The sequence below is a fragment of the Thalassospira australica genome, assembly GCF_044790785.1.
GTDB classification, from domain to species: Bacteria; Pseudomonadota; Alphaproteobacteria; order Rhodospirillales; family Thalassospiraceae; genus Thalassospira; species Thalassospira australica_A.
On sequence record NZ_CP085258.1, the window covers coordinates 3,711,716 to 3,769,386 of the forward strand.

Below are 57,671 nucleotides of genomic sequence, written 5' to 3' on the forward strand. Positions count from 1 at the left end.
CAGCGATGAGCAAGCCCGTCCGGTTCGAAGATCAGGAAAAGGATAATGGCCAGACCGATCGCCATCTCCTTGATATAGGCCAGCCCGTCGGTTACAGCCGTCGAATTGGCCCAGTCGAAAACACTTAAAAGCCCGACACCGTTTTCCATGACTTCGGGCAGCAACACCATAAAGACGGTCCCCATCAACGTGCCCTTGACCGAGCCAAGGCCGCCAATGATGATCATGCCCAGAAACTGGATCGACAGCAGGATGGTAAAGCCCTCGGCGGAAACGAAGCCCAGATAATGGCCGTACATCGCCCCGCCGACCCCGGCATAGAAGGATGAAATCGCAAAGCTCATCAGACGGTATTTCGTCAGATTGATCCCCATGATTTCCGCCGACAGATAATGATCCCGAACCGCAACAAAGGCGCGCCCGTCACGGGTCCGCATCAGGTTCGTGCCCAGCATGTACATGACCACCAGGAAGAACAGGCAAACATAGAAGAAGCTGAAATCATCAAGCACTTCATAGCCGAACACATTGACCGGGTTCGCTGCCGCCCCGTATGAGCCACCGGTAAACCATTCGGCCCGGGCAAAGAAGTCTTCAAGGATGAACTGGGCGGCCAGTGTCGCAATCGCCAGATAAAGCCCCTTGATCCGGGCTGCCGGCAGACCAAACAAAAGCCCGACGGCCGCCGTCATCAACCCGGCCAGCGGGATCGACAGCAAAACCGGAATGCCGGTCGTATTGTTGATCCAGGCCGATGCGAATGCGCCAAAGCCAAAGAACGCCGCATGACCCAGCGAAATCTGCCCGGTGAAACCGACCAGAATATTCAGACCAAGGGCGGCAATGGCAAAATACGAGATCTGGATGAACAGGTTGACGTAATAGCCATCCAGAACAAACGGGATCAGGGCGGTTGCAGTCACACCCAGAATTGCGGCATTGCGCACAAAGGTGGTATCAAAAATCCGCGTATCCTGTCGGTAGGTGGTGCGAAAATCACCACATGGACGCATCGAAAATCCAGCCATAACCTATTACTCCGCCCCTTAGATGCGTTCGATGTCTTTGGTGCCAAACAGACCGTATGGCTTGATGCAAAGAATGATGATCAGCACATAGAACGGTGCGATCGAAAACAGGTTGCCCCAGTGCAGATACTGACCGTCGACAAACTCGGCGGTGTTTTCCAGAAGACCGATGATCACGCCGCCGACAATCGCGCCGATGATTGAGTCAAGCCCGCCCAGAATAACCGCCGGGAACACCTTGATCCCGATCACCGAAAGCGCGGATGAAACCCCGTTGACCATCCCGATCACGATACCGGCAACACCCGATACCAGGGCCGAAATCGCCCAGGACATCGCAAACACGGTCTTGACGGAAATACCAAGGCTTTGCGCGACCTGCTGGTCAAAGGCCGTGGCCCGCATCGCAAGGCCCAGCTTGGAATATTTGAAGAACCAGTAAAACGCCGCCATGATCACCAGCGAGATCACGAAACTCATGATATAGGCGGTTTCGATCTGCATCCCCATCAGGTTGACCGACTTGGCTTCAAACACCTGCGGATAGGTCGCGGTGGTTGCACCGAATATCCATTTCGTCGCCGCCTGGAAAAAGATCGAAAGCCCGATGGTGACCATGATCACGGAAATGATCGGCTCGCCAATCATCGGGCGCAGAACGACCATTTGCAAGACGATGCCAAACGCCATCATGAACAGCAATGTGAACAGGAACCCAAGCCAGAAGGGCATTTGCATTTCCACAAGGAATGCATAACAAACCCACGCCCCGACCAAAAGAAACTCGCCCTGGGCAAAGTTCACGATCTGGGTCGATTTGTAGATCAGCACGAAACACATGGCGACCACGCCATACAATGTTCCGACAATCAGCCCGTTAAGCAGAAGCTGGAACAGAAGTTCGAAATTCATGTTGCCATCCCTGTAATGGCGGCCCCGCAACCTTTCCGGCGTTTGGGGCGCACTGTTTTATCGCTGCCTTATTCGGCGGCTTTGGGGGCCGTCTGTGCGGCCTTGTCCCCGTCCAGATCGACGACTTTCACACTTGTCTGGATGCGGGTTTTCGACCCGTCCTGGAAGGTGATCATGGTGTCGATATCAACCTTGTCATTGCCCGCATAAACCGCATCAATGATGTCGGCATATTTTTCGGCAACCACACTGCGACGGACCTTGCGGGTACGGGTCAGTTCGCCGTCATCGGCATCCAGTTCCTTGTAAAGCAGCAGGAACCGTTTGATGCGCTGCGCTTCCGGCAGGGTTTCATTCACCTGACGGATTTCCTCAACGATCATGTCATAGACCTGCGGCTGGGCCGACAGATTGGTATAGTTGGTAAAGGCAATCCCGCGCTGCTCGGCCCATTTGGCCATGATCGAATACCGGATGCAGATCATGGTCGACAGGAACGGCAACCCCTTGCCAAGGATCACGGCCTCGGCAATGAAGGGCGAAAATTTCAGTTTGTTTTCAATAAACTGCGGCGAATACCGTACACCTTTTGATGTTTCCGCCAGATCTTTCAGACGGTCGATCACCACAAGATGCTTGTTGCCTTCCTTGAAGTAACCGGCATCGCCCGTATGCATCCAGCCATCCCGGACATCCTCGTCATAGGCGGCCTGGTTTTTATAGTAGCTGGTAAACATGCCCGACGTGCGTGCGACGATTTCGCCAACCCCGTTTTCATCGGTGTTGATGATTTTGATTTCCGAATTATCAAACGCGCGCCCGACCGTGTCGAAATCAATGTCATCGGGCTGATGGATCGTATAGGCACCGCAAAGTTCGGTCTGTCCATAAAGCTGGCGCAGCGGAACACCCATAGCATGGAAGAACTTGAAGGTTTCCGGCCCCATCGCCGCCCCGCCGGTTGCAGCAGACCGCAAATTGGAAAAGCCCAACCGGTCCTTTAGCGCATTCATCAACAGGATATCGGCGACCCTGGAATGCCCGCCACCATCAAGGGCGGTCCGGGCCAACGACATGCCGAAATCATACATTTTCTGTTTGAACAGGGTCGCATCCATCATGCGTGCCCGGACATCGGCGGCAATCGCTTCCCAGACGCGCGGTGCCAGCAGAACGAAGTTCGGTCCGATCTCGCGAAGATCGGCCATCATGGTTTCCTGTTCTTCGACGAAATTGACGATCTGGCGGCTGATCAGCGACTGACCGACGACATAAACCTGTTCCATGATCCATGGCAGCGGCAGAACCGAAACATAATTATCCCCCGGATATTTCGGGTCGGCCCGCAAATAGGCCGCGCAATGATCAAGGAAATCACCGGCATTGAGCATCGCCATTTTCGGCTTGGACGTCGTGCCCGATGTGGTGCACAGGATCGCGCATTCATCACCGCGCGTATCGGCGACCATCCCGTCATAGGCACCGGGGTTTTTGGCCTCGACCTCGCGGCCAAGTTCATAAAGCTTTTCGATATCCATCAGGCGCGGGTCTTCGTATTTCCGCATCCCGCGCGGATCGCAATAAACAATGTGTTCAACCGTCGGGATCTGTTCGGCCAGTTCCAGAAGCTTGTCACACTGTTCCTCGTCCTCGGCGATCAGAACCCGCGCACCGGAATAGGTGATCAGATAGGCGACTTCTTCATGAAGGCTGTCCTGATACAGGCCGACCGACATCGCACGCAGCGCATGGGCAGCGATTTCGCCCCAGACCCATTCCGGGCGGTTTTCGCCGATAACGCCGATCACATCGCCGGGCTTGATGCCCATATCGCGCAGGCCAAGCGCCATCCATTTGACGCGGTCGTTATAATCTTTCCAGGTGAATTCCTGCCAGATGCCGAATTCCTTCTCGCGCATGGCGATTTCTTCGGGCCAGTGGCGCGCGTTATACGCCAGCACTTTCGGGAAGGTATCAAGCGCCTGCACATCGGCATAATCGGGTGTATTGCTGCTCATGTTCAGGCCACCTGCTCGTCTTCATCGGTTGCGTCATCATCTTCGCCGAGATAGGCCTTTTTGACATGGGCATTCGCCATGACTTCCTCGGGCAGTCCGGCTGCGATCTTGCGACCGAAATCAAGCACCATGACCCGGTTGGAGATATCCATCACCACCCCCATGTCATGTTCGATCATGACAACCGTCATGCCCCATTCTTCGTTCAGATCGATGATAAAGCGCGCCATGTCCTCTTTTTCTTCAAGGTTCATGCCTGCCATCGGTTCATCCAGCAGGATCAGATCGGGGCGCAACGCCACCGCACGCGCCAGTTCGACACGCTTGCGCAAACCATAGGACAGCGTCCCGGCGGTTGCCTTGCGGATATGGGAAATTTCAAGGAAGTCGATCACCTCTTCGCAGAAGCGCCGATGTTCAAGCTCTTCCTTCTGCGCGCCGGAAAACCAGTAAAGCGGCCCGGTCAGGCAATTGTTTTTCAAAAGATGGTGCCGCCCGACCATGATGTTATCAAGCACACTCATATGGCCAAAAAGCGCCAGGTTCTGGAAGGTACGGCCAATGCCCAGCTCGGCACGGTCATTGGGTTTAAGCCCCGTGACATCCTTCCCCTTGAAGGCAACGGACCCGGTGGTCGGCTGATAGCGACCCGAAATGCAGTTAAGCATCGATGTCTTGCCAGCCCCATTCGGACCAATGATTGAAAACAGCTCGCCGGGCTGGACGGAAAAGCTGACATCGCTCAGCGCGCGCACGCCGCCAAACACAAGCGACCCGTCGCTGATCTGCAAGATGGGACCCTGTGACGTCATAACGTCGCTTATCCTCCCTGACTTGGGCCGCAGGCATCCTTGTGTCCGGTTGCCCGGATCAAAGGTGGATACCCCGTGCCTCTTGTTCAGTTTCCCTGATGATGTGCCGGTTTTTATTTGCCCCGGACCTTACGGAAACCGGGCTTGACACATTTAATACGTATTTAAGTACCAATTTCAGCAAATCACGTCAACGTGTTGCACAGCAACGGATTGAGACTTTTCACAAATTCGCGCCGCACAATTTTTGCGTTCTGGTCTGATGAATGCATTTCCACCTATAATTCCGTAAGGTCATCGTGGCACAACCCGGAAACCAAAAACCCTGAAATTATTGCGACGCACCATTAGGGTACCTGTTCGCGCTGCACCACGTGCATTCCGGCAAACCCCGAAATTGCCCCCTTGCACAATCAGGCAGCCACCCGATTCGTTGCCGTTTGGACAGGCTTCTCCCCTTATTGTACAGGTCGCCTTCTACATTCGAGTCTTTCCAAACTGGACGGTGCCCCCGTGGACTCGCAAACGATGTCCGGGCGGATTTGCGGCGTTTTTCACCGGAATCACATACCATGCGATTGCCATTACACGCCAGCCATTCACCAATTCGTTGTTATCGCAGGGATTTCAAGAATGACCCTTTTGCGGGTCTGGACTTTCGGGGGGAATTGTGGTGTAACCCCGTGGCACATACATATGTAGCCGTGACCCGCGTCACGAGAAACAGATAGCCCACCGCTCGGCGCTCCGACGGTCGGGGTGTCTTGTCACGACAAGCCCTTTAACCACCTTGAGGAGGGTCTGATGTCCATTTGTGGCAAAGACAACCTGCAAACGCGCCGCACGCTGAAAGTCGGGGATAAATCCTACGACTATTACAGCCTTAAAGTTGCTTCCGAAAAAATCGGCGACGTTTCCAAACTTCCGTTTACGCTGAAGGTCGTTCTGGAAAACCTTCTGCGTTACGAAGACGATTTCACTGTCAAAACCGACGATGTCAAAGCTGTCGTGGAGTGGCTCAAATCCCGTACGAGCTCGCACGAGATCAACTATCGTCCGGCCCGCGTCCTGATGCAGGATTTCACCGGCGTTCCCGCCGTTGTCGACCTTGCCGCGATGCGCGATGCCGTCGTCAAAATGGGTGGCGACGCCCAGAAGGTGAACCCGCTTTCACCGGTTGACCTCGTCATTGACCACTCGGTCATGATCGACTTCTTCGGCACCGACGACGCACTCGACAAAAACATGGAAGTCGAGTTCGAACGTAACGGCGAACGCTACGAGTTCCTGCGCTGGGGCCAGAATGCGTTCAACAATTTCCGCATCGTCCCGCCGGGGGCAGGTATCTGCCACCAGGTGAACGTCGAACATCTCGCCAAGGTCGTCTGGACCGGCGAAGATGACAACGGCAAAACCGTTGCCTATCCCGATACGCTGGTCGGTACCGACTCTCACACCACCATGGTCAACGGCCTTGCCGTTCTGGGTTGGGGTGTTGGCGGTCTCGAAGCCGAAGCCGCAATGCTCGGTCAGCCGATCTCGATGCTGATCCCCGAAGTCGTCGGTTTCAAACTGACCGGCTCGATGAAAGAAGGCATCACCGCAACCGACCTCGTGCTGCGCGTCGTTCAGATGCTCCGCGAAAAAGGCGTTGTCGGCAAGTTCGTCGAATTCTATGGCGACGCGCTTGACCATATGAGCCTGCCGGATCGTGCGACCATCGGTAACATGGCACCGGAATACGGTGCGACCTGTGGCTTCTTCCCGATCGACGATGAAACGCTTAACTACATGCGTAACACCGGCCGCTCCGAAGAACAGATCGCACTGGTCGAAGCATATGCCAAAGAACAGGGCATGTGGCGCGACCCGAGCTTCGAAGCAGAATATACCGCAACCCTTGAACTCGACATCTCGACCGTCGAACCGGCCCTGTCCGGTCCGAAACGTCCGCAGGACCGCGTTCTGCTGAAAGATGCCGTTTCAAGCTTCACCAAGACCTTTGCCGATATGGCACCGGGTGTTGATGCGGATCGTTCTGTTCCGGTTTCGAACGAAAACTTCGCAATGAAAGACGGTAACGTCGTTATTGCCGCCATCACGTCCTGCACCAACACCTCGAACCCGAGCGTGCTGATCGCAGCCGGCCTGCTGGCGAAAAAAGCGGTTGAACTCGGCCTGCAGCGCAAACCGTGGGTGAAAACCTCGCTCGCACCGGGCTCGCTGGTTGTTGCCGACTATCTCGAAAAAGCCGGTCTGCAGTCCTATCTCGACAAGCTTGGCTTTAACGTTGCCGGTTTCGGTTGCACCACCTGTATCGGTAACTCCGGTCCGCTGGCCGACCCGATCATCGAGGCAATTGACGGCAACGACATGCTCGTTACCGCCGTTCTCTCGGGCAACCGTAACTTCGAAGGCCGCATCAGCCCGCAGGTCAAGGCAAACTACCTTGCCTCCCCGCCGCTGGTTGTTGCCTATGCCATTGCCGGTAACCTGAAGGTCGATCTGAACAAAGACCCGATCGGTACCGACAAGAACGGCAAAGACGTCTTCATGAAAGACATCTGGCCGACCAACAAGGAAATCGCGGACACCATCGCGTCCTCGATCTCTGCTTCGATGTACAAGGATCGTTACGACAACATCTTTGCCGGCCCGAAACCGTGGCAGGAAATCGAAGTCACCGAAGGCGAAACCTTCGATTGGGATGGCAAATCGACCTACGTCCAGAACCCGCCCTACTTCGTCAATATGGCGAAAGAACCGGGTGAGTTCTCGGAAGTTCATGGTGCTCGTCCGCTCCTGATCCTTGCTGACTCTGTCACAACCGACCACATTTCTCCGGCCGGTTCGATCAAGGCAGAAAGCCCGGCAGGTGAATACCTCAAGGCGCATGGCGTCGAAGTTCGTGACTTCAACTCCTACGGCGCACGCCGCGGGAACCACGAAGTCATGATGCGCGGTACCTTTGCCAACATCCGTATCCGCAACGAAATGGCACCGGGCACCGAAGGTGGTGTTTCGGTTCATTACCCGTCCGGCGAACAGGGCTGGGTCTATGATGTTGCCATGCGTTACCAGGCAGAAGGCACCCCGCTGGTTGTCATCGCTGGTAAGGAATACGGCACCGGTTCGTCCCGTGACTGGGCAGCCAAAGGCACCAACCTGCTTGGCGTCAAAGCTGTTCTGGCCGAAAGCTTCGAACGTATCCACCGCACTAACCTGGTCTGCATGGGCGTCCTGCCGCTGCAGTTCAAGAATGGTGAAGGTCGTGCGACTTACAAGCTTGACGGCACCGAAGTCTTCGACGTTCTGGGTATCGGCAACGGTATCACCCCGATGCAGGACGTTACGGTTCGTATCACGCGCAAGGATGGCTCCACCGAAGAGGTCATTGCCACCTGCCGTATCGATACCGAAAACGAAGTCCTTTACTACCAGAACGGCGGCATTCTGCAGTTTGTTCTGCGTAACATGATGAAAGCTGCCTGATTTCTCCTGAAATCAGAAGCCTGCTGACTGCGCAACACCCCCGTCTTTCATGGACGGGGGTGTTTTGCAAGAACTGCACTTTTAAATTGCGCCAGATCCAAACCACCTCGATTTATTGATTTATAACAAGTCAGTCGTCCCGACGATTTGATAGGGATGAGGCTAGACCAGAAATGCCCGCCAACCGGGTGCCAGACAGGATTTGGACAGCAACAGGTTATACATGACGCGCGCCAGTTTTGCCGATGGCAATACCACCCACCTGACCGTAGGTACGATTTCCCCCGGCATTGTATTGCGTTGCGGGCCGGAAACCACGATTGGTCAGGCCATCGACATGATGCGCGAAGCCAATTGCAGTTCCATCATCGTGACACAGGATCACCTGCCGGTCGGTATCTGGACGGAAAAGGACTGCCTGTCCCTGCCCGCCGACTGCGAAGCCACCTTGAACGAGCCGATCTCGAAATGGATGTCGGCCCCGGTTCACAGCATATCGGTCCATGCGACACCCGAAGCCGCCATCATCCGCATGCGCGAACGCCATGTCCGCCATCTGGTGACTGTGGACGCGGAAAACCGTCTGGCCGGGATCATCAGCCAGTCCGATCTGATCCGCCAGCATGGAAGCTGGCGCAAGCTGGGCGACGGCGATGTTGGGGCCGCCATTCGCCGCACGACAATCTTTGTCGATGGCGATATCCCGATGTCGGAACTGCGCGCCCGCATGCATGATGCCAAATGCGACTGCGCGATTGTTTATGATCCGTCAGTCGCCGACAGCCCGGCCGCAAATCTTGACCACACCGGCATCATCACCGAACGCGATGTCCTGCGCAATCTTGCCAATGGTGATCACGCAACACCGGCCATCGAAATTGCCAGCCGCCCGCTGCGCGTCATTTCCGCCAAGGCCAGCCTGAACAATGCCCGCGATACGATGCTGGCCGAACATATCCGCCATCTTGCCGTGATTGATGAAACCGGCAATGTGATCGGGGTTCTGTCATTCGCCGATCTGCTGGAATTCATCGAACAGGATTATTTCGCCCATCTCCGATCGGTGATGGAAGGACGTGATGTCGAACTGGCTTCGGCCCGCCGGTCGCTGTTTCTGGCAGACAAGATCATTGAAACGTCGCCTGACGGGATCATGGTCTGTGCCGCCGATGGTACCATCGAACTGGTCAATCCGGCCTTTACCCGGGTCACGGGTTACAACGCATCGGACGTGATCGGCAAAAACCCCAATATCCTGCAATCGGGCCGTCAGTCTCCCGAATTTTACACCTCGATGTGGCGCGATATCCAACAGCACGGCAAATGGGAAGGCGAAATCTGGAACCGACGCAAATCCGGCGAGATTTATCCCGAATGGCTGTCAATCATCGCAATTCGTGATGCCGATGGTCAGATCAGCCAGTATGCATCGATCTTCACCGATATCAGCGAACGCAAGAAAAACCGCGAAGACATTCTGCGCCTTGCCCATATTGACGAGCTGACCGGCTATCCCAATCGCCGCCGTTTCCTTGAACTGCTGGCTCATGGTATCGGCGAATCCCGCCGCAAGGGAACCCGCCTGACGATCCTGCTGCTCGATATCGATAATTTCCAGCGGGTGAACAACACACTGGGTCATGGTGACGGTGACGATGTTCTGGTCGAAGTTGCCCGCCGCCTGCACCGTCGCCTGGATCAGGGCGGTGTTCTGGCGCGCGTCGGGGCGGATGAATATGCCATCCTGCTTGCGGGAGGCAAATCCGCCGATGACGATGCCGCACTGGCCGATGATCTTTTAAAGGCGTTAAAACAGCCACACCGGACCAGAAAAGGGCAGGAAATCTATATTTCGGCCAGTATCGGCATCGCGTCCTTCCCGCATGATGCCAATGATACCGCCAATCTGCTGCGCAATGCCGAAATCGCGATGATGCATTCCAAGGAACAGGGACGAAACCGGTTCAGCCGCTATAACCGCGCCAGCCATTCGCAAAGCGGTGCCGACCTTGCCCTTGAAACCGCCCTACGTCAGGCACTGGACCGCGATGAATTCCATCTGGTCTATCAACCGCAATTCGACGCCCGCAGCGCTACCTTGCACGGGGTCGAAGCCCTTTTGCGCTGGAACCATCCGGAACGCGGCCCGATCCCGCCAACCGTGTTCATTCCGGTGGCCGAGGAAATCGGTGTCATCGGAGAGCTTGGCCGCTGGGTCTTGCGCCATGCCTGCCGACAGGCCGTTTCATGGCGTGAAAAGGGACTGCACAACATCACCATGGCGGTGAATGTGTCGGTTCAGCAATTCTATGGCACCATCGATCTTGCCGAACAGATCAGAACCATTCTGGTCGAAAAGGGCATGGCGGCAGACCGGCTGGAAATCGAAATCACCGAAAGCCTGTTCATGCAGAACATTGATGAAATGCGTGCCAATCTGCAATGCATTCGCGATCTCGGCGTGAAAATCGCGCTCGATGATTTTGGCACCGGCTTTTCCAGCCTCAGCTACCTGCGCAAGCTGCCGTTTGACACGATCAAGATGGATCGCAGCTTTGTAAGCGACATCAATCAGGGCCGCGAAGGCAGTGCCCTTGCGATCACAATCCTGAATATGGCGCAGAACCTGCACAAAAAATGCGTCGCCGAAGGTGTCGAAACCAACGCGCAGCTCAAGCTGCTGCGCGATGCCGGATGCGACTACATACAGGGATACCTTCTGGGCAAACCGATGTCTGCCGATGAAATCCTTGCCCTGTCGCAACAAAGACCGGCCAAAGCCTCCTGATCCGGTTTGATAACCAGCAAAAAGGGCGGGGGAAATTCCCCGCCCTTCGCATTTCGTCTGCTTTGAAAAAACGGCCTAAAGCACGCCAAGTCCCTTGAGCAGAATGAAGGCAATCGCAAGCGGCGCGATGAACTTCACGATAATGCCCCAGCCATTGATCCAGAACGGCACGACGCCATTATGGGCAGCAATATCTTCCTTGGCCTTGCCCCAGACAACCCAGCCGACAAACAACGAGATGAACAGCCCACCAATCGGCAGCAGCAATTTCGAACTGACTGAATCCATCAGATCAAAGAAGCCAAGACCAAAGATGGTGAAATCACCCATGATGCCCATCGACAATGAGGACGGAATACCAAGCAGGAAGATGATCACACCCACCGTGATCGATGCCCCTTTGCGGCTAATGCCACGGTCATCAACGAAATAGGCAACAACCACCTCAAGGATCGAAACCGCCGATGTCAGGGCGGCAATCCCCAACAGCAGGAAGAACATGAACGCAAAGACCGATCCCATCGGCATATGCGCAAACACCGCTGGCAACGTGATGAAAGTCAGGCCCGGACCGGCACTTGGATCAAAGCCGAATGCGAACACGGCCGGCAGGATCAGAAGACCGGCCATCACCGCAACCGACGTATCAAGCAGCGTCACCCAACCGGCCGAACTGGCGATATTTTCCTTTTTGCTCAGATACGAGCCATAGGTAATCATCGCACCCATCCCAAGCGACAGCGAGAAGAACGCCTGCGACAGGGCTTCCGATACCGTCGCCCAGGTGACTTTGGAGAAGTCCGGCGACAGCAGGAAGGCAATGCCTTCGCCTGCACCTGGCAAGGTCACGGAACGCACAATCAGGATCAGCAACAGCGCAAACAGGGCTGGCATCAAAATCTTTGACGCGCGTTCGATCCCCGAACCGACACCCGCCAGCACCACAAAGATCGTCAATGCCATGAACAGCGCATGATAGATCAGCGGCGAAACCGGATCGGAAATGAACCCGCCAAAGATGTTGCCCAATGCGGCCGGATCTTCAATCGCCAGCGCCCCGGTGATCGATTTGACCATATAGGAAATCGTCCAACCGGCAACGACACTGTAAAATGACAGGATGATAAAGGCAGCCGCAACACCACAAAGCCCCACCAGCGGCCACGCACCGCCCTTCAGCTTTGCAAACGCCCCGATCGCGTTCTTTTCAGCCATCCGCCCGATGACCATTTCAGCCAGCATGACCGAAAGACCGATGGTAAAGACCAGCGCCAGATAAATCAGCAAGAAGGCGCCACCGCCATTCTCGCCCGCCATATAGGGAAACTTCCAGATGTTGCCCAGCCCCACGGCCGACCCGGCAGCCGCCAGGATAAAGCCGAGGCGTGAACCCCAATGCTCTCGTTTAATCATAGCCTGCAAACCTTTCTTGGACCGGCATCCACGGAAAGTCGCTCCCGCCGCAGTGCCTGTTCCTCATTTTTCTGTATAAACGCAAAGGTGATTTCACCTCACGCATTCCGTGAAGGCCTGCTGCCCCCTTTCGGAATTGACCGGAGCTAATAACACCAATCTTCCGAAATCTCCTGTCTAAATTCCCGGATTTTGCGCAAAAATCGGTCGTTTTGGCACATACGGGCCTTTCAACGCCTTGTGATTGGTGGTTGATACGCATTTTGGGGCATCATCAAGCCATGAAACAGCTTCGCCCCCTTATCATCATGCTTGCAACCGCGTTTTTGGGTGGTTTATCGCTGGCACATGCCGCCGAGGCCACGTCACCCCGCGCCGTGATCGAGCTTTACACATCCGAAGGATGCAATTCCTGCCCTCCGGCGGATCGTGTTCTTTACGAATTAAATCAGGAACATGCTGACCTTCTTGCCCTGTCGTTCCATGTCGATTACTGGAACTATCTGGGCTGGGAAGATCCGTTTTCCAGTGCTGCCAATACCGAACGACAACGCGACTATGCTAGTCGATTGCGTGAACGCTATGTCTACACCCCGCAGGTCGTGATCAATGGCGATCAGGTCGTGCGGGCCACGGACAAAAGTCGAATCGTCACCACCAGCAATGAAGCGACCCCGCTTCGGGAATGGGCGGACCTGGCCCTGCTATCGGATAATCGAACCAGCCCCGCCAGTGGCAAATTAAAGCTCGGCATGGTCCACACCCCGCCCGCCGGGCAGTCCTATCAGCTTTGGCTGATCGGGTTTGATCGCGAACAGGAACGCGATGTCCGCTCTGGCGAAAATGCCGGTCGGCGTCTGGTTCATGCCAATGTCGTGCGCGAAATGATCGATCTTGGTCAGTGGGACGGACAGCAGCGCGAACTTGATTTCGCCCTGAACCAGCCTTGCGACGGCGGTGTTGCGATCCTTGTTCAGGAAGGCCGCGGCGGCCCGGTTCGAAGTGCTTCGGTCATCCGGTTCTGATTACCTGTCCCTCCGCCAAACGCCGCAGCCGGTTTTTGATCGCTGCGGCGTTTGGCGTTTCTTTGGATTGATTTGAAACAATGTCATCACATCCAATGTCGGATAAAGCATGATTAATCACCCCGGACGCGTTATAGAAAACGCATATCCGGCATGAATTCCGACAGTCAAACGAGTTAGATGACAGTTTTTACCGGTTCTGATCTGACCTGTCTGCGTGGCGAACGACTGGTTTTTGGCGATCTTTCCTTTAACGCCAATACCGGCGATGCCGTGATGCTGCGTGGCCGCAACGGTGCAGGAAAATCAAGTCTGCTGCGCCTGATGGCGGGCCTCATGGCCCCGCGCCGCGGCACCATCCGCTGGCAGGGTGATGATATCGCCGATGATAAAATTGCCCATCGCGCGCGCCTGCATTACCTTGGTCATCAGGACGCCATCAAACCGGTCCTGACCGTTCGCGATAATCTGCGCCTGTGGGCCGAACTGCGCGATATTTCCGATATCGACGCCGAAATTGATCGGGCGCTTCGCGCCCTTGATATTCATCATCTTGGCAAAACCGCCGGGCGATATCTTTCAAGCGGTCAGAAACGCCGCACCGCCCTTGCCCGTATCCTGCTGGGTCAAAGCGACCTTTGGCTGCTCGATGAACCGACTGTTGGCCTTGATCGTGAAAGCTGCGCCGAACTTGCCCGCCTGATTGCCGAATTCCGGGCCAAAGGCGGCATCGTGATTTATTCGACCCATGTCGATCTTGATATTGCGGCACCGATCATCCTCGATCTGGATCAGTTCGCCATCCCGATGATGGAATGGCTGGCCGAACAGGATGATGAAGATGCCCGCGAAAACCTGTCACACGACATGAATCAAGGCAGGACGACGGAGGCTGCTATATGAAGGCCTTTGTCGCCATTCTGCGGCGCGATTTGCGCCTGGCCCTGCGTCAGGGGGCGGATTCCGTGATGGTGGTTGCCTTCTTTATCGTGACCACCACCCTGTTTCCGTTTGGCGTCGGGCCCGAAGCCAACATACTGGCGCGGATTGCCTCGGGGGTGATCTGGGTCGCGGCCCTGCTGGCCGCCATGCTGTCCCTCGAACGTGTTTTTCAGACCGATTACGAGGATGGCACGCTGGAACTGCTGACCCTGTCGCCTGCCCCGCTGGAGCTTCTGGTGCTGGGCAAGGTCTGCGCCCACTGGCTGACGACGGGCCTGCCGCTGATCATTGCGGCACCGGTGATGGCCGTGATGCTGAATATGGATCAGGACGGCTTTGGCACTTTGATGATCGCCATGCTGATCGGCACACCGGCATTAAGTTTGATCGGGGCGATTGGTGCGGCACTGATATTGGGGGCACGACGTGGCGGGGTGCTGGTGTCGCTGCTGGTCCTGCCACTATATATACCGGTACTGATTTTCGGTGCTGGCGCGGTCGAGGCCGCATTGCTTGGCATTTCCGCCCAGGCACAGTTACAGATCATGGGGGCGATCCTGTTACTGTCTTTGGCTGCCGCCCCGTTTGCCACCGCACACGCCATCCGGCAGGCAGTGGAATGACAAAGAACACAGACTGACGACCTTCGGCGGCATTGCCGCAAACGGACGAGAGAAAATGCATCGTTTCGCCAAACCAAGCGTGTTTCTGAAACTGACCGGGGCCATGATGCCGTGGGTGGTCGCCCTGACTGTCATCCTGACCGCCGTCGGGCTTTATCTCGCCCTGATCGGATCACCGGTTGACTATCAGCAGGGCAGCACTGTCCGGATCATGTATATCCATGTGCCCGCCGCATGGATGGGGCTGTTCTGCTATGTCGGCATGGCCGCCTGCGGCGCGATGAGCCTGATCTGGAAACACCCGCTGGCCGATATTTGCGCGCGTGCCACCGCACCGGTTGGCGCGACCTTTACCGCCCTGACCCTGATTACCGGGTCGCTTTGGGGCGAACCGATGTGGGGAACATGGTGGGTCTGGGATGCACGTCTGACCTCGATGCTGATCCTGCTGTTCCTCTATCTTGGTTATATCGCGCTGGTAAATGCCTTTGACGATCCCGAACGCGGGTCAAAGGCCGGATCAGCCCTGGCACTGGTCGGGGTAGTCAATGTGCCGATTGTCAAATTTTCCGTCGACTGGTGGAACACCCTGCATCAACCGGCATCGGTCGCACGCATGGATGGGCCCAGCATCGATCCCAGCATGCTGGCCCCGCTTCTGATCATGGCCTTTGCCTTTACCGGATACTATTTCATCATACTGGTTTTGCGCGTTCGGCTTGAACTGAACCAGCGCCGCATCCGTACCCTTCAGCTCAGCGGCCTGTTTGACGAACGCCCCGCTGCCAACGGCGATCATGATGAACTCGCCTATGATCAGGGTCACAACGCCGGAGCCAGCAAATGAACGAATTCTTCTCAATGGGCGGCTATGGCAGCTATATCTGGGCCAGCTACGGCATCGCTGCCCTTGCCATGATCGTCCTTCTAGTCGCAACCCTGCGGGGCCTGCGTCAAAGCAAAACCGAACTTGATCAGCTTGAAACCGTTCTGAAAGCCCGCCGTCCCAGACGTGCCCGCACAACAGACCGGTCTCAGACTTCCTGAGCGGAGAATATCGAAGTGTCTCTTTCGCGTGCCAAGTCCCGCAAACGTCAACGCATGTATATCATCATGGCCGCCCTTCTGGCGGTCGGTGCGGCGGCTGCCCTTGCCCTGACAGCGTTCGAAGATTCGGTTGTGTTCTTCTTCAGCCCGACCGAAATCGTCGAAAAATCCCCGATTGCCCCGGATCAGCGCCTGCGCGTCGGCGGCCTCGTCGAAGAAGGATCGCTTAAAAAACTTGGCGGCGGTGAAACCATTACCTTTACCGTCACCGACATGGCAAATTCGGTCACCATTTCCTATACTGGCATCCTTCCCGACCTGTTTCGCGAAGGTCAGGGTGTCGTCGCCGAGGGCCATATGGGCTCCGAGGGCCAGTTCATCGCATCCGAAGTTCTGGCCAAACATGACGAGAACTACATGCCGCCCGAGGTCGCTGAGTCCTTGAAAAAAAGCGGCTATTGGGAAGAAATCGAAGCCAGAAACGCCGAAAGTATGCGTAATTAAGCCACATTCTGCCATCATAAAAACCTCATATTGAGGCCTTCAAATCGGCATTAAAACTGGGTGAATGCCTTGCTGTTTGACAGCAGGGGCGGAGTGGTGTTCGTTTACCGGATGCCATATATAGGGGAAATCTGAAGAAACGCATGATCGCAGAGTTTGGACATTTTGCCCTTATCCTCATTCTTGTGCTGGGGACGTGTCAGGCGACCCTGTTCTGTCCGGCCCTGTTTCGCGCAGATTATCGCGCCCTTGGGCCGGTTCCGGCACCAGTCGGCGGTAGCTTGCCAGACCGCCCCGTCAGCAACGGCCAGTTCACCGGAACACAGGGTTTCGACATATGGCCCTTGCCCTTTGCCATATGCGTTCTGGCAATCATTGCCGAAACGGCCCTGATCCATTCCTTCATTGTCAGCGACTTCACCCTGCCCGTTGTCGCCAGTTACAGCCATTCATCCACACCGCTGATCTACCGGATCGGTGCCGCTTTCATTCCCGATAGCGGGGCAATGCTGTTCTGGGTCACCGCAAGTACATTTGCAACATTGGTCTTTGCACTGCAAAGCTTGTTGCGCGGCATCACCGATCAGGACCGCGTGGCGCTCGGCATACTGGGTATCATCATCGCCCTTCTCGCAGCGGCAACCATTATTGATGCCGATCCATTCCTGCGTTCGAACACGGCACCGCTTGACGGTGCCGGCCTTGATCCGGAACTGCAGGACATTGCCGGGATCGTTCGCGGACCGTTCCTTTATGCCGGTCTTGCCGGCCTGTCGGTCATTTTCGCCGTTACCTTTGCCGCCCTGCCGGGGGCCAGGCTTGACCGCGCATGGTCCGAACAGCTCCGCCCTTGGGCAATGGTTTCCTGGACGTTTCTTGGCGCTGCCATCGCGATTGGCGCCTACCGCGCCTACACCGAACAGGCCTGGGGTAATTGGTGGTATTGGGACACCTCGGAAAATGCATTATTGATGCCATGGCTTCTGACCACGGCCTTCGTGCATTGTCGTGCGGTTCTTGAAAAAACCGAAACCCTGAAACCCTGGACCGCCCTTCTGGCCCTGTCGGCCTTTGGCGCAGGATGGTTCGGGACTTTCCTTGTCCGCTCCGATCTGCTCGGTCCCTTGCCGACCGCCCTGCTCAGCAGTGGCGATAGTATTGCGCTTCTGGTCGGGTTCTGCGCCCTGTTTGCCGGGGCCTATTTCATGTTCTGGCGATGCGCAACCGACATGGTCGATAACAAGGATTTTTCGCTGATATCGCGCGAAAGCGGCATGTTCCTGAACAGTGTGATGCTGTCGGTCGCGGCTGCAACGGTTTTGATCGGCACCATTTATCCTCTGTTTTTGCGCTGGTTTGACGGCGATATCATAACGGTCGGCCCACCATTTTTTGTCCAGGCGCTGATCCCTGTCGGTTTGCCGCTTCTGTTCCTGATGGGTTTTGCCCCGACGCTGCGCTGGCGCAATGATGAAACATGGCAGATCGGGCGCCGGATGAAACTGGCGGCCATGATGTCGCTGATCGTCATTCTGTTCGTCTGGATGCGCTTTATCGATGCATCGCCGATACCATTACTGGGCATTGGCCTTGCCGCCTGGGTCTTTACAGCCGCCCTTGGCGATCTTTGGGAACGCCTGTGGCGTCAACCCGACCATGGCGAGGGAAAATACCGGAACTTCCAGCTTCTCGGCCCGCGCTATCTCAGCATGACCTTTGCCCATATCGGCATCGCCATCCTGATCGCCGGGGGCTCGGCCAGTGCCATCTGGGAACAGCAGATTTCAATGTCGGCCCGCACCGGCCAAAGCATCCAGATCGGTCCCTATAATCTGCAATATGAAGGTGTGGCGTTACTGCCCGGTGAAAACTATGCCACCCGCAAGGCAACATTCATCGTCTATCGTCATGCGCAACCGGTCGCCGAACTGTTTCCCGAAGTACGCTATTATCCGATCCGCGGCATTGAAACCAAGGAAGCCGATATCTGGCACGGACGCGACGGGGATTTGCATGTTTCCGTGGGTGAACGGGCCGAAGACGGCGGTCGGGTCGTGACCGTCCGGTTCCTGCCGATGATGCCCTGGGTTTGGGGCGGAATGTTACTGATGCTGATCGGCGGTGTCATCAGCATCTGTACGCGCATTGTCCTGCGCTGTAAGAAGAACGGAGTTCCCGCTTCATGAGATTCTGGATCGCAGTCATCCCGCTGGTGCTCTTTGCGGCCCTTGCCGGTGTCTTTCTGATGAATATCGGCAAGGACTCATCGGTGGTGCCATCCGCATTGCTGGACAAACCGGCGCCGGATTTCCAACTGCCGCCCCTGCCCGGTCGTGACAAGGGATTGTCGCGGGCCGACATCTCGAAGGGCGAGGTTTCGGTCCTGAACGTCTTTGCCAGCTGGTGCATTCCATGCCGTGCAGAACATCCGCTGATCAAGCGCCTTGCGCGTGAGGCCGATGTGCCGGTTTACGGTCTGAACTACAAGGAAAAGGACCCGCAGGACGGTGTTAACTGGCTTGAAGAACTGGGCGATCCCTATACCGCTGTCGGTATGGATTTGTCCGGTCGGACGGGGATTGATTTCGGTGTCTATGGTGTCCCTGAAACCTTTATCATCGATGGCAGCGGTCAGATTCGCTACAAGCATGTCGGTCCGGTCACCAATGAAATCCTCGAAGACGTCTTGCTGCCGAAAATTGCGGAGTTAAAGGGATGATCCGTCGAAACTGGGGGCTGTTTGCCACTTTCGTGATCCTGCTTGGCCTGCATGCCGGACCGGCCTTTGCGGTCAATCCCGACGAAATGCTTGCCGATCCGAAACTTGAAGAACGGGCACGCGAAATCAGTCAGGAACTGCGCTGTCTGGTTTGCCAAAACCAGTCGATTGATGATTCGGATGCCGACCTTGCGCGCGACCTGCGCATTCTGGTGCGCGAACGTCTGGTTGTCGGTGATACGGATGAAGAAGTCATTGAATATATTGTCGAACGGTATGGCGATTACGTTCTGCTGAACCCGCCTCTGAAACCCGAAACCTATATCCTGTGGATCAGCCCGGCGGTTCTGGTGTTCTTCGCCCTGATTGCGGTCATTGTTTTTTACCGTCGCAAACAGCGCGAAGACGGGACCGGCCCGAAGTCACTTTCCGATCAGGAACAGAAACGGCTTGATGAAATCCTTGGCACATCACAGGATCGTTCATAGCGATGCAGATTGCCAGTTGTGTACATAACACTGCCACCCCGCGAGGTTTTCTGTGATCTGGCTTGGCCTTGTCATACTTGCCGCGTTCGGCGGGCTTGCGATTTATGCCAGCCTGCCACGCCAGCGTGACAATTCCGACAGTTCGGATCGCATGGGCGGCCCGGATCGCAACCGCCTGTTGGGTCCGGCCGCACGGATCGGTTTTTCCACCCTGCCCGTCATCGCCGCTGCGGTTTTGTATGCCGCAATCGGCATGCCGGAAATTCCATCGCGCCCTTATGCCGAACGCGCAGGCGAACGCAATCTTGCCGCGGCGGCTGCGGCGGCGGCAACCGACGTGACCGATCCCGATTTCCAGACCGATCAGCAAATCCGTCGCCTGCTCAGTCAGATTGTTCTGTCGCTCGAAGCCAATCCGCGCAACTTGCAGGGCTGGATCGTTCTGGCGCGCGGATCGTTGCGTCTGGGCGATGTTGAACGGGCGGTTGCAGCCTTTGCCCGCGCCTATTCCCTCTCAGGGCACAACCCGTTTCTGGCAATCGAATATGCCGACACCCGCATCACCGCCCAGCAAGGCCAGATTGACAAGGTTTCACGCGATCTGATCCTGCATGCGCTTGGCCAGATGCCAAACCATCAGCTCAGCCGGTATTATTATGGCATGATGCTAAAACAGCAGGAAAAGTATCAGCAGGCCCTGAACGTCTTTACCGATCTGTATCGCGACATTCCAAAGGACGACCCGCTCAGTGGTGCCGCCGAGGCGGAAATCCAGTTGCTGAACGCAGAAATCGCCGACGCGACAGAGGCAGAGCCGAACTGATCCCGTCATCAGGTGCCGATCAGATACAGCACCCCCAGCAATACCGCGACAATCAGGATCAAAGTCCCGCCAACCACAGCAAATCGCACCACGGGATGAAGCTTGGATAATTCCGCAGTTTCATTCGTGTCGGAATTGATCCCGTCTTGTGCATGGCTTTTGTGAAACCGGCGAAGTGCCTCATCACCGCTCATCGGTGGCATTTGGACCCTGTCGAGCACAGTCCCCCGATCCTTATGACCGCCGGGCTTTTCGCCGTTGCGATTATTGTTTGCGGTCATCAATCCAGGTCATCGTTCGGCGGTCAGGCCGTCATCACCAGCACCAAGGTCCTGTGACTGGTAAACCGGCCATTGCCCGGCGGCAAGACGATCAAGCGACGGGCTTTGCTGCCCCAGGCGCGAACGGTACATCCAAAGGTTCGCCATCACACGCTCGATAAACAGGCGCGTTTCACGTGACGGAATGCTTTCGATGAAATAAAGCGGGTCTTCGTTGTCTTTCAGCGCCTTCTGCCAGCGCCCCAGATTGCCGATCCCGCCATTATAGGCTGCCATCAATTGCAGGAAGCCGTTATCGACCCCGTCCTGCCCCAGCAGATGGTCGACATATTTCTGACCCAGCGACAGGTTGATTTCCGGCTCATACAGTTCCGCACGCTTTTCACCGCGATAACGGGTATTGCCGATATAGCTTGCCGTTGCTGGCATCAACTGCATCAAACCACGTGCCCCGGCGTGGCTCCGCGCCTCGGCATTAAAACCGGATTCCTGACGCATCAGCGCATAGATCAGCGCCCGGTCAACTTCATAACCGCCTTCCGGTGCCCACGGGGGAACCGGATAAAGCGCATTGACGATCACCTCGCCGGTCCTTTGTGCGATATAGCCACCAAGCCGCATGGTCAGCGACGCAAAATTGGCATTGTCGGCAAGCGCAAGCACCGCACGGCGCAGCTTGTCATCGTCACTTGCCGCGGCCTTGCGCAATTCGCGTTCCGCCTCGTCGCGCTGATTGGTCTGGATCAGGGCAAGGGCGCGGCGGCCATGCGGATCAAGCTTCAGCTTGTTGGCGCGATTTTCATCCAGCGCCAGACTATCCCAGTCAAACACGTCATCCCGGCCAAGCGACCGCAGTGCCAGAAGCCCGTAAAACGACCGCGGATATTCCGCCGCCATCTGCAACATCTTGTCGGCTTCAACAAAACGCCCCGCCGCCAGATCGATACGCCCAGCCCAGAACGCCCCGGCCGACCGGGTCCAGCTTGACGCATAATCGTTTTTGGTCAGGGCAACGAAATGATCGTGCGCCTGATCCATCTTGCCCAGACGCCACGCCGTCAGGCCCGCCGTCCAATGCGCCTGCGGCAGGTATTTGCCCGACCGTTTTGCGGCCTCCGCGGCATGGCGCAATGCCAGATCCGGCTTGCCGAAATAATAATATCCCGATGCAATCGACGTCCGCGCTTCGTCCTGCTCATAGGCATCAAACAAACGCTTGGTTTCCGGTGCCTCAAGAACCTCAAGCGCGCCGGTGGGCCAACCGCCGCCAATCCGCTGGCGAATGCGGCTTTTCAGAACCGAAACGCGCGAACGCTGTGCCGATGAAAGGCTTTTGGTCGATTTGTGATAATAGGGACGGATATCTTCGTAATCATATCCGGCCCCATTGACATAACCGCCAACCGGCTTTTTCGGATAAGTGGCACTGCCCCGGCGCTGCAACGACAGTTTGTAGATGCGCGGGGCCTGCGGATGATCGGCATAAAGTGCGAGCCAGTCTTTCAGTTCCTGATAGCGGGAACGATATGCCGTCGGATGCAGATAACGTTGCGCCAGAACATGGCCCATCAGCAAATCATCGGACAGACGTGAAATCAGGTTGTCCGCATCTTTCCAGCGGCCCTGTTCCTGCACGGCAAAAATCTGTTCGTAAAGTTCCGCATCACGCTTGGACAGGACAAGGGGAACCGATACCGAAACATCATCATTGGTCGCAGGCGCACTTAATGCCGCCTGTTCCTTGGTCGCCTGGGCGTGCGTTACCGGCACTGCCAGCGCGATGGCACCAAGGGCCGTGATGAAAACGGTGCGCCGAAATGCCAATACGGCACGCGGCAGGCCTGTTCTTATTGCTTCGATCAAAACCAGTCTTTCCCCTGCGAGACTCCGGCAAAGCCGTGTTTGTATCCCGAAGCAGTTTCTCGTCGCAACCTGTAGAGTGCGGTGTCCCCCCGCTTGAAGCCGCCATATATACCAGCAAAAGCCTGTCTCGCGAAATGATTTCTCCGAAATCAACCACTTGGCGGGGATGTTCGCACATTGCCTGCCCCCTGCATATCGGCCATGCATCGAGCATTTCGTAAGGTTATTTACGACAATTTCTGTGCCACGGCGCGTAAATCACGCCACGCCAGCCGCTTCTGTTCGGGGGTGCGCAGCAAATAGGCCGGGTGGAACATCGCGGTGATATCGGTCATTGCCGCCGCACCAAGCGGCATTTCCTTCCACGTGCCGCGCAACCGGGTGATGCCGCGATCTTCTTCCATCAACGTCTTGGCCGCACTGCCGCCAAGGCAGACAACAACCTTTGGCCCGATCAGTTCAAGATGACGGCGGACAAACGGTTCGCACACCGCGATTTCAGCCGTGGTCGGCTGACGGTTTCCCGGCGGACGCCACGGCAGGATATTGGTGATATAGACTTCCTCGCGCGCAAAACCTATGGATCGCAACATCGCATCCAGCAACTTGCCGCTCGGCCCGACAAAGGGCTCGCCCTGCCGATCCTCTTCGGCACCCGGTGCCTCGCCGACCAGCACCAAACGTGCCTCGGGGTTGCCCACGCCAAAGACGGTATTGCTGGCCGACTTTTTAAGCGCGCAGCCCTCGAACTTTTCGACCGCTTCCCTGAGTTCGACCAATGTCGTTGCCCCTGCGGCAAGATCGCGGGCGGACTGACGGGCTTCATGGGGGGTATCGGATAACAGGAAACCACCGCCCGGCTGAACCGGTGGCGGGGGTGTCTTGGCCACAGTCCCGCCGCTTGGTCGCGCTGGCATCGCCGGGCGGGCGCCCCCGCCATTGGGGGGCAATGAAGCACGCCCCGATTGACCGGCCTGTCGGCTCAGGCTTTCGGATGCCTTGAAACGGTCCAGCGGCTCGTCGGCGATTGCCTCGTCCGCGCCCATTTCAAACTGCCAGATCAATGCCTGCAGCGGGTCCAGGTTATTTACATCAAAATCTGTAATTGGTTTGCTCATCTACACAGGAACGGTGTATGTTGCGGCGCATTCTTTGGAATGGCGCATGGATTTCAATCGACTTTAACGATTTTGGATCACTTGCACCATATACAAACGTGACTCAAATCGGTACACCTATACCGATTAAACAATGAATGTGAGAAATCAGGGCTTGGGCGAGACTCTGATCGGTGAATACCGGCTTGTGACCCATACGGACGAAAACAGTCCGAAATGGTCGGCAGCCAAAGGAGAGAGGCCATATGGAACGCGAATCCATGGAATTTGACGTGGTTGTCGTCGGTGCCGGTGTATCCGGTCTGTCGGCCGCCATTCGCCTGATGCAACTCGCCCAGGAACATGAAAAAGAAATCACCGTCTGCGTGGTGGAAAAAGGTTCCGAGGTCGGCGCGCATACGCTTTCGGGTGCGGTGATGGAACCGCGTTCGATGAACGAACTTTTCCCCGACTGGAAAGAACGCGGCGCACCGCTGAATGTCCCGGCTGGCAAGGATGAATTTCTGATGCTCAGCGAAACCGGGGCCCAAAAGCTCCCCACCCCGCCGCAGATGCACAACAAGGGCAACTATATCGTAAGCCTCGGCAATGTCTGCCGCTGGCTGGGCGAACAGGCCGAAGCCATGGGGATCGAAGTTTATCCTGGCTTTGCTGCCGCCGAAGTCCTGTTTAACGAAGATGGCTCCGTCAAGGGGATCGCCACCGGCGACATGGGCATCACCCGTGAAGGCGAACAGGGTCCGAACTATGAACCGGGCATGGAACTGCACGCCAAATACACCTTCTTTGCCGAAGGCTGCCGCGGATCGCTGTCCGAACAGCTGATCAAGAAATTCGACCTTCGCAAAAATTCCGATCCGCAAACTTACGGCATCGGGATCAAGGAACTCTGGGAAGTGGATCCCGAAGTCCATGCCGAAGGCACGATCCAGCACACGATCGGCTGGCCGCTTGATAAAAACACCTATGGCGGGTCGTTCCTGTATCACCTTGATAACAATCAGGTGGTGGTCGGCTTCGTGATCGGGCTTGATTACGAAAACCCGCATCTCAGCCCGTTTGACGAATTCCAGCGCTTTAAAACCCATCCGAAGGTCCGCAAGATTTTCGAAAAGGGTCGTCGCATTTCCTATGGCGCACGCGCGCTGAACGAAGGCGGTTTTCAATCGATCCCCGATCTGGTCTTCCCCGGTGGGTGCCTGATCGGTTGTTCGGCTGGCTTCATGAATGTCCCGAAAATCAAGGGATCGCACACCGCAATGAAAACCGGCATGCTCGCTGCCGAGGCCGCGTTTGAAGCCCTGACTGCCGAAACACCGCCCGCCTCGATGGAAAGCTATCCGGAAAAGCTGAAAAACAGCTGGGTCTATCCCGAACTGCACAAGGTCCGCAACATCCGGCCAAGCTTCGCCAAATGGGGCTTCTGGGGCGGCATGGCCTATAGTGCGGTTGATACCTACCTGTTCGGGGGCAAGGCGCCGTGGACCTTCAAAAACCACGCCGACCATTCCTGCCTGAAACCGGCGGCCGACATGCCGAAAATCGACTATCCGAAACCGGATGGCAAAATCAGCTTCGACAAACTCTCGTCGGTGTTCCTGTCAAACACCAACCACGAAGAAGACCAGCCGATCCACCTGACGCTCAAAAATGCCAGCGTCCCGGTGGACGTCAACCTTGCGGTTTATGACGGACCCGAAGCCCGCTTCTGCCCCGCAGGCGTCTATGAATTTGTCGAGGACGAGGATAAAGGCGGCAAACGTCTGCAAATCAACGCGCAGAACTGCGTGCATTGCAAAACGTGCGACATCAAGGACCCGACCCAGAACATCGTCTGGGTGGTGCCGCAGGGCGGCGGCGGTCCCAACTATCCCAATATGTAATGCTTAAAAAAGGGCCGCATGATGCGGCCCTTTTTCTTGGTCTTTATGGTTGCCGCAATTCGGCTTATTCCGGTGCATAGCCAAATGCAGCCGGTGGATTGGCCGCCGTTTCGGTCCAGACACTTTTGGGCTGCATATATTCCATCAACCCTTCCTTGCCGCTCGACCTTCCATAACCACTGGCGCCAAACCCGCCAAACGGCGACATGACATTGATCGTCTTGTAACTGTTGATCCAGAACGTCCCGGCACGCACATTCGCCGCCACCCGGTGCGCCCGATCCACCGATTGCGTCCACACCGCCCCGGCCAGACCGAATTTGCTGTCATTGGCAATCGCAACCGCCTCTGCCTCATCATCAAACGGAATGACGGACACAACCGGGCCAAAGATTTCCTCACGCGCAATTGCCATGTCATTGCGCACATTGCCCAACACCGTCGGACGCAGGAAATAACCTTCCTCACACCCTTCCGGGCGAACGCCGCCTGCCAGCAGTTCCGCGCCTTCTTTCTGGCCTGCTGCCACCAACCGGCGCACGGTCTGATATTGCGCGTCATTGTTGATCGGGCCGATCTGGGTTGCGCTATCCATCGGATCACCGACCGGAATGCGATTGGCCCCATCGACCAGCATATCAAGGAACCGGTCAACCACATTTCGCTGCACCAGAAGACGCGATCCCGCCACACAGCTTTGCCCCGCCCCGCTAAAGATCGCAGCCTGCGCGCCCAAGACCGCCCGTTTAAGGTCGGCATCGCCAAACACGATATTGGCCGATTTCCCGCCAAGCTCCAGCACGCAGGGCACGATATTCTGTGCGGCTTGGGCCGCAATGATCGCGCCAGTGCGCGGCGATCCGACAAACACAACCTTGCGCGTCACGTCATGGGTGGTCGCCGCCACCCCGGTCGTGGTGCCAAGCCCGGTCAGGACCGTAATCACCCCGTCGGGCAATCCGGCCTTTTTGGACAGAACCCCAAGTGCCAGCGAGGTCAAAGGCGTCATTTCGGACGGCTTCAGAACCGCCGCATTGCCGGTGCAAAGGGCCGGGGCCAACTGCCATCCGGCGGTAAAGATCGGCGCGTTCCACGGCGTAATCTGTGTCACGACGCCATACGGTTCGGGACGGGTATAGTTCAGATGACTGGTCGGAACCGGAATGACATCGCCGTGCAGCTTGTCGGCCCAACCGGCGTAATATTCAAACATCTCCGCGACTTTAAGGACTTCAACCTTGGTATCGCGGATCGGCTTGCCTGCACCGACGGTTTCCAGCAACGCAAGCGCATCAAGGTGATCACGCACCTGCTGCCCAATCCGCCAAAGGATGCGGCCACGTTCAGCCGCCGTCATGCCCCACCAGACTTTCTGTCCGGCACTGGCCGCCTGCATCGCCGCATCAACAACCTCCGCCCCGGCATCCTTAAGCGTCAAAAACGCCTTGCCGGTTGCCGGATCAATCAGTTCGAACATATCGCCACGTCCGGGCATCATCGCCCCATTGACCCAGCTTCCGATCTCATCGCTGCCAAAAAACGGCGCCATGGCCTTGTGATAGTCACGCGCCATCATTTTGGAATCACTGCTCATGATTTGGCTCCTTTGTCGGCAGGATCACATTCGGTAATACGGTTGAAATCGGCGTCATCGGCAAGCACTTCGGCACTTGCCGCCCAAATCTGTCCGGCCAACCCTGAAACTGGCAGGGAAACGTCCTTTTCCCTGGCAAGCGCCATGGCAAGGCGCACATCCTTGCGCATCAGTCCCATGGTAAAACCGCTGTCAAAGGCCCCGTTCATCACCCATTTCGGATAATTGACCTCGCTGATCGCACTGCGGCCCGACCCGGCATTAAGGGCCGCAATCAGGTTTTCCGTCGTCACGCCTGCCGCATTGCCAAGACGCACCGCCTCGCTCATGGTCAGAAGGTGGCTTGCCACCAGCATGTTATTGACGATCTTGACCGCATGACCCGCACCCACCGGCCCGACATGGGTAATCTTGCCACCCAGCGAATTCAGGACCGGCATCGCGCGCGCCACATCGGCATCCCCGCCGCCGACCATCATGGTCAGATTGCCGCTATTGGCACCGGCCGGGCCGCCGCTGACCGGCGCATCAATCAGGATATGCCCCTGTGTCCACAGCACCGCGTCAAGCTCGCGGGTCACATCGGGTTCCGATGTCGTGGTGTCGATCACAAGCCTGGGGTCCATATCGCGCGCACCAAGGCCCTCATCACCGGTCAGAACCGTGCGCACATGGTTCGCCGTCGGCAGCGACAGGACAATCGTCTGGCACGCTTCAAACAGTTCGGGCAGGCGGGCAACGATGGTCGCCCCGGCGGCGGCAGCTTCGGCCTGACGTTCCGGCGAAAGGTCAAACCCGACCACCGAAAAGCCATCCCGCAACAGGGTACGGACCATGCCCAGCCCCATATTGCCAAGACCAACGACACCAATGGTGCCGGTTTCTGGATTACTCACGATAAATGCCTCTTTGCTTTCAGACAGCCAGGCTCAGCCGGTGAAGGCACGCGCCTTCCCGTCACGGCACCAATGCGGTCCGATGTGATTTTTTGATTTTGCCCCCCGACTTTCCGGTGGATATCGGGTGAACTCAAGATCAATTGCCGGAACATGTTGTTGCCGAAACAGCAACACATATGCTCTGATTACGTGATCAGCTTCACAAGCACCAAATATCCGCCACCCCAATCAGGCACCACCACCATGAAGATCGACGACAAGCCGCTGCGTTATTTCCTTGCCGTGTTCGAGGCCGGATCCATCCGGACCGCCGCCGAAAATCTGCGCATTGCCCCATCTGCCATCAGCCGCCAGATCGCATCCCTCGAAGCCCATCTTGAAACGCTTCTGATGGAACGCACCAAACGCGGCATCATCTTTACGGAATCGGGCCATATGGTTGCCGCCCATGCCCGACGACGCTTTGAAATGGACGAGGCCTTTTCGGTGGATCTGGCCGCTGCGCGCGGTGCCATTGCCGGAACGGTGCGCATCGCGACCGGCGAGGGCTTTGTGGTTGATCTGGTCAATCACGTTGTCCGCCCGCTTCGCGATGAATTCCCCGATATCCGCCTTGAAATCGATGTCGCGGGTACTGAAAAAATCACCCACGGCATCCTGCGTGATGATTACGATATGGGGCTTGTCTTCAACCCGCCGCGCAATCCCGATCTGGAATTGCTGGCCGAGGATCACGCACCGCTTTGCGCCCTTGTCCCGCCGGGATTTGATCTGGCAAAAAAGGAAACCTGCACACTTTCCGATACGCTGAATTACCCGGCGGCCTTGCTGAACCCGCATTTTGGCGTTGCCAAACTTCTGGCCAATGTCGATCACGGCAACCGGGTGGCGCGTGATGCGTTCCTGACTGCCGATTCGATCAATGTCGCCGTCCATTTCGTGCTGTCAGGCGGCGGCATCACCTTTCTTCCGGCCTTTGCCGTATCGCGACAATTACGCAGGGGCGAGGTTGTGGCTATCCCCCTGACCGACCATTTTCTGGCCCGCGTTCCATCGCATCTTCTGGTGCGCAAGGGACGGCCGAAAACCGCCGCCGTGCGGGCGGTTACCGGCATGATCCGCGACCGGATGGAGGCCTTCGGCTCCGCCTGGTATCCCGAAGAACACGCATAGCATCAAGGCACCTGTTGCCGTTCCGGCAACAGAAGCATCCCAAAATGGCACTTGCTCCACCCCGGTCGAGTTTTCATTGTCAGACAAAATCCCCGGCGCCAAAAATGGCAGAATTGTGAAATCTGCCAATGCCGGGATACCGCAGGGATGATGCAACAGTCTGGCCTTTTTGACCGTGGCCATGGTTGCGTCGAACACGCCACGTCAAGGAGATTGGGAAATGAACGCGCTTCGGGGACAATTGGAGCTTTGGCGGCTCCACCTCGCCGTTATCGTACTCGGCGCCATCGCCGAATTGATCGGCATTCAGAAAATTCCGTTGGGCATCGGTGCGATTCTGCTGCTGCCGCTGCTTTATGCCTTCGTCATGGCCGCATTGATGAACCCCAATGTCATGCCGAAATTCGCAAAGTTCATCCGCCAGAAGGAAGTCGCCGCCGCATCGCCGCTGATCGTGATTGCGATCATGCCGTTTATTGCGAAATTCGGCACCACCATCGGCCCGGCAATCGAAACCATTATCGCAGCCGGCCCGGCCCTTCTGTTGCAGGAACTGGGCAATCTCGGCACCATCGTTCTGGCCTTCCCGCTTGCGGTCTGGGGCCTGAAAATGGGCCGTGAGGCCATTGGCGCGACCTTCTCGATTGCGCGTGAACCCAACCTTGCGATCATCGCCGACCGCTATACCCTCAAAAGCCCCGAGGGCACGGGTGTGATGGGCGTTTACGTGATCGGCACCCTGTTTGGCACCTTCATCTTTGCCATTCTGGCATCGCTTTTCGCCAGTGCGGACATCTTTGATCCCCGCGCCCTTGCGATGGCATGTGGCATCGGCAGTGGTTCAATGATGGCGGCCTGCACCGGCGCGCTGACCGAAGTCATTCCGTCCATGAAGGATGAAATCCTCGCTCTTGCCGGGGCCAGCAACCTTCTGACCTATGCGACCGGGCTTTATGCCGGACTGTTCATCGCCCTTCCCATTGTTGAAAAACTCTATAACGCGACGGCTGGCAAAAACGATATCGCCACCGCAAACAAGAAGGAGGCCTGATCATGTCCGAGAACGCAATTGCAATGGAACGCACCCGTCCGAAAATTGATCTGACAGATCACGCCGTCACCCTTGTCATCGTCTGCCTTGTCGGGCTGGTGATGAATACGGTCGGTCCGGCCATCCCGCTTGCCGATGGCTTTGTCGGCATGGTGGTGATTTATCTGATCACCATGGTCGGCCTGCTTCTGACCCGCTTTGCACCGTTTTACCTGCCAAGTGTCGCGTGGATTTCACTGGTCGGTATTGTCGCAACCCTGCCCTGGACCCCGGGGTCGGAATGGATCGTCGCACAGGCGAAATCGGTTGATTTTCTGGCTCTGGCCACCCCGGCCCTTGCCTATGCCGGTTTTGCCATCGCCAAAAAGGAAATCGAGGTCGCCAAACATTCCGGCTGGAAACTGGCACTGGTTGCCTGCCTTGTCTTCCTTGGCACCTATGCCGGGTCGGTTCTGGTGGCCGAACTGATCCTGCGCCTGCAAGGTTCCTGATCACACACCATATAAACGGGGACGATTGCGTTCCCGTTTATCGCGGGACCCTCGATACCCACCAAACGATCCCGCCCTTCCCGATATGCAATAGAGTATGCAGATGACTGTCACCAAATCCTCCCTTCATCCTCGTGCCACCCAACTCGTTGATGAATTTACAGCCTGGCGACATCATCTGCATGCTCACCCCGAAACCGCGTTCGAGGAAAAGCTGACCAGCGCCTTTGTCGCGCAAAAGCTTCAATCCTTCGGGCTCGATGTCAAAACCGGCATCGCCAGAACCGGCGTTGTCGCAACGCTTCACGGCAAAAAGGGTTCAGGTAAACGCATCGGCCTTCGCGCCGACATGGATGCGCTTGATATCCACGAAACCACCAATCTGCCCTATGCCTCGAAACATCCGGGCAAAATGCATGCCTGCGGCCATGATGGTCATATGACCATGCTGCTCGGCGCGGCCAAAATCCTCGCCGAAAATCCCGATTTCACCGGCACGGTCGATTTCATTTTCCAGCCTGCCGAAGAAAACGAAGGCGGCGGGCGCGAAATGGTCGAAGAAGGCCTGTTTGACAGCCACCCCGCCGATGCGGTTTACGGCATGCATAACTGGCCCGGCCGCGATGTCGGCACGATGGCGATGAAGCCCGGCCCGATGATGGCAAGCTACGATATTTTTGAAATCGCCATTGACGGCCGCGGCTGCCATGCCGCCATGCCCCATCTGGGTCGCGATCCGATTACGGCTGCCGGTCAGGTGCTGCTTGCCCTGCAAACCATTACCGCCCGCAACGTCAATCCGCTGCAAAGTGCCGTGATCTCGCCCACCCAGATTTTCGGTGGCGACACATGGAACGTCATCCCCGATACCGCCACCATCCGCGGCACGGTGCGCACCTTTGCCCCCGACATTCAGGATCTGGTCGAAGAACGCCTTAAAACCGTGGCCGATGCCACCGCCAGGGCGTTTGATTGCACTGCACGTGTCATGTATCAGCGCCGTTACCCCGCCACCATCAACAGCGAAGCCGAAACCGCCATCGCCTTTGCCGCCGCATCGCGCGTCGTCGGGGCCGATCAGATCGACCAGAACCCGGAACCCTCCATGGCCAGCGAGGATTTCGCGTTCATGCTCAATGCCAGACCCGGAAGCTACGTCTGGCTTGGCAACGGCCCGACCGACGGCAACCGCCTTCTGCATAACGCCGCCTATGATTTCAATGACGATGCCATCCCGTACGGGGTGAGTTACTGGATATCACTGGTCGAGGAATGCCTATCAGCGTGATTTTCTGACCGGAATCTCGCATTTTCCTTGTCTAAGCCACAATCTGCGCGTTCAATGTCCGCCCTTTTTTGACTGGCGATGGATGTGTGATGGAAATCGCGATTGTAACGCTTGATGGTTTTAACGAGATCGACAGCTTTGTCGCCCTATCGATCCTGAACCGGGCCAGGGGCAATGGCCTTCGTGCCGTCATTACCGGGCCGGGCCAATCCGTGACCTCGATGAACGGGGTCGAAGTCAGGATACAGGAACCCTTGTCCTTCACTGCCACGGCCGATGTCGTCCTGTTTGGCAGTGGCATTCACACCCGCGATCATATCAACGATCCCGACCTGATGGCACAGATCCACCTTGATCCGTCGCGCCAGATGATCGGTGCGCAATGTTCGGGCGTGCTGTTCCTGCATAAACTGGGCCTGCTGCCCGCGACCATCACGACGGATACCAAAACCCGGTCCCTTCTGGCGCACACCGATACCGTGCCTGAAGACCGTCCGCTGGTCGCACAGGGCAATATCGTCACCAGTGGCGGCTGCCTGTCATCGCACTATCTGGCGGGATGGGTTCTGGCGCGCGCACTTGGCACCGACAGGGCAATGTCCATTCTGGAATATGTCGCCCCGGTCGGGCAAAAATCACATTTTGCCAAACAGGCACGTGACATCATCGTACCCCAGCTTGATGTCCCCGCCAAACGCCCGCTTTATTGTTAGGATCAGCACCCCGGTCCGGTTTGTCTTCACGACAACGTTTATGAACGCGACACAACCACCTGTGGGAAGTTGCCGTACAATCACGTATGCTGCGCCCGGTAGATACCAGAGTAGATATCAGGCCAAATGGCAAATGCTTTGCCTTATATTTGCCGACTGGTTAGGGTTAGCTCAACGAAAGTTAGTGGACCGCATTGAAGGCAAATAATGCGGCCGGTTGCGAATTGCAGACGCAGGACAAGTTTTTGAAACGCCAACTGTTACACATCATCCTTCCGATGACGGCCCTTGCCCTGTCCGCCTGTGGCACCATGTCGCAGCAGACGGAACGTGCCGCGTTTGAATATCCGCAAAGCGACAGCTTTGCAGGCAATTTCCTGGCCGGGAAGGCTGCGCAGATTGAAAACCGGCCCGATTATGCATCGCGCTATTTGTTGCGTGCCCATGAAATCGACCCGGGCAATGAAGACCTGCGTCGTCGGGCGTTTCTGGCCCTGATCGCCGAAGGCCGCATTGCCGATGCCGAACCGATTGCACGCCAGTTGGCAAAGGAAAATCCGCAGGACCTGTTTGCGGTGATGGCGATCATGGATGCCGAAATCCGCGATCAGGATTATCAGGGCGCACTTGATACCGTCTCGACCCTGCCAAAGCAGGGGATTACATCCCTGATCGTTCCGCTGGCAAAGGCATGGCTGTATACCGGGCTTGAACAGCCTCAAAATGCGATGACAGCGCTGAACGAATTGCAGTCCAGCGGCTCGCTCAACCCGCTTTCGGAATATCATCGCGGGCTGATACTCTCATATTTCAATAATCTGGATGCCGCCGAAGTCGCCCTTGCCAGTGCCTATGGCGACCCGGCCGATGCACCCTTGCGTGCCGCCGAGGCACTGGGTGCCGTTTACGAGCGCAAGGGACAAACCCAGAAAGCATCGCTTTTGTACGAAAGCTATATGGACCGTCATCCGCAGTCGCTGGCGATGCCCTATCAGCTTGATCGTCTGGCAAAGGGCGAACCGCCAAATACAACGGTATTGACCCCGGCGTCGGGCCTGGCAGAAGCCTATCTCGATATCGCAACCCTGCTTAGCCAGGAAAATGCGGTTGATCCGGCGTTACTGATGGCGCGCTATTCGCTGTCGCTGCGTCCGGGCGACGATATTACCCGGCTTCTGGTCGGCGAAATCATGGAAATCCAGAAACGCTTTGACGCGGCGATTACCGTTTATCAATCGATCCCGATCACATCGTCCCATAGCTGGAATGCCCGCCTGCGCGCGGCATCAAGCTATGAACAGGTCGGCGAAATCGATGCGGCCATCGACATTCTCCAAAAGATGATCAATGAACGCAGCGACCGCCCCGATGCCCTGATCCAGCTTGGCGATATCCTGCGCATCGATCAGGATTATACCGGCGCGGCCAATGCCTATAATCGTGCGATTGAACGTTTGGGCGGCACTGATGCTGTCGGCTGGCGCCTGCTTTATCGTCGCGGCATTGCCTATGAACGGGCCGGTGACTGGAACCGGGCCGAGGCAGATTTCCTCAAGGCGCTCGAACTTGAACCCGATCAGCCCTATGTCATGAATTACCTGGGTTATAGCTGGGTCGATATGGGCAAAAACTTCAACGAGGCCGAGGATATGCTCCGCCGTGCCGTCGAATTGCAACCCGAGGACGGCTATATCGTCGATAGTCTCGGCTGGGTCTATTACAAGCTGGGCCGTTATGACGATGCCGTCGAACAGCTTGAAAAGGCCGTCGAACTCAAACCCGATGATCCGACCATCAACGATCATCTGGGTGACGCCTACTGGCAGACCGGCCGCTTCCACGAGGCCCGCTTCCAGTGGCACCGCGCCCTTTCATTCAACCCGACCGACGAACTGCGTGCAGATGTTCAGGCCAAACTTGATGGCAAAACACCCTCTGTCGGCGACGTTGCCGCAAACTGATTGATCGGGGATAAAGGGCATCCGCATCATGTCTTCGATCCATACCGAACCGGCCCCGGCCAAGCTGAACCTGTTCCTGCATGTCACCGGCAAACGCGATGACGGCTATCACCTGCTTGATAGCCTCGTCTGCTTTGCCGATTGCGGCGATGTGATCACCGCATCCGCGCGTGATGATGCCGAACTGACCCTTTCGATCACCGGCCCGATGGCGGGTGACCTTGCCACCGGCAATATCGAAGACAACCTGATCCTGCGCGCCGCCCGCCTGCTTCGGGCGGAGGCAAATGTCACACAGGGCGCTGACCTCACCCTTGAAAAAAACCTGCCGGTCGCATCGGGCATCGGCGGCGGATCGGCGGATGCGGCGGCCGCCCTTCGGGTGCTCTGCCGGGTGTGGCAGCTTGATATCCCGACCACAGAACTTGAAAAACTCGCCCTTAAACTCGGGGCCGATGTGCCGGTGTGCCTGCATGGCAAGACCGTTTTGATGCAGGGGATCGGCGAAAAGCTGATTGATCTGCCGGAATTGCCCAAACTGTCACTGGTGCTGGTCAATCCGGGCAAGGCGGTTTCAACCCCTGAAATCTTTGCCGCGCGCGATGCCGGTTTCACCGATGAAAACCTGTGGGATCGCACGGCACGGTTTAACAGCGGGGCATCGCTTGCCGCCGCCCTTCAGGAATGCCGCAACGACCTCACCCTTCCGGCATCGGGCATCTTGCCCGAAATCTGTGACGTACTGAATGCGCTCGCCCGCGAAGACGGCTGTCTGCTGGCCCGCATGTCGGGCAGCGGGGCGACCTGCCTTGCGATTTACGACACCGAAAATCAGGCGGAACGTGCCGCAGACGCCATCGCCGAAAGCCAGCCCGACTGGTGGGTACAGGCCACCGGAATTCAAACCGCAGATGATCGCGCACGCGCCCAGATCGGCGCATCCTTCCCGGCATAAATCCCCGGCAAAAAAAGGTTCAAATAGAGGGTTGCACTCCGGCGCGGGGAACGCTATTTTCCGCGCCACACACGCTGATGGGGCGTGGCCAAGTGGTAAGGCATCGGTTTTTGGTATCGTGTACCGTAGGTTCGAATCCTACCGCCCCAGCCAAGACAAACCGCTTTGAGGTTTTCCTCAAAGCGGTTTTCTTTTATCCGTACCAAAGCGCCTGATAACGGCGATTTTACACCTCGCCATCTGCCAACGCGCCACCGCTTTCCAAGAACCTGACATGCCCCGAAAAATTACGACGCCCGACGTAATTGCCGTTTTTATCTGGCATCAACAACCCTGCATTGTATAGTCCTAATAAACCATCAGGAATATGAGGACCATCCGTGTCAGATACCCAGACAGAAAGCGCCACGGCAAATCAATCAGATGGCGCACCCAATGCCAACGATATCAAAGAAAAACTGGCAAAATCCGGTTTCCTGTCCGGTCTTCTGGCTGATGAACAAATAAAGAAAACCCTACTTGCCGAACTGCGCGATTTGGGCTTCAAGCCCCCGCTTCATCATCTTGCCTTTCGGCTGATCACTGCGACTGCTTCCAAGTCTGAATCCTTTATTGGCAAATCAATCGCCTCTCGCCTTGCGGCCTTCATTGACCGGCAACCAAAACTTGCAGGCTTGCTGCAACGCCTGATCAATATCCAGCATGACGAAAAAACCAAAGACGCCCTCAAAAACAGCGTTCTCACCGCCATTACTAAAGGTCGCCCAGTTGATATCTCTGATATCAATGTCGATCCGGCAACTTCGCTTGATACAATGCTGAAGCTATATAATGTCCAAGGATTGGACAAAATCCTGAAAGAGATGGACGAGCAGACGTACACTCTGGTCGAAACTTTCCGTCAGGATCTTGCCAGTGCTTTTCAGGATGCCTATTCACCCGTTCTTTCTTGGCCCAAGATGGCAAGAAACCCACAGAACCTTGGTGCGTTCGAACGTGTCAAATATACCTCTGGCCTTGATGAACTATATGGCCGTGAGAACGAAATCACACTTCTGCATCAATTCGTAGGCGATCTTTCCCTGTGCGGACCGATATTCAATTTCCGCTGGATGCTGCTTACGGGTGATGGTGGGACTGGCAAAACCCGACTGGCCTACGATTTTACCCGGAAGCACTTGGACCCCAATTTATGGAGTGCCGGCCGCCTCTCTATCAAAGACCTGCAAGGTTTTAGTGATCTCGCAAAGTGGAAACCCCAAAAACCGACATTTATTGTCATCGATTACGCTGCAAGCCTGCCCGAAGAAACAGGCACCTTTTTGCGCCGTTGCGCCGAAAATGCCGACGAATATGATTTTCCGGTCCGCATCCTATTACTCGAACGCAAAGCAGATCAGAACTGGCTGGATCGAATGCTTCCTAATGCCAGCGAAGAAACAATGATCTTGGATCATGTTTTCGGAGATCGCGAAGTAAAAGGATACCCCATCCCACCGGTAAGCGAAAACGCAATCATCAGCATGATGCGAGATCGCTTTATCAACGACGGAAAAACCCCGCCAGATAACGCCACCCTTTTATCTGTGGCTAAAAAGGTCGACACACGACCAAATGATTCCGGCCTTCCTCGCCCGCTGTTTGCCTTGGCTACCGCCGACGCTCTCATGGCCGAAACCAATAAGGATCCGAAATCACACAACAAACAGGTTGCTGTCCGCCTAACCCAAGAAGACGTCCTTGAAGGCATGCTCAAGCGTGAAGAACATATTTGGCGATCAGCAGCAAATAATGATAGCGGCGTATTGCGACGCTATAAACTTGCGTTGGCCCTTGCAACCCTTCAGCAAGGACTGGACTTTGAAGAGCTCGCTTCCAAAGAAGTTGATTACGGGACCACACTTGCACGATATCTTCCTGATCCCCCTCCCGATGAAAACGATGATCTTATCTTGGCATTGGGAGGCAGCGGAACAGTCCTGCCGCCGCTTGAACCAGATATCATGGGCGAATATTTTCTGGCCCAAACCCTACTGAAAGATATTCCGACACACCGCCATGCGTTCCTCAACGCAACCTTGGAAAAAGGTAAAGTCGGCTCCGTGATCACTCTTTTGCGAATGCAACAAGACTTCCCACAAAAAATCGCAGAAATTGATCTCCCGTCCGCCATGCAAATCTGCAACACCGAACAGGCTGCTTATACTTATTCATTTCTGGCGCCGAACTATACAACATACTATCTGAGATCAAATGCCATTCCCGCCGCAAACAACTTCTTAAATGGTGTCCAAGGCCTGACTAATAAATTCCCCGAAAGCAACCGTATAGCTTTGCAAGAAGCTATGGCTGTCTTCAACGTCACCACCGCCGCTCTTAAAAACGGCGATTGGGTCAAGGTTGACGACATGCTGACCCGACTGGATGCCCTTCGCACCCAATTCAACGATCATCCTGAAATTGCTTTGCAACAGGCAGAGGTCGCCGTCAATGTCATCAACGCCGCTGGAGAAAACGGCGACTGGGTCAGGGTTGACGACATGCTGGTCCGACTGGATGCCCTTCGCACGCAATTTAACGATCATCCTGAAATCGCTTTGCAGCAGGCAATGGCCGTCTTCAACGTCACTAGCGACGCTGCGGAAAAGGGCGATTGGGTCAGGGTTGACGACATGCTGGTCCGACTGGATGCCCTTCGCACCCAATTCAACGATCATCCTGAAATCGCTTTGCAGCAGGCAATGGCAGCCTTCAACGTCACTAGCGACGCTGCGGAAAAGGGCGACTGGGTCAGGGTTGACGACATGCTGGCCCGACTAAATATCCTCCGCCGCCAATTCAACGATCATCCTGAAATCGCTTTGCAACAGGCAAAGGCAGCCCTCAATGTCATTAACGCTGCTGGAAAAAAGGGCGAATGGGTCAGGGTTGAGGCCATGCTGGCGCGACTGGATGCCCTTCACAGCCAATTCAGCGATCATCCTGAAATCGCTTTGCAACAGGCAATGGCCGCCGTCAATGTCACCAACGATGCTGGAGAAAACGGCGACTGGGTCCGGGTTGACGACATGCTGGCCCGATTGGATGCCCTCCATAGCCAATTCAACGATCATCCTGAAATCGCTTTGCGTGAGGCAATGGCCGCCGTCAATGTCATTAACGCTGCTGGAAAAAAGGGTGACTGGGATCGGGTTGAGGCCATGCTGGCGCGACTGGATGCCCTTCGCAGCCAATTCAACGATCATCCTGAAATCGCTTTGCGTGAGGCAATGGCCGCCGTCAATGTCACCAACGATGCTGGAGAAAACGGCGACTGGGTCCGGGTTAACGACATGCTGGCGCGACTGGATGCCCTTCACAGCCAATTCAGCGACCATCCTGAAATCGCTTTGCATGAGGCAATGGCCGCCGTCAATGTCACTAGCGCTGCCGGAAAAAATAGCGACTGGGATCGCGTTGAAGCCATGCTGGAACGACTAAATACCTTAGCAGACAACTTTGGATCAGAACTCATTCTTTCCCAAACAGAAGATGGCAAAACCATCACCTTGGCAGATGCCATTTCTTATGCGACTGATATCCTTAGCGAAAAGCCCGAATAAAGCCGACGACACAAATCCATTACGGTGCAATAAACTCCGCCATCACCGCCTTAAGCGCCCTCACCACATCCCCATCGGTGGCAACCCGTCCAGCGGCGTAACCGCCCCCCGTCGGGTTGGCTTTCTTGCACGAGGCATGCAGTTCCACCGCACCGGTTTTGCGCAGCAATTTTGCCGCATTTTCCGGTGTAATGCCCGATCCGGGCAGGATCGTGATCCGCCCGTCTGCCTGTGTGATCAGGCGTGCAATCATGTCCGCCCCCTGTTCGGCGGTCGGCTGCTGGCCTGATGTCAGGATGCGGTCAAAGCCAAGATCGATGGCACCTTCAAGCGCGTCAAACGGATCGGGCACCGCGTCAAACACCCGATGCAATGTCGCCCCAAGCCCGCCCGCCACGGACAGAAGATCGGCCAGCATGTCGCGATCAAGCCGCCCGTCTTGCGTCGCCGCCCCAATCACGATCCCCTCTGCCCCGTGATCGCGGGCAAGGGCGATGTCGCGTTTCATCATCGCCATGTCAGCCGGGCCATAGATGAAATCACCCGGCCTTGGCCGGATCATCACCCGGCAGGGCACCGGGATATCGCGCAAATGGGCCATCGCCCCGGCACTGGGCGTCACTCCGCCAACCGCAAGGGCCGCACAATATTCAATCCGGTCCGCCCCGGCACGCGCGGCCACCATCGCATCGTCAAAACTTTCAACACAGATTTCCAGAAGCGGTGAACTTTCCGTCATACACCCGCCCCGTCATCCAGAAGATGCAGCATCGCCGCCCCGCGAAGCCCGCCATCGCGGCTATACTGGCCCGGCACCATCAAAGGCGCGTCATAGCGGCCCAGAACCCGTGCGCGCACCGCGTCATCGATCATCGCAATCAGGCGGCTTTCGGATGCCAGCCCACCGCCGACCGGCACGCAATCCGGGTCAAGCACATTGACCATCAATGCAAGCTCCCCCGCGATCAGATCGACAAAGATGTCAACCGCCCGGCCTGCCATCGCATCCCCGCCCTGCCAGCCATCGGTGATCTCGTAACTCGGGCGTTCCTGCCCGGCAATCTGCCCGTAAATCCGTTCAAGCCCGCGCGCCCCGCCCCAGGCATCAAGGCACCCCGTCCGGCCACAGCCGCACACCACCGGCGCAAGCCCATGACGGATCAGCGCACCCGAAACATCATTGCCATGCCCCCATTCGCCGCGTATGCCGCTGCGCCCGCCAATGAACTGCCCGTCCACCACAATGCCGCCGCCCACCCCGGTGCCAAGGATGATGGCAAAAACCGTTCTGGCCCCCTTGGCCGCCCCGGATCGTGCCTCGGCCAGCGCAAAGCAATCGGCATCATTGGCGACCCGCACCGGACGATTGAGGATTTTCGAAAGCTCCGGGCCAAACGGCCATCCCTTGATCGCCGGGATATTGGCCGAAATCACCGCCCCGGTCTGCGGGTCAAGCCCGCCGGCAAAGCTGATGCCGATATCGGCATCCTCGCCAAATTCGCGGTCGGCATCGCCGATCAAACCGGCAATCGCCGCGACAAAGGCATCACGATCCTGTACCGGTGTCGGCACCTTGATCTGGGACCGGATGTCACCCCCGCCGTCAAACGCTCCAAACTCGATTTTCGATCCGCCAATATCAAATGCGTACTGCATCGCGGCCTTCTGCAAGATTCGGGAAAATCCGGATACCTAAGCAATGCCACAAAGCGATATGGCATTAGAAGAAGATCGCTTAAGAAATCTTTTATCGGAGTCCACAGCCAATTTGGCGTCTCGTGATAACCATAGCAAGGAGATACACACTTATATGTTGGGTTTAGACCATTGTTGTCTGGTTTCTATCCGCAAGGAGTTTGTTAGAAACACACCCAAAAGCAGCCACAATATCCTTTGGTACATCATTTCATGTGCCAGCCCCATAATCGAAGCACCACATATTATTGCCAATAAGGCATACATCTTATCATCTCTGAGCCAACTGGTATTAATCAAGTTCTTCAGGGCAAAAATTCCAATTGGCCCGAAGACAACAACGAAACCAAATATTCCGAATTCAGCCAAAACCCAGAGAAACGAATTATGTATCACAAGCGGAATACCAGCATTCATTTGCTGATGATAAAATGCTCCCAAACCTGCACCAAAAATAGGGAAATCTAAAAACATTTTCCACCCTTCAACCAAGCTCAGTATTCTGTCTTCTTGTACCGAAGCTAGCCCTCCAGCCATTAATTTTTTAGTTAAATATGAGTTTCCTGCATTTCCACCAAACGAGAAAAGTACGCTCTCGAGAAGATAGACTATTACCCCCAACATAATTGCAATCGATACTGTGGTGACAACTCTCCTCAGGTAAGAAAAGCATAAAAAGGCCATTACAACTAGAATTGCACCGTAAGCTGCACGTGAGCCCGTTAAATAAATTGCTAAAAGGAAAATTGCTGAGGAAAAATAATACCAGATATCAAATCGTCTAGAGGCATCAAACCTCAAGAAAATAAAAACCACAGGGAAACAACATACCAAGAAAAAGGCATAAGCATTTGGATTACCAAATAGCGCCAACCACCTGGGGGAATCCCAGCCAAAAGCATATAAAGTTTCGGGATTTAGGAAAATTCTTGAAAAATATTCAATAACCAGCATCACAGATAATGCTAAAATGAGCATCTTAACCAAATAATGAAGACCATCGCGATCCCAAAAAGAGGATAAAGCCATTCCGGAAATAAAATAAGACATCAAAAGGCCAAGACCTATCAACCGGTTATAGAAGGCCCAGCTCAAATAACCATATTTAAAATACCCTAAAAAAAACCCTAAAAGAATTATTAATATTAAAGCTCCCAATGCATAACCACATGAGGCTGAAATCCATATTTCTGACCACATTTTTCTTTGAAAGAATACAAATAAAAATGTCATCCCACAAACAATAGCTATGGGATCAGCAAAATTTAGCATCAACTCTCCCGATCCGACAGGAACGGGAATTTGGACCATAACAAAAACAAAAATAATTACCGGAAGAACCCAAGCCAAAGTAGACAGGAAAAAACCGGAATCCTTTGGTCGACCGTCAGAACCGTTTATCTTCAAACTACTTCTTGAACGGAGAATAATATCCTGCCCGAAAATCACAGATACGTTAATGCCGAGCGCCAAAATCGTCAAAACACCCACACCAACCCCTACGGCGATACCTAACTCAGGAGATAGCGCTGCGGCATCAAATGCAAAAGCAGCGCTAACTTCTCTTAATCCCCATCCTCCAAAACTTATCGGAAAAGAAGCACCCAACATCGTCAGAATTGCCGCGAGAACAGCAAAGATCGATATGCTGTCGATACCAACAACCCCTAGAACCAAACAAAGGTAGCCACCGAGCATAAATAAGTGCATTGCGAGAGTGATCAGCAGCATCCAACACAATCCGCCGCCAACGGATTTTGAGAATATGTGTGATATACCTGCAGTTTGCTGCTCAGAAAGAAAAAAAGAAAAATATATCCCACACGAAATAAAAACAAAAGAAACAGCCAACACCACCATTACAGCAGGTGAGGTATCAAAACTTATCCCACCAAAGCACAGCAGGGCAAAAAAGATAGAGGCGACTAAGAGAATCGAAATCGAAATCGCCCTCTCAACCGCAGTCAGAAAGAATGCGGCTTCTTTGCCCAAAGAGCTTCCAATCAGATAGGACCTAGACAAACTTTGGCCAAAGAAGTTGAAAAATACCAATCCAGAAATTATTGAATATACATTAATTTTGTTCGCCTCTCTTAAGCTGAGATTCACATCAAAAATAGACAAAGAAACCTTGAACCTCACAGAACTCAAGAACTGATTTAAAACCAAAAAAGACACAGAGAAAAAAATAAAATAATAATTTATTTTATTAAAAATATCAGGAAAATTACTCGGATCATAAAAATAAAAAATAATAATGACAGAAAAAATTAAGGTTAACACCTTAATGAGAATAGAATTTCTGCGCAACATTACACTAAACACCAAAAGATTGAGCATCAAACTCAATATCTTCTTTGACCGGGCCAAGCGCCGTCACGGTCGGCGTACCACCAAGCAGGGATTTACCCGCCGCACGCACCCGCTCAAGATCCACCGCGTCAACCTTGGCGACGATTTCCTCGATGGTTTGCGGACCGCCGAAAATCTGGATCTGGCGCGCAAGCGTTTCGCAACGGCCGGAATTGCTTTCCATGCCCATCACGACCGATGCCTTGAGCTGCGCCCGCGCCCGGTTCACTTCTTCCTCGGTCAAATCGACCGTGGCGCGCACCAGTTCGTCACACATCACCGGCATCAGTTCGCCAATGTCATTCGGACCGGTTCCGGCATAAATCGAAAACAGCCCGCCATCGACATAATGTGACGAGAAGCTATAGACCGAATAGACAAGCCCGCGCTTTTCACGGATTTCCTGGAACAGCCGCGAAGACATGCCCCCGCCCAGAAGCGTATTGAACACCTGAAGGTCATAGAAACTGTCATCGGTGTACGAAACCGTCGGCAGGCCGAAAATCACATGCACCTGTTCAAGGTCGCGCTGCTCGATCCGGTTGCCGCCTTCATAACGAAGGGCTTCCATTTCATGATCTTCATGCGCCGGAAGGTTATCGAATTTCGACGAGACCAGATCGACAATCTGCTGATGATCAACCTTGCCCGATGCCGAAAACACCATGCGTTTCGGGCTATAGCGGCGCGACATGAATTCAAACAGATCATCGCGCGACAGCGACGATACATTTTCCGGGCTGCCAAGGATCGACCGGCCAAGCGCCTGATCGGGCAGGGCCGTTTCCTGGAAATAGTCGAACACAATGTCATCGGGCGTGTCGTTGGCCTGCCCGATTTCCTGCAAAATCACCTGACGTTCGCGTTCAAGTTCCTTCGCATCAAGGGTCGAGTTCTGCAAAATATCGGCAATCACATCAATCGCCAGTTCCTGATCTTCATGCAGGACCTTGCAGTAATAGGCCGTATTCTCGCGCGAGGTATAGGCATTCATCTGCCCGCCGACATTTTCGATTTCCTCGGAAATCTGAAGGGCGGAACGACGCCGCGTGCCCTTGAACGCCATATGTTCAAGCATATGGGAAATGCCGTTGATTTCAGGCGTTTCGTTGCGCGCACCCACATCAACCCACGCACCAAGTGCCACGGATTGCACATGCTCAAGGCGGTCGGTCGCAACGATCATCCCGTTGTCAAGCCGGGTAAGCTCGACTGTCATATAGGTATACTCCTGTGTTTTACATCATGCCCGAAATCACACGTCATCAGGCCGCACGCCGCTTTGCGCGAACATGCGCCATCAGGGCGCTGACATCGTTGGACATGGTTTCGGCCTTCTCTGGCCGGTCATATAGGTCAGACAGCCGCGCGGGCAAGTCCGGATAAATCCCCGATGCCTGTTTGACCGCATCCGGGAACTTCGCCGGGTGTGCTGTCGCCAGCGCCACCATCGGCACCGATTTGTCACGATTGCATTTGCGCCCGGCCACAATGCCGATCACCGAATGCGGATCGACAAGCTCGCCACTGGTCGAAAGCACATCCCGGATCGCCGCCCGGGTTTCATCGTCGCTTAACCGATAACCGTCGAAATGTTCGCGTGCGCGGGCAAACTGCCCTTGCGACATTTCCATAATTCCGGTTTCGCGGAATTTGGTCAGCATCCCGGCAATCGCCAGACCATCACGATCATAAAGATCAAACATCAACCGTTCAAAGTTCGAACTGACCTGAATATCCATCGACGGGCTGATGGACGGCTCGACACCTTCCATCTTCATCACACCGCTTTCAAAAAAGCGCGCGAGAATGTCGTTGCGGTTGGCCCCGACCACAAACTGTTTGATCGGAAGCCCCATCTGCATCGCGGCATACCCGGCATAGACATTGCCGAAATTGCCCGACGGCACCGAGAAGGAAAGTTCGCGTTCCGGCGATCCAAGCTGCGCCCCCGCCCAGAAATAATAGGCGATCTGGCACATGATGCGCGCCCAGTTGATCGAATTGACCGCCGAAAGCCCGACCTCGTCGCGAAACGCATGATCATTGAACAATGCCTTCACCAGATCCTGACAATCGTCAAACGATCCCTCGACCGCGATGTTATGCACATTGTCCGACAGGATCGTCGTCATCTGGCGGCGCTGGACTTCGGAAACGCGGCCCTTCGGATGCAGGATGAAAATATCGATATTTTCCCGGTCCCGGCAGGCTTCAATTGCCGCCGACCCGGTATCGCCCGACGTCGCCCCGACAATCGTGATGCGTTCGCCGCGCTTGGCCAGAACATGGTCAAACAGCCGCCCGACCACCTGCAACGCATAATCCTTGAACGCCAGGGTCGGCCCATGGAAAAGCTCCATCACCCAGTCATTGGCACCAAGCTGCTTAAGCGGTGCCACCGCTTCGTGATCAAACCCGGCATAGGTATCTTCAAGGATGGATTTCAACGCCTCATCATCGACCGAACCGGTCGTGAAGGGCTGGATCACCTTATAGGCAACCTCGGCATACGTCAGGGTTCGCAGCGCACGAATGTCATCGGCAGTAAAGGTCGGCCAGGTTTCCGGCACATACAATCCGCCATCACGGGCCAGACCGGCCAAAAGGACATCATCAAACTGCAAAACGGGGGCGGTTCCCCGCGTGCTGACATAACGCAACGACCTGTGCTCCTGAATTGGGCTTTCACAACATTCAGGCACCTTTGCCCCAAACGGACAAAGACACTCCAAACCGAAAGTTAGTGAGGGGAACAGCCGCCATAGTCAAGGGTCAATCCGGCAGATCAGGCGTGCTTTGCGCAATATCGCGTAACGCCGCGTGATCGCTGCCTATTTATCAAGCTCGATCCCGTGTTCCTTGAGCTTGGCTTCCGCCACGGCGGCCCGGCGCACCACCGTGCGATAGTTATTCAAAAGAATCCGCAGGATCGCCTTGATGAAGCGGTCGGACGCCGCCATTTTTTTCTCGAACATCTGGCGATTGATCGCAATCAGGACCGTCCGTTCGCAGGCGCGCGCCGATGCCATGCGCGGCTCGTTATCGACAAGGGCCAACTCGCCAAACAGGCCACCGGCTTCTATTCTGCCCAGAATGACTTCCTCGTCGCCATTCATGGTTTTATAGATTTCAACCCGGCCTTCCTGCACGACAAAGGCCGCACTTCCCGGTTTTCCTTCCCGAAAAATGATCTGATCGGCGGCATAAACATGCCGATCCATGACTTTCTTGTTGCCGTCGGTTATTCCCATGACACTTCCGGGAAAAGGGTTAAGGGTTAGGGCTCATGCCTGCCGTCACCTGTGCCGGAAGCATGGTCGATGCTAGCAGATAAGTACCGCCAATCAATCAGTTTTACCCGCCATACCTGTTTTCCATATGTGCCCTGAACGCCGCGACGCCAAGGGGTTGTCCCGTTGCCTCGATCAGTATCTCGTCGGTTGATTTGCTCGATGCCTTGCTGTGGATATTTTCGCCAAGCCACCCCATCAGCGGGCTGAAATCACCGCGCGACAGTGCCGCGGGGATTTCCGGCCGGGCCTTTTTCGCCGCAGCAAAAATCTGGGCGGCCGCCATCGCGCCTAGCGTATAGGTCGGGAAATATCCCCACGCCCCCGACGGCCAATGGATATCCTGCATGCAGCCATCCCTGTCATCGGTTGGCCGAATACCCAGCAACTTGCCCATCATTTCGTTCCACGCACCGGGCAGATCGCCAAGTTTCATGTCGCCTTCGATCAGCGCGCGCTCCAGACGATACCGCAGGATCACATGCGCCGGATACGTCACCTCGTCCGCATCCACGCGGATCAGGCCCGGCTCGACCCGTGTATAAAGCCGATGCAGGTTGCCCGCATTCCACGCCCCGTCATCACCACCAAACGCCGCCTTGAAGACCGGCCCGGCATAGGTCAGGAATTCTTCCGACCGGCTGGCCTGCATTTCCACCAGAAGCGACTGGCTTTCATGCAGGGTCATGCCGCGCGCCTTGCCCACCGGCTGATTGCGCCACGCGCCCGGCAATCCGCGTTCATACATCGCATGACCGGTTTCGTGCAGAACGCCCATGATCGCCGATGTGAAATCATTCTCGTCATAGCGCGTCGTGATGCGCACATCATCGGGAATGCCGCCACAGAACGGATGATGCGAAATATCCAGACGTCCGTGATCGAAATCAAAACCGACCGCCTTCATCAGATCCAGACCGACCCTGTTCTGAACCGGTATCGGGAATGGCCCGGTCGGGCTGATCGGGGCTGCTTCGGATTTCTGGCGTTCAATGACCTCGGCGGTAAAGGATGGCAGGAACGCTTCCAGTTCGGCAAACAGGCTATCGATCCGGTCCGAGCGCATCATCGGATCGTACTGATCCAGCAACGCATCATAGACCGACGTCCCCAGCGCCTCGGCCTTGGCTTTGCCCGCCTCGATCGACAGGTCAAGAACGGTCTGAAGTTTCGGCAACAACCCGGCAAAATCGTTATCGGCCCGCGCCCCGCGCCATGCGACTTCGCACGACGTCGCCGCCAGTGACATCTTTTCCACCAGATCGGACGGCACCGCCGTGCCATGCACCCAGTTGCGTTTCATTTCCGCCAGATTGGCCCTCTGCCACGCATCAAGGTTTTCACCCCCGGCTTCCTCGATCAGATCACCCATATCCGGGGCATTGATCAGTTCATTTGCCATGACATCAAGGGTCGCCAGTTGCTCGGACCGGGCATTGGCCCCGCCATTGGGCATCATTGCCGCCATATCCCAATGCAGCATGCCGCCGATATCGGACAGAACATTGATCCGGCGAAAACGGGCTTCAAGCGATTTATAGGCGTCAGTCATGGGAACTCCTGTTCGGCGGAACCGGAAAATCTGGAAAGCCGGGCAAACGAAACGCCGCAACCGGTATCGGGCAGCGTTCCGTCAGGCCGTCGGAAATATCGTCAGAAAGGATCAGCTTTCGGCGTCATCTTTCTGCGGGCGGCGGTGATAAAGAATAAAGATCACAATCAGCGAAAGCGCAAGGCTGTACCAGGTGATCGCATATTGAAGATGATTGTTCGGCAGATCGATTTTCGCCTGCCCGCCAATCGGCAATCCGCCGGGGATTTCGGTTTCATCCAGTTCAAGATAATACCGGCTGGCAAGGTCCGCCCCGCTATCCTCGGCCATCGCATCGACATCGACAAAGAACCACTGGTTTTCCAGCGGTTCGTTTTCCGGCTGAACCCAGTGGCGGGTTTGCGGCAGGCGCAACACGCCCGTCACCCGGACATTGCCGTCAATCAGGCTGTCAGGGCGGGTTGACGGATCGCGATAATCCTGCGGCACCCAGCCGCGATTGACCAGAATGATCCGGCCATCTTCCTGTTCCAGCGGCGTGATCAGATGAAAACCGATATTGCCCCGGCGTGTGCGCGCCATCAGATACATTTCCTGATCGTTCAGGAAATGACCCTCGGCATAGGCGGCATGAAACGCCATCGCCGGATCGGGATCAACATCGGTCGGCACCGGGATCGGCGGCAATGCCGCCTGCGCCTGACGTTCGGCAATCAGGTTCTGTTTCCAGAACAGGCGATCCACCTGCCATGACCCAAGTCCCAGAAGGATCACAAGGGCAAGACCGGTACAGATTTTGATCGCAGGGCTTGGGCGTGTCGTCAGAAGCGGCATCTATTGAATTCAATCCTGTTCGGAAGTCGACCGATGGCGATATTGCAGCGCCACCATGAGGCCTTTTAACGGTCGCAGCAAGGCCAGTGTTACCCCGATGATGGTCGGGAACCACAACACCGCATGCAGCCACAAAGGCGGCATATAGGTCATCTCGACCCAAAGGGCCATCGGCACCACGACAAAACCAAGGATAAAGATGATGAAGACGGCCGGACCATCGCCGGCATCATGCCCCCGCAGGTCAAGACCGCATTGATCACAATGTTCACGAACCGTCAGGAAGCCCGAAAACAACTTTCCCCCGCCGCAACGGGGGCATCTGCATGCCAGCCCGGTGCGAATGGGGGAAAGTGCAGGATAATAATCCTTGGTCATTGGCTGACCGCGTCCTTTTATTCGCCGCCCCAGATGTAAACGGCAAAGAACAGGAACAGCCAGACAACGTCAACGAAATGCCAGTACCATGCGGCGGCTTCCAGACCGAAATGATGATCGGGTTTAAAGCCGTCCTTGATCGCGCGCACAAGGCAGACCGCCAGGAACACCGTACCGACAAACACATGGAACCCGTGGAAACCGGTCGCCATATAGAAGGTCGATGAATAGATGCCATCGGCAAAACCGAATGCCGCATGGCTGTATTCATAGGCCTGCAGGCCGAGGAAGATAACGCCAAGACCAACGGTCAGCGCCAGCCCCTGAACCATATCCTTTTTCTTGCCCTCAAGGCAGCCATGATGCGCCCAGGTCAGCGTGCAACCCGACAAAAGCAGGATCAGCGTATTGAGGAACGGCAAATCCCACGGATCAAGAACTTCGACACCTGCGGGCGGCCATTCGGTCACACCGGGGCTGAAAATAATGAACGCGTTGTGGAAGAACGCCCAGAAGAAGGCGACAAAGAACATCACCTCGGACGCGATGAACAGCGACATGCCATACCGCAGTCCGATCTGCACAACCTTGTTGTGATAGACGCTGGACTCGCTGATCACGTTGCTCCACCAGCGGAACATCACGAACAGGATGCCCGCCAGGCCAAGCGCTGCCAGCCAGAAATCTGTCGGCGCACGATCCGAATGCATGAACATGACCATGCCACCGGTAAACAGCCCCGCAGACAACGCAGCCACCAACGGCCACGGGCTCGGGTCTACCAGATGGAACGGATGTTTCTGAGCGTGATCACTCATTCCTCGCCCCCCTCAATCCTCACAAATGAAACCTTTAAAGCTCTCTTCATTGGAAACCCGGACAAAAGCCCTAGCCTCCCTTTCCTTTATCCCCGTCCGGGCCTTCGACCGATGCCTCGGCCTTATAGAAGGTATAGGACAGGGTAATGGTCTTCACGTCACGGGTATTCGGGTCTTCTGCAATCGCCGGATCGACATAGAAACTGACCGGCATATCCACACGCTGGCCGGGTTCAAGCGTCTGCTCGTCAAAACAGAAACAGGCGATCTTGCTGAAATACTGCCCGGCCTTAAGCGGCGTTACATTGTAAACCGCCTGACCGGTGACCGGTTTGACCGACATATTTTCGGCCATGTAATAGGCAAGGTTGTCCTCGCCAAGCTTCACGGTCATTTCGCGCTGTTCGGGTTTGAACTGCCACGGCAGGCGGGAATTCACATCGGCATTGAACCGGATTTTGATGGTCTGTTCCGAAACATTGCGCGGCGCATCGGTGCCAACCTGTGTTGTGCCACCATATCCCGTCACCTGACAAAACAGCTCATAAAGCGGAACCGAAGCATAAGACAGGCCAATCATGCCACCGACAACGGCAACACAACTGATCAATACGCGCTTGTTTCGCGCCTTTGTTTTGTCCGCATGCTTCTGATCAGCCATATGTTTCCTAGCTCATCTTAAGAATGGTAATGGCGAAAAACAGAACCGCCAACCCGCCAAGAATGACAAGAAACGCCCAGTTCTTCTTGCGCCGTTTGGCGTAAAACGCCTCAAGCTCGGCTTTGGTCATTTTGGGTTCGGTCATGCCAGATATCCCTTGATCCAGACATCGGCGACCATCGCCCCGAACAGGACAAACAGATACAGGATCGAATACCCGAACATTTTGTGCGGTGCTTTTTCTTCCGCATTGCGCAGCACGCGAACCGCATGACGCAGGAACCAAAGCCCGGTCAGAACCGCCGTCACACCGTAAAACACACCCAGCAACCCGGTCGCAACCGGCACAAGGGTCACGGGCAGCAACAGGATGGTATAAATCAGCATCTGCTTTTTGGTCGCGGCCTCACCGGCCACAACCGGCATCATCGGCACACCGACCTTGGCATAATCGCCGCAGCGAAACAGGGCCAGTGCCCAGAAATGCGGCGGCGTCCACATAAAGATAATCAGAAACAGCGCAATCGAATTGATATCAATCCCGCCGGTCACCGACGCCCAGCCGATCATCGGGGGAAATGCTCCGGCGGCACCGCCAATGACGATATTCTGCGGCGTGCTGCGTTTCAGCCACATGGTGTAAACGAACACGTAAAACGCAATCGACACCGCCAGAAGGGCGGCGGCGGCAAAATTGATCGCAACCGCCATCACGGTCACGGAAAGGATGGATAACGCAATCCCCAGCGAAAGCGCCTCTTCGGCGGGCACACGGCCGGCCGGAATCGGGCGGTTCCGGGTGCGTTTCATGTGGATGTCGATATCGCGGTCGTACCACATGTTGATCGATGCCGCCGCCCCGCTGGCAACGGCAATACAGGCAATCGCAACCAGCGCCAGAAACGGATGGATCGTTCCCGGTGCAATCAAAAGCCCCACGGCACCGGTAAACACCACAAGGGTCATCACACCGGGTTTCAGCAACGCAATATAGTCGCGCACTTCCGATACCGGCAATGCAGCGACATTATCGATTGCAAGAATCTGCTGGGTGGCCTGCTTGGTCATGTAATCCTGGTCTTTACTTCTTTGGGCGGTCGTATGTTCCCCGCCGGGAACCAACGGGCACCGGCGGGGAACGCAAGATCGGATCAATTACTTGATGCGCGGCAGTTCGTCAAAGGTATGGAACGGCGGCGGCGAGCTGACGGTCCATTCCAGTGTATCCGCACCTTCGCCATATGGGTTGGCTTCGGCCTTTTTGCCACGGATGAAGGCATGTGCCACCAGCCCGACAAAGAAGATCGTCGCCGCGAACGAAAGATACGCGCCATAGGACGAAACCAGGTTCCAGCCCGCAAACGCATCCGGGTAATCGGCATAACGGCGCGGCATGCCGGCCAGCCCCAGGAAGTGCTGCGGGAAGAAGGTCAGGTTCACACCGATAAAGAACAGCCAGAAGTGGATTTTACCGCCAAGATCGGAAATCTCGTAACCCGACATCTTGCTGAACCAGTAATAGAAGCCCGCAAAGATCGAGAACACAGCCCCCAGCGACAGCACATAGTGGAAATGCGCCACCACGAAATAGGTATCGTGCAGCGGCAGATCCATGCCGGAGTTCGCCAGGATAACGCCCGTCACACCGCCAACGGTGAACAGGAAGATAAAGCCGATCGCCCACAGCATCGGTGCGCGAAGCTCGATAGAGCCACCCCACATCGTTGCAATCCACGAAAAGATCTTAACCCCGGTCGGCACCGCAATCACCATCGTTGCCGCGGTGAAATAGGCGCGCGTATTGACATCAAGGCCGACGGTATACATGTGGTGTGCCCACACGATGAAACCGACAACACCGATTGCGACCATGGCATAGGCCATCCCGAGATAGCCGAAAATCGGCTTGCGCGAGAAGGTCGAAATGATGTGGCTGATGATGCCAAAGCCCGGCAGGATCATGATGTAAACTTCCGGATGACCGAAGAACCAGAACAGGTGCTGGTACAGGATCGGGTCACCGCCACCGGCCGGATTGAAGAAATCCGTGCCAAAGTTGCGGTCGGTCAGAAGCATCGTGATCGCGCCACCAAGAACCGGCACCGCCAGAAGCAGAAGGAATGCGGTTACCAGCATCGCCCACGCAAACAGCGGCATCTTGTGAAGCGTCATGCCCGGTGCGCGCATGTTGAAAATGGTGGTGATGAAGTTCACCGCACCCAGGATCGAGCTCGCACCGGCAAGGTGCAACGCAAAGATCGCCAGATCAACAGAAGCGTCCGGATGGCCAAGCGAGGCCGACAGCGGCGGATAAACCGTCCAGCCCGTCCCGGCACCGCTGCCGACAACGGCAGACAGCATCAGAAGCACGAAGGCCGGCACGATCAGCCAGAACGAAATATTGTTCAGTCGCGGGAACGCCATGTCGGGCGCGCCGATCATGATCGGCACGAACCAGTTGCCAAAACCGCCAATCATGGCGGGCATGACAACAAAGAACACCATGATCATGCCGTGTGCCGTGACCAGAACGTTAAAGAACTGGTGGTCTTCGATGATCTGCGTTCCCGGATGCGCCAGTTCCATACGGAACCAGACCGAAAACGCCCCGCCGATCAGACCGGCAACCAGCGAGAAAGCAAGATAAAGCGTGCCGATATCCTTGTGGTTGGTCGAAAGGAACCAACGGGTAAAGAAACCGGGCATGTGATCATCATGCGAATGTGTGTCAGCGTGAGCCATAAATCTCTCCCTCACTCTGCCGAAGCCACGGAAACCGCTGACGGCAGATCAACCGACGCGAATCTCTCCTGGGCCTCTTCGACCCATGCCTCGTATTCTTCCATGGTCACGGCTTTCACCGCGATCGGCATGTAGGCGTGGTTCACGCCACAAAGTTCCGAACACTGGCCATAGAAAGTGGTGCCTGCATATTCGCCCGGAATGCGGGTCCAGGTTTCGTTCAGGCGGCCCGGCACGGCATCAAGCTTGATGAACAGCGACGGCATGGCCCAGTTATGGATCACATCGTCCGATGTCATGATCAGGCGGATATTGGTGTCAACCGGCAGCACAACGGGGTTGTCCACATCCAGAAGGCGCATCTTGCCTTCTGCAACGGCGGTTTCCTCGTCGATCATAAGGGAATCGAACGTGAAATTGCCACTGTCGGGATATTCGTACGTCCAGTACCACTGCTTGCCGATGATCTTCAGCGTCATATCGGCGTCCTCGACCCGATCTGCGTAATACAGCAGACGGAACGACGGGATCGCGATAATCAGAAGGATCAGGACCGGCGCCACAGTCCATACGATTTCAAGAAGCGTATGGTGGGTGGTCTTGGACGGGACGGGATTCCGTTTCCGGCTGAAGCGGAAAAGAACATAAAGCAACAACAGCAGGACGATCACCGTAACGGCGGTCATCAGCCATGTCAGAAGAATAAAGAAATCATGGCCCTGTACAGCCACCGGCGACACCGGGTGCTGAAGACCCAGTTGCCATGGCTCAGGCTGACCAACCGCGGCAAGCGCGGCACTATCCAGTCCGGTCAGAACTGCCAATCCCAGCAAAAGAATGGGAAACAGCATCTTGATCGACATGCGAATCTGCCCCCTCGCATTACATCTCAAGGCAATTTGTCCAAAGGAAAGCCACATCGTGACCTCCGACATTTTACGAACATAGCGGGTTGTTCGTTCGCCGAAAAGGCATGCCGTGATGACTCAACCATAAATCGGCACAGCCATCTGGATCGCGACGTAACATCAGACAAACCTGATTTTTAAACCCGCCTGCATTGCGGCACAACGGTATGGCAGGCAAATAGCCTATCTTCACACCCTGTTCCAGAAAAAACCTCGCTGCGTTGCACAAAAATATTACTTGTCCTTTCAGGAATTTAGCGCACTGGTTCAATTTTTTTCTAAATCCAACCCCCTATCCCTGCGATAGAAATCCTGCCATTCCTTATCGCGCGGCGCCATCATACCTTCGTTTGCTGCCACGCAGCACAGGATCGGAAAATATCCGTCCGGCGGTAAAAACCGCAGGTCAAATCGTCATTCGGGTACGGATTTATTGCAATTCCCCGAACGACGCGACTTTGACTGTCGATACACCGGCAATTCCGCAAAGTTATCCACAGGTAAAGCCATCACAATCAACCGCTTACCGGCTTCCGATTCGGAATATCGGGCATCCCTGATCCCGATGGCGCAATCCGTTACCCGCACCAAAGCACAGGGATTTTCGGATGCACCGCACAAAGGTTGATAATCCATGCGATCTCTGTGATTGTTGTCTCAAAGGACCTGCCGGATCAAACGCGCACCGGCCTTCCGTTTTCGGGACACGAAACCTACATAAAAATGCGCAGATGCCTTTAATTGCGGGAGTTTCCCCCAATATCAGGTGAACGGATCCAGCCGATTGATCGATTGGCTAGGTTTGTTCCATTCGGAAGTATTATTTTTCTGTCCTTTGGATGATTGTTGATTATCATCCGGGCAGGATTACCGTGACGTTTCAGATCGAGGTTCGCTCATGTCCCGCCAAGGAAGCAAAAAGCTTTTCACCGCAGAGCTCCGGCTGCTCAACAAGCTGGAAAGTATGAGTGATATCGTCTCCATGCCGTTACCGGCACCGGCCGCTGATGGCGGTGCCACCGGTGGTGCGGATATGTCCTCACTCCATAATGCGATCGAGGATCTGAAGGCAGAACTTCTGTCCGACATCCGCATCATGATGGAAGAACAGAAAAAGCTTAACGCGCAACCCAAGGATGATGATCAGGAAGATGCCCGCAAGGAGCTTCGACTGCTCAAAACCGAAATTCGCGCGCTGGCCAATTCCATTCAGGAAACCAAGCGCGAAATCGCCGCCCTCTATACCGCGCCGGACGACAGCAGCGGCACACGGCTTAACATCGTCAAGGGCGAGCTGGATTCCGTCGTCGCCGCGACCGAGGATGCCACCGCCAACATCCTTGAAACCGTCGAGAAAATCGATGCCGTCGCCCACAATATCCGCTCTGCCGCGCCCGATGACTACACGCAAGGGTTGGCCGACGACATCGTCGATCTGGTGGTCAAGGTGTTCGAATCCTGCAACTTCCAGGACCTGACCGGGCAGCGCATCACCAAAGTCGTCAACACCATGAAATATATCGAGGAACGCGTGACCCGCGTGATCGAAATCTGGGGCGAGGATGACTTCGGCGAGTTCGATCTGCCCGCCGACCCCAAAGGCCAGGACAATCTGGACAAAACCGTCACCCGCGCACCGCAGAATGTCGAGCGCGTCAGCCAGGACGAAATCGATCAGATCTTCTCGCAGGAAGAAATCGACGCCCTGTTCGATTGACGCCCTTTGCATTTAAGGCCCTGGCCGGTCTGAAACTGTCACCAAAATACCAAAGCCTGCCGGAAACGGCAGGCTTTTTCATGACCGGATCATGACGGAAAAATCAGGCGTGACCGGCCTCGCCCGAAAGAAGTTCGGGGGCAAAGCCCAGCTTGCCAAAGGCCCGTTCCCATTTGTCTTCGCAATCGGTGTCAAACAGAAGGTCCGCATCCGCATCGACATGCAGCCAGCCATTGGCAAGAATTTCACTTTCAAGCTGCCCGCTGCGCCATCCGGCATAACCAAGGGCCAGAATGCTGCGTTTCGGGCCTTCGCCCAGTGCAATCTGTTCAAGGATATCGACCGTTGCCGTCACCGAAACACCGGGATCGACATGCAGGGTCGCCTCGTTCTCAAAATCGGTACTGTGCAAAACAAACCCGCGACCGCTCTCGACCGGGCCGCCGAAATGTACCTGAATATCGGCAATCGTCGGGGCCGGGCGTGCAATGCCAAGCTGTTCAAGCAATTCCGGAAACGTGATGCTGTCGATCAGCCGGTTGATCACCAGCCCCATCGCCCCATCTTCGTTATGGGCACAGATATAGACCACGCTTTGCGAAAAGCGGGGGTCACGCATGCCCGGCATCGCCACAAGCAGCTTCCCTTCAAGATATTCGCCAGTGTGATCTCTAATTCCCATTCCCGAACTTTTCCTGTGCTGTTCACGCAAGCCTAACGCGATCCGTCGCGTATTACCACCGAAAGCCACCTTTGCCTTAACTTCGCACAAAATGACATTGATCAACGACGAAACGCGCCACTGCTTTACATGTAGGTAGCCCAACATGCAATCGACAGGAATATCGCCATAAAAATGATGGTATCCTGCGATGAGACGCCCCGGCACACAAACGGGTAACGCAGTCGTGCCTTGCAGTGAACATCAACAGGATTTAGCCATCATATTCGTGGCAAGCCGGTGGCACAAAGCCCGGTTTTGTGCCATATCCACCAAACGGGATACCGTCGTGCCTGCTTCGAAAACCAGAAGGAAACAACCGTGATCCGGTCTTTGCTTGTCACCCTTGGCCTGTTTATCACCGCCCTCGCCCCGCTCGGTGCGAGCGCGCAGACGGCCGCCAGCAACTGGGTCGACGAGGATTTCGCATCGGTTCGCCTGATCAGCGCGCGCGACGCCATCGCTGGCCGCGATGAAATCCGCCTTGGTCTTGA

At 55.7% G+C, this 57,671-nt stretch carries 49 protein-coding genes and 1 tRNA gene (2 of these 50 running past the window's edge); 24 read left to right on the forward strand and 26 right to left on the reverse strand.

Annotated elements, in window-relative coordinates; translation table 11 throughout:
- The 4 genes from LG297_RS17415 to LG297_RS17430 form a co-directional block, all read right to left on the reverse strand.
- Positions 1-1,028: the 5' portion of a branched-chain amino acid ABC transporter permease gene (locus LG297_RS17415; RefSeq protein WP_404422490.1), read on the reverse strand. The gene continues 46 nt to the left of window position 1, outside the view; the window shows 1,028 of its 1,074 coding nt (coding positions 1-1,028); its start codon is at positions 1,026-1,028; its stop codon lies off the left edge, out of view.
- An 18-nt stretch (positions 1,029-1,046) separates the two neighbouring features.
- A complete protein-coding gene (locus LG297_RS17420; protein ID WP_404422492.1) occupies positions 1,047-1,940 on the reverse strand; it encodes a branched-chain amino acid ABC transporter permease in 894 nt (297 codons plus the stop codon).
- 68 nt (positions 1,941-2,008) lie between these two features.
- Positions 2,009-3,958 carry a long-chain fatty acid--CoA ligase gene (locus LG297_RS17425; RefSeq protein ID WP_404422494.1) on the reverse strand — a complete coding sequence of 650 codons (1,950 nt, stop codon included), beginning with the start codon at positions 3,956-3,958 and terminating at the stop codon, positions 2,009-2,011.
- Between the two features lie 2 nt (positions 3,959-3,960).
- Positions 3,961-4,770: an ABC transporter ATP-binding protein gene (locus tag LG297_RS17430; RefSeq protein ID WP_404422496.1), complete on the reverse strand. Its 810-nt coding sequence runs from the start codon at positions 4,768-4,770 to the stop codon at positions 3,961-3,963.
- A gap of 804 nt (positions 4,771-5,574) precedes the next feature.
- Between LG297_RS17430 and acnA the strand changes: the two genes are divergently transcribed.
- A complete protein-coding gene (gene acnA / locus LG297_RS17435; RefSeq protein ID WP_404422498.1) occupies positions 5,575-8,262 on the forward strand; it encodes an aconitate hydratase AcnA in 2,688 nt (895 codons plus the stop codon).
- 223 nt (positions 8,263-8,485) lie between these two features.
- Entirely contained in the window at positions 8,486-11,050 is a 2,565-nt protein-coding gene (locus LG297_RS17440) for an EAL domain-containing protein (protein WP_404422500.1), read from the forward strand.
- A 75-nt stretch (positions 11,051-11,125) separates the two neighbouring features.
- Here the strand turns inward: LG297_RS17440 and LG297_RS17445 are convergent, their stop codons facing one another.
- Positions 11,126-12,463, reverse strand: a complete 1,338-nt coding sequence (locus LG297_RS17445; RefSeq protein WP_404422502.1) for a sodium-dependent transporter — start codon at positions 12,461-12,463, stop codon at positions 11,126-11,128.
- 281 nt (positions 12,464-12,744) lie between these two features.
- Between LG297_RS17445 and LG297_RS17450 the strand changes: the two genes are divergently transcribed.
- From LG297_RS17450 to LG297_RS17495, 10 genes are all read left to right on the forward strand, one after another.
- On the forward strand, positions 12,745-13,488 hold the full coding sequence (locus LG297_RS17450) for a DUF1223 domain-containing protein (protein ID WP_404422504.1): 744 nt from the start codon (positions 12,745-12,747) through the stop codon (positions 13,486-13,488).
- A 180-nt stretch (positions 13,489-13,668) separates the two neighbouring features.
- A complete protein-coding gene (gene ccmA / locus LG297_RS17455) occupies positions 13,669-14,391 on the forward strand; it encodes a heme ABC exporter ATP-binding protein CcmA (protein ID WP_404422506.1) in 723 nt (240 codons plus the stop codon).
- Positions 14,388-15,053: a heme exporter protein CcmB gene (gene ccmB / locus LG297_RS17460; RefSeq protein ID WP_404422508.1), complete on the forward strand. Its 666-nt coding sequence runs from the start codon at positions 14,388-14,390 to the stop codon at positions 15,051-15,053. The genes ccmA and ccmB overlap by 4 nt, the downstream gene beginning before the upstream one ends.
- A 55-nt stretch (positions 15,054-15,108) precedes the next feature.
- Positions 15,109-15,900, forward strand: a complete 792-nt coding sequence (locus LG297_RS17465) for a heme ABC transporter permease (RefSeq protein WP_404422510.1) — start codon at positions 15,109-15,111, stop codon at positions 15,898-15,900.
- The gene (gene ccmD, locus LG297_RS17470) at positions 15,897-16,100 is read left to right on the forward strand and encodes a heme exporter protein CcmD (RefSeq protein WP_404422512.1); all 204 of its coding nucleotides are present in this window, start codon (positions 15,897-15,899) and stop codon (positions 16,098-16,100) included. Before LG297_RS17465 ends, ccmD begins: the two co-directional genes overlap by 4 nt.
- A 15-nt stretch (positions 16,101-16,115) precedes the next feature.
- The gene (gene ccmE / locus LG297_RS17475; protein ID WP_404422514.1) at positions 16,116-16,604 is read left to right on the forward strand and encodes a cytochrome c maturation protein CcmE; all 489 of its coding nucleotides are present in this window, start codon (positions 16,116-16,118) and stop codon (positions 16,602-16,604) included.
- A gap of 143 nt (positions 16,605-16,747) precedes the next feature.
- Positions 16,748-18,790 carry a heme lyase CcmF/NrfE family subunit gene (locus LG297_RS17480; protein ID WP_404422516.1) on the forward strand — a complete coding sequence of 681 codons (2,043 nt, stop codon included), beginning with the start codon at positions 16,748-16,750 and terminating at the stop codon, positions 18,788-18,790.
- Positions 18,787-19,323: a DsbE family thiol:disulfide interchange protein gene (locus LG297_RS17485; protein ID WP_404422518.1), complete on the forward strand. Its 537-nt coding sequence runs from the start codon at positions 18,787-18,789 to the stop codon at positions 19,321-19,323. The genes LG297_RS17480 and LG297_RS17485 overlap by 4 nt, the downstream gene beginning before the upstream one ends.
- Positions 19,320-19,811: a cytochrome c-type biogenesis protein gene (locus LG297_RS17490; protein WP_404422520.1), complete on the forward strand. Its 492-nt coding sequence runs from the start codon at positions 19,320-19,322 to the stop codon at positions 19,809-19,811. Before LG297_RS17485 ends, LG297_RS17490 begins: the two co-directional genes overlap by 4 nt.
- Before the next feature lie 52 nt (positions 19,812-19,863).
- Positions 19,864-20,634: a tetratricopeptide repeat protein gene (locus tag LG297_RS17495; protein WP_404422522.1), complete on the forward strand. Its 771-nt coding sequence runs from the start codon at positions 19,864-19,866 to the stop codon at positions 20,632-20,634.
- 8 nt (positions 20,635-20,642) lie between these two features.
- Here the strand turns inward: LG297_RS17495 and LG297_RS17500 are convergent, their stop codons facing one another.
- The 3 genes from LG297_RS17500 to LG297_RS17510 all read right to left on the reverse strand — a co-directional run bounded on the left by LG297_RS17500 (position 20,643) and on the right by LG297_RS17510 (position 23,896).
- On the reverse strand, positions 20,643-20,915 hold the full coding sequence (locus tag LG297_RS17500; protein ID WP_404422524.1) for a hypothetical protein: 273 nt from the start codon (positions 20,913-20,915) through the stop codon (positions 20,643-20,645).
- Positions 20,916-20,924: 9 nt separating this feature from the next.
- The gene (locus LG297_RS17505; protein ID WP_404422526.1) at positions 20,925-22,778 is read right to left on the reverse strand and encodes a transglycosylase SLT domain-containing protein; all 1,854 of its coding nucleotides are present in this window, start codon (positions 22,776-22,778) and stop codon (positions 20,925-20,927) included.
- Positions 22,779-23,005: 227 nt separating this feature from the next.
- Positions 23,006-23,896 (reverse strand): uracil-DNA glycosylase family protein, encoded by an 891-nt coding sequence (locus LG297_RS17510; RefSeq protein WP_404422528.1) that lies wholly within the window; start codon positions 23,894-23,896, stop codon positions 23,006-23,008.
- A 245-nt stretch (positions 23,897-24,141) separates the two neighbouring features.
- Here LG297_RS17510 and LG297_RS17515 point away from each other — a divergent pair, with 245 nt between their 5' ends.
- Positions 24,142-25,779 (forward strand): electron transfer flavoprotein-ubiquinone oxidoreductase, encoded by a 1,638-nt coding sequence (locus LG297_RS17515; RefSeq protein ID WP_404422530.1) that lies wholly within the window; start codon positions 24,142-24,144, stop codon positions 25,777-25,779.
- Positions 25,780-25,843: 64 nt separating this feature from the next.
- On the opposite strand, the gene LG297_RS17520 is transcribed toward LG297_RS17515, so the two are convergent.
- On the reverse strand, positions 25,844-27,373 hold the full coding sequence (locus tag LG297_RS17520; protein WP_404422532.1) for an aldehyde dehydrogenase family protein: 1,530 nt from the start codon (positions 27,371-27,373) through the stop codon (positions 25,844-25,846).
- Positions 27,370-28,296, reverse strand: coding sequence for an NAD(P)-dependent oxidoreductase (locus tag LG297_RS17525; RefSeq protein ID WP_404426964.1), 927 nt, complete (start codon positions 28,294-28,296; stop codon positions 27,370-27,372). Before LG297_RS17525 ends, LG297_RS17520 begins: the two co-directional genes overlap by 4 nt.
- Positions 28,297-28,515: 219 nt before the next feature.
- On the opposite strand from LG297_RS17525, the gene LG297_RS17530 reads away from it, so the two are divergent.
- From LG297_RS17530 to LG297_RS17570, 9 genes are all read left to right on the forward strand, one after another.
- Positions 28,516-29,445: a LysR family transcriptional regulator gene (locus LG297_RS17530; RefSeq protein ID WP_209221819.1), complete on the forward strand. Its 930-nt coding sequence runs from the start codon at positions 28,516-28,518 to the stop codon at positions 29,443-29,445.
- Between the two features lie 220 nt (positions 29,446-29,665).
- A complete protein-coding gene (locus LG297_RS17535) occupies positions 29,666-30,496 on the forward strand; it encodes a DUF3100 domain-containing protein (protein WP_404422534.1) in 831 nt (276 codons plus the stop codon).
- A gap of 2 nt (positions 30,497-30,498) precedes the next feature.
- The gene (locus LG297_RS17540; protein ID WP_404422536.1) at positions 30,499-30,987 is read left to right on the forward strand and encodes a hypothetical protein; all 489 of its coding nucleotides are present in this window, start codon (positions 30,499-30,501) and stop codon (positions 30,985-30,987) included.
- 103 nt (positions 30,988-31,090) lie between these two features.
- Positions 31,091-32,275, forward strand: a complete 1,185-nt coding sequence (locus tag LG297_RS17545; RefSeq protein ID WP_404422538.1) for a M20 aminoacylase family protein — start codon at positions 31,091-31,093, stop codon at positions 32,273-32,275.
- Between the two features lie 89 nt (positions 32,276-32,364).
- Entirely contained in the window at positions 32,365-32,988 is a 624-nt protein-coding gene (locus tag LG297_RS17550; protein WP_404422540.1) for a DJ-1/PfpI family protein, read from the forward strand.
- 245 nt (positions 32,989-33,233) lie between these two features.
- On the forward strand, positions 33,234-34,949 hold the full coding sequence (locus tag LG297_RS17555) for a tetratricopeptide repeat protein (RefSeq protein ID WP_404422542.1): 1,716 nt from the start codon (positions 33,234-33,236) through the stop codon (positions 34,947-34,949).
- Between the two features lie 28 nt (positions 34,950-34,977).
- The gene (locus tag LG297_RS17560; protein WP_404422544.1) at positions 34,978-35,904 is read left to right on the forward strand and encodes a 4-(cytidine 5'-diphospho)-2-C-methyl-D-erythritol kinase; all 927 of its coding nucleotides are present in this window, start codon (positions 34,978-34,980) and stop codon (positions 35,902-35,904) included.
- Positions 35,905-35,982: 78 nt separating this feature from the next.
- Positions 35,983-36,057, forward strand: a tRNA-Gln gene (locus tag LG297_RS17565).
- A gap of 227 nt (positions 36,058-36,284) precedes the next feature.
- Positions 36,285-39,506, forward strand: a complete 3,222-nt coding sequence (locus tag LG297_RS17570; RefSeq protein WP_404422546.1) for a hypothetical protein — start codon at positions 36,285-36,287, stop codon at positions 39,504-39,506.
- 19 nt (positions 39,507-39,525) lie between these two features.
- Here LG297_RS17570 and LG297_RS17575 read toward each other — a convergent pair whose 3' ends face one another.
- The 15 genes from LG297_RS17575 to coxB form a co-directional block, all read right to left on the reverse strand.
- Positions 39,526-40,245: a copper homeostasis protein CutC gene (locus LG297_RS17575; protein WP_404422548.1), complete on the reverse strand. Its 720-nt coding sequence runs from the start codon at positions 40,243-40,245 to the stop codon at positions 39,526-39,528.
- The gene (locus tag LG297_RS17580) at positions 40,242-41,162 is read right to left on the reverse strand and encodes an ROK family protein (protein ID WP_404422550.1); all 921 of its coding nucleotides are present in this window, start codon (positions 41,160-41,162) and stop codon (positions 40,242-40,244) included. Before LG297_RS17580 ends, LG297_RS17575 begins: the two co-directional genes overlap by 4 nt.
- A gap of 150 nt (positions 41,163-41,312) precedes the next feature.
- Complete coding sequence (locus tag LG297_RS17585) at positions 41,313-43,541, reverse strand: O-antigen ligase family protein (protein WP_404422552.1); 2,229 nt, start codon at positions 43,539-43,541, stop codon at positions 41,313-41,315.
- A complete protein-coding gene (locus tag LG297_RS17590) occupies positions 43,519-44,772 on the reverse strand; it encodes a M16 family metallopeptidase (RefSeq protein WP_404422554.1) in 1,254 nt (417 codons plus the stop codon). Before LG297_RS17590 ends, LG297_RS17585 begins: the two co-directional genes overlap by 23 nt.
- A 46-nt stretch (positions 44,773-44,818) precedes the next feature.
- Positions 44,819-46,216, reverse strand: coding sequence for a threonine synthase (gene thrC, locus LG297_RS17595; protein WP_404422556.1), 1,398 nt, complete (start codon positions 46,214-46,216; stop codon positions 44,819-44,821).
- Between the two features lie 171 nt (positions 46,217-46,387).
- Positions 46,388-46,807, reverse strand: a complete 420-nt coding sequence (locus LG297_RS17600; RefSeq protein ID WP_404422558.1) for a Crp/Fnr family transcriptional regulator — start codon at positions 46,805-46,807, stop codon at positions 46,388-46,390.
- Positions 46,808-46,910: 103 nt separating this feature from the next.
- On the reverse strand, positions 46,911-48,398 hold the full coding sequence (locus tag LG297_RS17605) for a carboxypeptidase M32 (RefSeq protein ID WP_404422560.1): 1,488 nt from the start codon (positions 48,396-48,398) through the stop codon (positions 46,911-46,913).
- A gap of 111 nt (positions 48,399-48,509) precedes the next feature.
- Positions 48,510-49,232 carry an SURF1 family protein gene (locus LG297_RS17610; RefSeq protein ID WP_404422562.1) on the reverse strand — a complete coding sequence of 241 codons (723 nt, stop codon included), beginning with the start codon at positions 49,230-49,232 and terminating at the stop codon, positions 48,510-48,512.
- A gap of 9 nt (positions 49,233-49,241) precedes the next feature.
- A complete protein-coding gene (locus tag LG297_RS17615; RefSeq protein ID WP_404422564.1) occupies positions 49,242-49,610 on the reverse strand; it encodes a DUF983 domain-containing protein in 369 nt (122 codons plus the stop codon).
- A 17-nt stretch (positions 49,611-49,627) separates the two neighbouring features.
- Complete coding sequence (locus LG297_RS17620; RefSeq protein ID WP_404422566.1) at positions 49,628-50,428, reverse strand: cytochrome c oxidase subunit 3; 801 nt, start codon at positions 50,426-50,428, stop codon at positions 49,628-49,630.
- A gap of 70 nt (positions 50,429-50,498) precedes the next feature.
- The gene (locus LG297_RS17625) at positions 50,499-51,089 is read right to left on the reverse strand and encodes a cytochrome c oxidase assembly protein (RefSeq protein ID WP_404422568.1); all 591 of its coding nucleotides are present in this window, start codon (positions 51,087-51,089) and stop codon (positions 50,499-50,501) included.
- 7 nt (positions 51,090-51,096) lie between these two features.
- A complete protein-coding gene (locus LG297_RS17630; RefSeq protein WP_404422570.1) occupies positions 51,097-51,234 on the reverse strand; it encodes a hypothetical protein in 138 nt (45 codons plus the stop codon).
- Positions 51,231-52,157, reverse strand: coding sequence for a heme o synthase (cyoE, locus tag LG297_RS17635; RefSeq protein WP_404422572.1), 927 nt, complete (start codon positions 52,155-52,157; stop codon positions 51,231-51,233). The genes LG297_RS17630 and cyoE overlap by 4 nt, the downstream gene beginning before the upstream one ends.
- Before the next feature lie 87 nt (positions 52,158-52,244).
- The gene (gene ctaD, locus LG297_RS17640; protein ID WP_404422574.1) at positions 52,245-53,831 is read right to left on the reverse strand and encodes a cytochrome c oxidase subunit I; all 1,587 of its coding nucleotides are present in this window, start codon (positions 53,829-53,831) and stop codon (positions 52,245-52,247) included.
- 11 nt (positions 53,832-53,842) lie between these two features.
- On the reverse strand, positions 53,843-54,694 hold the full coding sequence (coxB, locus tag LG297_RS17645) for a cytochrome c oxidase subunit II (protein WP_404422576.1): 852 nt from the start codon (positions 54,692-54,694) through the stop codon (positions 53,843-53,845).
- A gap of 943 nt (positions 54,695-55,637) precedes the next feature.
- Between coxB and LG297_RS17650 the strand changes: the two genes are divergently transcribed.
- Positions 55,638-56,456 carry a hypothetical protein gene (locus LG297_RS17650; RefSeq protein WP_404422578.1) on the forward strand — a complete coding sequence of 273 codons (819 nt, stop codon included), beginning with the start codon at positions 55,638-55,640 and terminating at the stop codon, positions 56,454-56,456.
- A 103-nt stretch (positions 56,457-56,559) separates the two neighbouring features.
- On the opposite strand, the gene LG297_RS17655 is transcribed toward LG297_RS17650, so the two are convergent.
- Positions 56,560-57,138: a YqgE/AlgH family protein gene (locus tag LG297_RS17655; protein ID WP_404422580.1), complete on the reverse strand. Its 579-nt coding sequence runs from the start codon at positions 57,136-57,138 to the stop codon at positions 56,560-56,562.
- Between the two features lie 360 nt (positions 57,139-57,498).
- Between LG297_RS17655 and LG297_RS17660 the strand changes: the two genes are divergently transcribed.
- Positions 57,499-57,671, forward strand: partial view of a protein-disulfide reductase DsbD family protein gene (locus LG297_RS17660; RefSeq protein ID WP_404422582.1) — the beginning only. The gene runs 2,035 nt beyond the window's last position; only the first 173 of its 2,208 coding nucleotides appear in the window; it begins with the start codon at positions 57,499-57,501; its stop codon lies beyond the right edge, outside the window.

What these genes read in the sequence shown, in the direction of transcription:
- LG297_RS17615 (WP_404422564.1), bottom strand. Translation starts at nt 49,610, where the DNA reads ATGACCAAGGATTATTATCCTGCACTTTCCCCCATTCGCACCGGGCTG.
- LG297_RS17430 (WP_404422496.1), bottom strand. Translation starts at nt 4,770, where the DNA reads ATGACGTCACAGGGTCCCATCTTGCAGATCAGCGACGGGTCGCTTGTG.
- LG297_RS17440 (WP_404422500.1), top strand. Translation starts at nt 8,486, where the DNA reads ATGACGCGCGCCAGTTTTGCCGATGGCAATACCACCCACCTGACCGTA.
- LG297_RS17620 (WP_404422566.1), bottom strand. Translation starts at nt 50,428, where the DNA reads ATGAGTGATCACGCTCAGAAACATCCGTTCCATCTGGTAGACCCGAGC.
- LG297_RS17600 (WP_404422558.1), bottom strand. Translation starts at nt 46,807, where the DNA reads ATGGGAATAACCGACGGCAACAAGAAAGTCATGGATCGGCATGTTTAT.
- LG297_RS17560 (WP_404422544.1), top strand. Translation starts at nt 34,978, where the DNA reads ATGTCTTCGATCCATACCGAACCGGCCCCGGCCAAGCTGAACCTGTTC.
- LG297_RS17550 (WP_404422540.1), top strand. Translation starts at nt 32,365, where the DNA reads ATGGAAATCGCGATTGTAACGCTTGATGGTTTTAACGAGATCGACAGC.
- LG297_RS17605 (WP_404422560.1), bottom strand. Translation starts at nt 48,398, where the DNA reads ATGACTGACGCCTATAAATCGCTTGAAGCCCGTTTTCGCCGGATCAAT.
- LG297_RS17540 (WP_404422536.1), top strand. Translation starts at nt 30,499, where the DNA reads ATGTCCGAGAACGCAATTGCAATGGAACGCACCCGTCCGAAAATTGAT.
- acnA (WP_404422498.1), top strand. Translation starts at nt 5,575, where the DNA reads ATGTCCATTTGTGGCAAAGACAACCTGCAAACGCGCCGCACGCTGAAA.
- LG297_RS17630 (WP_404422570.1), bottom strand. Translation starts at nt 51,234, where the DNA reads ATGACCGAACCCAAAATGACCAAAGCCGAGCTTGAGGCGTTTTACGCC.
- LG297_RS17420 (WP_404422492.1), bottom strand. Translation starts at nt 1,940, where the DNA reads ATGAATTTCGAACTTCTGTTCCAGCTTCTGCTTAACGGGCTGATTGTC.
- LG297_RS17610 (WP_404422562.1), bottom strand. Translation starts at nt 49,232, where the DNA reads ATGCCGCTTCTGACGACACGCCCAAGCCCTGCGATCAAAATCTGTACC.
- coxB (WP_404422576.1), bottom strand. Translation starts at nt 54,694, where the DNA reads ATGTCGATCAAGATGCTGTTTCCCATTCTTTTGCTGGGATTGGCAGTT.
- LG297_RS17425 (WP_404422494.1), bottom strand. Translation starts at nt 3,958, where the DNA reads ATGAGCAGCAATACACCCGATTATGCCGATGTGCAGGCGCTTGATACC.
- LG297_RS17465 (WP_404422510.1), top strand. Translation starts at nt 15,109, where the DNA reads ATGCATCGTTTCGCCAAACCAAGCGTGTTTCTGAAACTGACCGGGGCC.
- LG297_RS17510 (WP_404422528.1), bottom strand. Translation starts at nt 23,896, where the DNA reads ATGAGCAAACCAATTACAGATTTTGATGTAAATAACCTGGACCCGCTG.
- LG297_RS17520 (WP_404422532.1), bottom strand. Translation starts at nt 27,373, where the DNA reads ATGAGCAGTGATTCCAAAATGATGGCGCGTGACTATCACAAGGCCATG.
- LG297_RS17545 (WP_404422538.1), top strand. Translation starts at nt 31,091, where the DNA reads ATGACTGTCACCAAATCCTCCCTTCATCCTCGTGCCACCCAACTCGTT.
- LG297_RS17480 (WP_404422516.1), top strand. Translation starts at nt 16,748, where the DNA reads ATGATCGCAGAGTTTGGACATTTTGCCCTTATCCTCATTCTTGTGCTG.
- LG297_RS17625 (WP_404422568.1), bottom strand. Translation starts at nt 51,089, where the DNA reads ATGGCTGATCAGAAGCATGCGGACAAAACAAAGGCGCGAAACAAGCGC.
- ccmD (WP_404422512.1), top strand. Translation starts at nt 15,897, where the DNA reads ATGAACGAATTCTTCTCAATGGGCGGCTATGGCAGCTATATCTGGGCC.
- LG297_RS17580 (WP_404422550.1), bottom strand. Translation starts at nt 41,162, where the DNA reads ATGCAGTACGCATTTGATATTGGCGGATCGAAAATCGAGTTTGGAGCG.
- LG297_RS17485 (WP_404422518.1), top strand. Translation starts at nt 18,787, where the DNA reads ATGAGATTCTGGATCGCAGTCATCCCGCTGGTGCTCTTTGCGGCCCTT.
- LG297_RS17575 (WP_404422548.1), bottom strand. Translation starts at nt 40,245, where the DNA reads ATGACGGAAAGTTCACCGCTTCTGGAAATCTGTGTTGAAAGTTTTGAC.
- ctaD (WP_404422574.1), bottom strand. Translation starts at nt 53,831, where the DNA reads ATGGCTCACGCTGACACACATTCGCATGATGATCACATGCCCGGTTTC.
- LG297_RS17590 (WP_404422554.1), bottom strand. Translation starts at nt 44,772, where the DNA reads ATGACAGTCGAGCTTACCCGGCTTGACAACGGGATGATCGTTGCGACC.
- LG297_RS17655 (WP_404422580.1), bottom strand. Translation starts at nt 57,138, where the DNA reads ATGGGAATTAGAGATCACACTGGCGAATATCTTGAAGGGAAGCTGCTT.
- LG297_RS17445 (WP_404422502.1), bottom strand. Translation starts at nt 12,463, where the DNA reads ATGATTAAACGAGAGCATTGGGGTTCACGCCTCGGCTTTATCCTGGCG.
- LG297_RS17585 (WP_404422552.1), bottom strand. Translation starts at nt 43,541, where the DNA reads ATGCTCAATCTTTTGGTGTTTAGTGTAATGTTGCGCAGAAATTCTATT.
- LG297_RS17500 (WP_404422524.1), bottom strand. Translation starts at nt 20,915, where the DNA reads ATGACCGCAAACAATAATCGCAACGGCGAAAAGCCCGGCGGTCATAAG.
- LG297_RS17490 (WP_404422520.1), top strand. Translation starts at nt 19,320, where the DNA reads ATGATCCGTCGAAACTGGGGGCTGTTTGCCACTTTCGTGATCCTGCTT.
- LG297_RS17530 (WP_209221819.1), top strand. Translation starts at nt 28,516, where the DNA reads ATGAAGATCGACGACAAGCCGCTGCGTTATTTCCTTGCCGTGTTCGAG.
- ccmB (WP_404422508.1), top strand. Translation starts at nt 14,388, where the DNA reads ATGAAGGCCTTTGTCGCCATTCTGCGGCGCGATTTGCGCCTGGCCCTG.
- LG297_RS17535 (WP_404422534.1), top strand. Translation starts at nt 29,666, where the DNA reads ATGAACGCGCTTCGGGGACAATTGGAGCTTTGGCGGCTCCACCTCGCC.
- ccmA (WP_404422506.1), top strand. Translation starts at nt 13,669, where the DNA reads ATGACAGTTTTTACCGGTTCTGATCTGACCTGTCTGCGTGGCGAACGA.
- cyoE (WP_404422572.1), bottom strand. Translation starts at nt 52,157, where the DNA reads ATGACCAAGCAGGCCACCCAGCAGATTCTTGCAATCGATAATGTCGCT.
- LG297_RS17650 (WP_404422578.1), top strand. Translation starts at nt 55,638, where the DNA reads ATGTCCCGCCAAGGAAGCAAAAAGCTTTTCACCGCAGAGCTCCGGCTG.
- LG297_RS17450 (WP_404422504.1), top strand. Translation starts at nt 12,745, where the DNA reads ATGAAACAGCTTCGCCCCCTTATCATCATGCTTGCAACCGCGTTTTTG.
- LG297_RS17515 (WP_404422530.1), top strand. Translation starts at nt 24,142, where the DNA reads ATGGAACGCGAATCCATGGAATTTGACGTGGTTGTCGTCGGTGCCGGT.